This window comes from Pseudovibrio sp. WM33 (assembly GCF_001623165.1).
Taxonomy (GTDB): Bacteria; Pseudomonadota; Alphaproteobacteria; order Rhizobiales; family Stappiaceae; genus Pseudovibrio.
In genome coordinates, this window is record NZ_LMCK01000084.1 from 54987 (window position 1) to 110957 (window position 55971).

Annotated in this window: 56 protein-coding genes and 1 tRNA gene (2 of these 57 running past the window's edge); 25 read left to right on the plus strand and 32 right to left on the minus strand. The window is 52.1% G+C overall.

The window, feature by feature from the left end; genetic code table 11:
• On the plus strand, positions 1–67 hold the 3' end of the coding sequence (locus tag PsWM33_RS14015) for a DMT family transporter (protein ID WP_057463399.1). 833 nt of this gene lie to the left of the window's left edge; 67 of the gene's 900 nt are visible here — the last part of the coding sequence; its start codon lies beyond the left edge, outside the window; its stop codon occupies positions 65–67.
• 45 nt (positions 68–112) lie between these two features.
• Here the strand turns inward: PsWM33_RS14015 and PsWM33_RS14020 are convergent, their stop codons facing one another.
• Complete coding sequence (locus PsWM33_RS14020) at positions 113–1378, minus strand: hypothetical protein (RefSeq protein ID WP_063300634.1); 1266 nt, start codon at positions 1376–1378, stop codon at positions 113–115.
• 160 nt (positions 1379–1538) lie between these two features.
• On the opposite strand from PsWM33_RS14020, the gene PsWM33_RS14025 reads away from it, so the two are divergent.
• Positions 1539–1808 (plus strand): acylphosphatase, encoded by a 270-nt coding sequence (locus PsWM33_RS14025; RefSeq protein ID WP_063300635.1) that lies wholly within the window; start codon positions 1539–1541, stop codon positions 1806–1808.
• Here PsWM33_RS14025 and lipB read toward each other — a convergent pair whose 3' ends face one another.
• Positions 1809–2546, minus strand: a complete 738-nt coding sequence (lipB, locus tag PsWM33_RS14030; protein ID WP_063300636.1) for a lipoyl(octanoyl) transferase LipB — start codon at positions 2544–2546, stop codon at positions 1809–1811.
• 143 nt (positions 2547–2689) lie between these two features.
• Between lipB and PsWM33_RS14035 the strand changes: the two genes are divergently transcribed.
• The 6 genes from PsWM33_RS14035 (at position 2690) to PsWM33_RS14060 (ending at position 7248) form a co-directional block, all read left to right on the plus strand.
• Positions 2690–2956, plus strand: a complete 267-nt coding sequence (locus PsWM33_RS14035) for a FliM/FliN family flagellar motor switch protein (RefSeq protein ID WP_063289457.1) — start codon at positions 2690–2692, stop codon at positions 2954–2956.
• Positions 2957–3136: 180 nt separating this feature from the next.
• A tRNA-Leu gene (locus PsWM33_RS14040) sits at positions 3137–3223 on the plus strand.
• A 488-nt stretch (positions 3224–3711) separates the two neighbouring features.
• Complete coding sequence (gene mgtE / locus PsWM33_RS14045; RefSeq protein ID WP_063300680.1) at positions 3712–5127, plus strand: magnesium transporter; 1416 nt, start codon at positions 3712–3714, stop codon at positions 5125–5127.
• An 18-nt stretch (positions 5128–5145) separates the two neighbouring features.
• The gene (locus PsWM33_RS14050; RefSeq protein WP_063300637.1) at positions 5146–5571 is read left to right on the plus strand and encodes a VOC family protein; all 426 of its coding nucleotides are present in this window, start codon (positions 5146–5148) and stop codon (positions 5569–5571) included.
• A 350-nt stretch (positions 5572–5921) separates the two neighbouring features.
• Positions 5922–6662 (plus strand): VCBS domain-containing protein, encoded by a 741-nt coding sequence (locus PsWM33_RS14055; RefSeq protein WP_063300638.1) that lies wholly within the window; start codon positions 5922–5924, stop codon positions 6660–6662.
• A gap of 166 nt (positions 6663–6828) precedes the next feature.
• Positions 6829–7248 carry an ACT domain-containing protein gene (locus PsWM33_RS14060; protein ID WP_063300681.1) on the plus strand — a complete coding sequence of 140 codons (420 nt, stop codon included), beginning with the start codon at positions 6829–6831 and terminating at the stop codon, positions 7246–7248.
• On the opposite strand, the gene PsWM33_RS14065 is transcribed toward PsWM33_RS14060, so the two are convergent.
• On the minus strand, positions 7240–9321 hold the full coding sequence (locus PsWM33_RS14065) for a putative bifunctional diguanylate cyclase/phosphodiesterase (protein ID WP_208994563.1): 2082 nt from the start codon (positions 9319–9321) through the stop codon (positions 7240–7242). The genes PsWM33_RS14060 and PsWM33_RS14065 overlap by 9 nt on opposite strands.
• Positions 9322–9687: 366 nt before the next feature.
• Between PsWM33_RS14065 and PsWM33_RS14070 the strand changes: the two genes are divergently transcribed.
• On the plus strand, positions 9688–10302 hold the full coding sequence (locus tag PsWM33_RS14070) for an ATP-dependent Clp protease proteolytic subunit (RefSeq protein ID WP_063300682.1): 615 nt from the start codon (positions 9688–9690) through the stop codon (positions 10300–10302).
• Between the two features lie 126 nt (positions 10303–10428).
• Here PsWM33_RS14070 and PsWM33_RS14075 read toward each other — a convergent pair whose 3' ends face one another.
• Positions 10429–11031 carry a thiamine phosphate synthase gene (locus PsWM33_RS14075; RefSeq protein ID WP_063300640.1) on the minus strand — a complete coding sequence of 201 codons (603 nt, stop codon included), beginning with the start codon at positions 11029–11031 and terminating at the stop codon, positions 10429–10431.
• Positions 11032–11410: 379 nt separating this feature from the next.
• Between PsWM33_RS14075 and PsWM33_RS14080 the strand changes: the two genes are divergently transcribed.
• Positions 11411–12589: an adenylate/guanylate cyclase domain-containing protein gene (locus PsWM33_RS14080; RefSeq protein WP_193778400.1), complete on the plus strand. Its 1179-nt coding sequence runs from the start codon at positions 11411–11413 to the stop codon at positions 12587–12589.
• Here the strand turns inward: PsWM33_RS14080 and PsWM33_RS14085 are convergent.
• The 3 genes from PsWM33_RS14085 to PsWM33_RS14095 all read right to left on the minus strand — a co-directional run bounded on the left by PsWM33_RS14085 (position 12514) and on the right by PsWM33_RS14095 (position 15580).
• A complete protein-coding gene (locus PsWM33_RS14085) occupies positions 12514–13230 on the minus strand; it encodes a DUF599 domain-containing protein (protein WP_063300642.1) in 717 nt (238 codons plus the stop codon). The two genes, PsWM33_RS14080 and PsWM33_RS14085, sit on opposite strands and share 76 nt — an antisense overlap.
• Positions 13231–13967: 737 nt before the next feature.
• Positions 13968–15056, minus strand: coding sequence for an alcohol dehydrogenase family protein (locus PsWM33_RS14090; protein WP_063300683.1), 1089 nt, complete (start codon positions 15054–15056; stop codon positions 13968–13970).
• Positions 15056–15580 (minus strand): TetR/AcrR family transcriptional regulator, encoded by a 525-nt coding sequence (locus tag PsWM33_RS14095; RefSeq protein WP_063300643.1) that lies wholly within the window; start codon positions 15578–15580, stop codon positions 15056–15058. Before PsWM33_RS14095 ends, PsWM33_RS14090 begins: the two co-directional genes overlap by 1 nt.
• Before the next feature lie 146 nt (positions 15581–15726).
• On the opposite strand from PsWM33_RS14095, the gene PsWM33_RS14100 reads away from it, so the two are divergent.
• Both PsWM33_RS14100 and PsWM33_RS14105 read left to right on the plus strand, forming a co-directional pair.
• Positions 15727–16173: a DUF1489 family protein gene (locus tag PsWM33_RS14100; RefSeq protein WP_057463384.1), complete on the plus strand. Its 447-nt coding sequence runs from the start codon at positions 15727–15729 to the stop codon at positions 16171–16173.
• Positions 16174–16257: 84 nt separating this feature from the next.
• Positions 16258–16629, plus strand: coding sequence for a hypothetical protein (locus tag PsWM33_RS14105; protein ID WP_153039949.1), 372 nt, complete (start codon positions 16258–16260; stop codon positions 16627–16629).
• Between the two features lie 105 nt (positions 16630–16734).
• Here PsWM33_RS14105 and panC read toward each other — a convergent pair whose 3' ends face one another.
• Positions 16735–17577, minus strand: coding sequence for a pantoate--beta-alanine ligase (gene panC, locus PsWM33_RS14110; RefSeq protein ID WP_063291747.1), 843 nt, complete (start codon positions 17575–17577; stop codon positions 16735–16737).
• Between the two features lie 271 nt (positions 17578–17848).
• On the opposite strand from panC, the gene PsWM33_RS14115 reads away from it, so the two are divergent.
• Both PsWM33_RS14115 and PsWM33_RS14120 read left to right on the plus strand, forming a co-directional pair.
• Positions 17849–18571 (plus strand): hypothetical protein, encoded by a 723-nt coding sequence (locus tag PsWM33_RS14115; RefSeq protein ID WP_063300645.1) that lies wholly within the window; start codon positions 17849–17851, stop codon positions 18569–18571.
• A gap of 119 nt (positions 18572–18690) precedes the next feature.
• Complete coding sequence (locus PsWM33_RS14120) at positions 18691–19422, plus strand: J domain-containing protein (RefSeq protein WP_057463381.1); 732 nt, start codon at positions 18691–18693, stop codon at positions 19420–19422.
• A 21-nt stretch (positions 19423–19443) separates the two neighbouring features.
• Here the strand turns inward: PsWM33_RS14120 and PsWM33_RS14125 are convergent, their stop codons facing one another.
• On the minus strand, positions 19444–20901 hold the full coding sequence (locus PsWM33_RS14125; RefSeq protein WP_063300646.1) for a D-alanyl-D-alanine carboxypeptidase: 1458 nt from the start codon (positions 20899–20901) through the stop codon (positions 19444–19446).
• A gap of 392 nt (positions 20902–21293) precedes the next feature.
• Here PsWM33_RS14125 and PsWM33_RS14130 point away from each other — a divergent pair, with 392 nt between their 5' ends.
• The 6 genes from PsWM33_RS14130 (at position 21294) to PsWM33_RS14160 (ending at position 27233) form a co-directional block, all read left to right on the plus strand.
• Positions 21294–21626, plus strand: coding sequence for a phasin family protein (locus PsWM33_RS14130; protein WP_057463379.1), 333 nt, complete (start codon positions 21294–21296; stop codon positions 21624–21626).
• Between the two features lie 674 nt (positions 21627–22300).
• Positions 22301–22630 carry an ATP-dependent Clp protease adapter ClpS gene (gene clpS / locus PsWM33_RS14140; RefSeq protein WP_057463448.1) on the plus strand — a complete coding sequence of 110 codons (330 nt, stop codon included), beginning with the start codon at positions 22301–22303 and terminating at the stop codon, positions 22628–22630.
• 12 nt (positions 22631–22642) lie between these two features.
• A complete protein-coding gene (gene clpA, locus PsWM33_RS14145; RefSeq protein ID WP_063300647.1) occupies positions 22643–25093 on the plus strand; it encodes an ATP-dependent Clp protease ATP-binding subunit ClpA in 2451 nt (816 codons plus the stop codon).
• A gap of 155 nt (positions 25094–25248) precedes the next feature.
• Positions 25249–26013, plus strand: a complete 765-nt coding sequence (locus PsWM33_RS14150) for an AzlC family ABC transporter permease (RefSeq protein WP_063300648.1) — start codon at positions 25249–25251, stop codon at positions 26011–26013.
• Positions 26010–26357, plus strand: a complete 348-nt coding sequence (locus tag PsWM33_RS14155) for an AzlD domain-containing protein (protein ID WP_063300649.1) — start codon at positions 26010–26012, stop codon at positions 26355–26357. The genes PsWM33_RS14150 and PsWM33_RS14155 overlap by 4 nt, the downstream gene beginning before the upstream one ends.
• Before the next feature lie 81 nt (positions 26358–26438).
• The gene (locus PsWM33_RS14160; RefSeq protein WP_063300650.1) at positions 26439–27233 is read left to right on the plus strand and encodes a GNAT family N-acetyltransferase; all 795 of its coding nucleotides are present in this window, start codon (positions 26439–26441) and stop codon (positions 27231–27233) included.
• A 174-nt stretch (positions 27234–27407) separates the two neighbouring features.
• On the opposite strand, the gene PsWM33_RS14165 is transcribed toward PsWM33_RS14160, so the two are convergent.
• The 4 genes from PsWM33_RS14165 to PsWM33_RS14180 all read right to left on the minus strand — a co-directional run bounded on the left by PsWM33_RS14165 (position 27408) and on the right by PsWM33_RS14180 (position 30604).
• Positions 27408–27845, minus strand: a complete 438-nt coding sequence (locus tag PsWM33_RS14165) for an HIT family protein (protein WP_063300684.1) — start codon at positions 27843–27845, stop codon at positions 27408–27410.
• A gap of 191 nt (positions 27846–28036) precedes the next feature.
• Positions 28037–29299, minus strand: a complete 1263-nt coding sequence (locus PsWM33_RS14170; RefSeq protein WP_446737452.1) for a GNAT family N-acetyltransferase — start codon at positions 29297–29299, stop codon at positions 28037–28039.
• 11 nt (positions 29300–29310) lie between these two features.
• Entirely contained in the window at positions 29311–30078 is a 768-nt protein-coding gene (locus tag PsWM33_RS14175) for a glycerophosphodiester phosphodiesterase family protein (RefSeq protein ID WP_063300651.1), read from the minus strand.
• Positions 30079–30136: 58 nt separating this feature from the next.
• Positions 30137–30604, minus strand: a complete 468-nt coding sequence (locus PsWM33_RS14180) for a RidA family protein (RefSeq protein WP_063300652.1) — start codon at positions 30602–30604, stop codon at positions 30137–30139.
• 306 nt (positions 30605–30910) lie between these two features.
• On the opposite strand from PsWM33_RS14180, the gene PsWM33_RS14185 reads away from it, so the two are divergent.
• Positions 30911–31840, plus strand: a complete 930-nt coding sequence (locus tag PsWM33_RS14185; RefSeq protein WP_082827015.1) for an EipB family protein — start codon at positions 30911–30913, stop codon at positions 31838–31840.
• A 1-nt stretch (position 31841) separates the two neighbouring features.
• Here the strand turns inward: PsWM33_RS14185 and PsWM33_RS14190 are convergent, their stop codons facing one another.
• From PsWM33_RS14190 to PsWM33_RS14205, 4 genes are read right to left on the minus strand one after another with little or no spacing between them, the layout of a single operon-like run.
• Positions 31842–33140 carry a DNA polymerase IV gene (locus PsWM33_RS14190; protein ID WP_063297882.1) on the minus strand — a complete coding sequence of 433 codons (1299 nt, stop codon included), beginning with the start codon at positions 33138–33140 and terminating at the stop codon, positions 31842–31844.
• Positions 33141–33195: 55 nt separating this feature from the next.
• A complete protein-coding gene (locus tag PsWM33_RS14195) occupies positions 33196–33618 on the minus strand; it encodes a hypothetical protein (protein WP_063300653.1) in 423 nt (140 codons plus the stop codon).
• Between the two features lie 46 nt (positions 33619–33664).
• A complete protein-coding gene (locus PsWM33_RS14200; protein WP_063300654.1) occupies positions 33665–34345 on the minus strand; it encodes a hypothetical protein in 681 nt (226 codons plus the stop codon).
• The gene (locus PsWM33_RS14205) at positions 34332–34637 is read right to left on the minus strand and encodes a DUF3572 domain-containing protein (protein WP_057463369.1); all 306 of its coding nucleotides are present in this window, start codon (positions 34635–34637) and stop codon (positions 34332–34334) included. Before PsWM33_RS14205 ends, PsWM33_RS14200 begins: the two co-directional genes overlap by 14 nt.
• 153 nt (positions 34638–34790) lie before the next feature.
• Between PsWM33_RS14205 and PsWM33_RS14210 the strand changes: the two genes are divergently transcribed.
• On the plus strand, positions 34791–35162 hold the full coding sequence (locus tag PsWM33_RS14210; protein WP_063300655.1) for a response regulator: 372 nt from the start codon (positions 34791–34793) through the stop codon (positions 35160–35162).
• A 982-nt stretch (positions 35163–36144) separates the two neighbouring features.
• Here the strand turns inward: PsWM33_RS14210 and rpmG are convergent.
• The 10 genes from rpmG to PsWM33_RS14260 all read right to left on the minus strand — a co-directional run bounded on the left by rpmG (position 36145) and on the right by PsWM33_RS14260 (position 49072).
• Entirely contained in the window at positions 36145–36312 is a 168-nt protein-coding gene (gene rpmG / locus PsWM33_RS14215) for a 50S ribosomal protein L33 (protein ID WP_008552972.1), read from the minus strand.
• A 163-nt stretch (positions 36313–36475) separates the two neighbouring features.
• A complete protein-coding gene (locus PsWM33_RS14220) occupies positions 36476–37657 on the minus strand; it encodes an MFS transporter (protein ID WP_063300656.1) in 1182 nt (393 codons plus the stop codon).
• A 224-nt stretch (positions 37658–37881) separates the two neighbouring features.
• Positions 37882–38643: an NUDIX hydrolase gene (locus tag PsWM33_RS14225; protein ID WP_063297877.1), complete on the minus strand. Its 762-nt coding sequence runs from the start codon at positions 38641–38643 to the stop codon at positions 37882–37884.
• A 3-nt stretch (positions 38644–38646) separates the two neighbouring features.
• On the minus strand, positions 38647–39063 hold the full coding sequence (locus PsWM33_RS14230; protein WP_057463365.1) for a DUF983 domain-containing protein: 417 nt from the start codon (positions 39061–39063) through the stop codon (positions 38647–38649).
• Between the two features lie 49 nt (positions 39064–39112).
• Complete coding sequence (gene rnr / locus PsWM33_RS14235; protein WP_063300657.1) at positions 39113–41380, minus strand: ribonuclease R; 2268 nt, start codon at positions 41378–41380, stop codon at positions 39113–39115.
• Positions 41381–41522: 142 nt separating this feature from the next.
• A complete protein-coding gene (gene topA, locus PsWM33_RS14240; RefSeq protein ID WP_063297875.1) occupies positions 41523–44318 on the minus strand; it encodes a type I DNA topoisomerase in 2796 nt (931 codons plus the stop codon).
• Positions 44319–44853: 535 nt separating this feature from the next.
• Positions 44854–46047 carry a DNA-processing protein DprA gene (gene dprA / locus PsWM33_RS14245; RefSeq protein ID WP_063297874.1) on the minus strand — a complete coding sequence of 398 codons (1194 nt, stop codon included), beginning with the start codon at positions 46045–46047 and terminating at the stop codon, positions 44854–44856.
• 5 nt (positions 46048–46052) lie between these two features.
• Positions 46053–46670 carry a glycerol-3-phosphate 1-O-acyltransferase PlsY gene (plsY, locus tag PsWM33_RS14250; protein ID WP_063297873.1) on the minus strand — a complete coding sequence of 206 codons (618 nt, stop codon included), beginning with the start codon at positions 46668–46670 and terminating at the stop codon, positions 46053–46055.
• 126 nt (positions 46671–46796) lie between these two features.
• Positions 46797–48101: a dihydroorotase gene (locus tag PsWM33_RS14255; RefSeq protein WP_063300658.1), complete on the minus strand. Its 1305-nt coding sequence runs from the start codon at positions 48099–48101 to the stop codon at positions 46797–46799.
• 11 nt (positions 48102–48112) lie between these two features.
• A complete protein-coding gene (locus tag PsWM33_RS14260; RefSeq protein ID WP_082827010.1) occupies positions 48113–49072 on the minus strand; it encodes an aspartate carbamoyltransferase catalytic subunit in 960 nt (319 codons plus the stop codon).
• 134 nt (positions 49073–49206) lie between these two features.
• Here PsWM33_RS14260 and PsWM33_RS14265 point away from each other — a divergent pair, with 134 nt between their 5' ends.
• Positions 49207–50862, plus strand: a complete 1656-nt coding sequence (locus PsWM33_RS14265) for an acyl-CoA dehydrogenase family protein (RefSeq protein ID WP_082827011.1) — start codon at positions 49207–49209, stop codon at positions 50860–50862.
• On the opposite strand, the gene PsWM33_RS14270 is transcribed toward PsWM33_RS14265, so the two are convergent.
• Together PsWM33_RS14270 and ruvX are read right to left on the minus strand one after the other, a co-directional pair.
• Positions 50847–51785, minus strand: a complete 939-nt coding sequence (locus PsWM33_RS14270) for an AEC family transporter (RefSeq protein WP_057463362.1) — start codon at positions 51783–51785, stop codon at positions 50847–50849. The genes PsWM33_RS14265 and PsWM33_RS14270 overlap by 16 nt on opposite strands.
• Positions 51786–51953: 168 nt before the next feature.
• Positions 51954–52451 carry a Holliday junction resolvase RuvX gene (gene ruvX / locus PsWM33_RS14275; RefSeq protein WP_063289427.1) on the minus strand — a complete coding sequence of 166 codons (498 nt, stop codon included), beginning with the start codon at positions 52449–52451 and terminating at the stop codon, positions 51954–51956.
• A gap of 137 nt (positions 52452–52588) precedes the next feature.
• On the opposite strand from ruvX, the gene ung reads away from it, so the two are divergent.
• On the plus strand, positions 52589–53272 hold the full coding sequence (gene ung, locus PsWM33_RS14280; protein WP_208994567.1) for a uracil-DNA glycosylase: 684 nt from the start codon (positions 52589–52591) through the stop codon (positions 53270–53272).
• A gap of 132 nt (positions 53273–53404) precedes the next feature.
• Complete coding sequence (locus PsWM33_RS14285; protein WP_063300659.1) at positions 53405–54142, plus strand: metal-dependent hydrolase; 738 nt, start codon at positions 53405–53407, stop codon at positions 54140–54142.
• A 169-nt stretch (positions 54143–54311) separates the two neighbouring features.
• Here the strand turns inward: PsWM33_RS14285 and PsWM33_RS14290 are convergent, their stop codons facing one another.
• The 3 genes from PsWM33_RS14290 to PsWM33_RS14300 all read right to left on the minus strand — a co-directional run.
• On the minus strand, positions 54312–54785 hold the full coding sequence (locus PsWM33_RS14290; protein WP_057463358.1) for a YHS domain-containing (seleno)protein: 474 nt from the start codon (positions 54783–54785) through the stop codon (positions 54312–54314).
• Positions 54786–55178: 393 nt separating this feature from the next.
• Positions 55179–55652, minus strand: coding sequence for a YHS domain-containing (seleno)protein (locus PsWM33_RS14295; protein WP_057463357.1), 474 nt, complete (start codon positions 55650–55652; stop codon positions 55179–55181).
• 189 nt (positions 55653–55841) lie between these two features.
• Positions 55842–55971: the end of a TetR/AcrR family transcriptional regulator gene (locus PsWM33_RS14300; RefSeq protein WP_063300660.1), read on the minus strand. The gene runs 422 nt beyond the window's last position; the window shows 130 of its 552 coding nt (coding positions 423–552); its start codon lies beyond the right edge, outside the window; the stop codon is at positions 55842–55844.

Genomic DNA, 55971 nt, shown 5'->3' on the forward strand with positions numbered 1-55971 from the left:
GCTTGGAGCTGCGCTGATCATTGGCGCATCGCTCTATACTGTGCATGTGGAGCGCAAACAGAACTAATTGAAAAGCCCGGTCTAATTGCCGGGCTTTTTCTTTAGGGAATAGTTAGTTGAACCAGACCGCAAATGAACCGAAGTTTCGGCCCATTGGGCGCGTTATGGTGCGCATGAAATCTCCTTCCCAAACAGGGCCTTGTTCCACATAGTCAACGGAGTTTGGTCCGGTGATGAAGAGCACAAGGTCGAAGGTCTTTGCGGTCTCGAAGAAGGTCTTCATGTTGATCCCGCCTTCAAACACCATGGATGGAATCAGAAGCTTGCCATTCAACACCTGTTCGGAGGCTTTGACGGCTTCCAGCCAGCTGTCGATGGTCTCTTGCGTGACAGGGAGGGCTTGAAAGGGGCTGGTCTGATTGGGATTTGGCAACCATTCGTTGTCATTATCCGTTTCTTTTTGAACGAGATCCCATGTCTCGTAGTTCAGCTGCATCACCTTCAAAAGGTTCTGGCGCGTTGCTTTTAGGCGATCAGGGTTCTGCACAGTCCAGTTGATGGAATGTAGGAAGTTGATTGGAGTGGCGAAGGAACCAAAACCGCGCCCGTTGTCTGCTTTTCCCATGTCCTCTAACTGCTGACCGTAGGTGGTTGCTGATGCACCGAAGACACTATGGAAGGTGAGGTCGTAGGTGTTCTCATAGTCAAAGGTGAGTAGGAAATTTCCCATTGACATGAGTAGGTTAGAATGTCCCTGTAACCACTTTGCGTCTGCCCTGTCAAAGGTTATAGGAAACGCGGTTGTATCATCCTCAAGCTGAAACGGGCTTCTTCTGGAAAGACCAGATAGGATTGCTGCAAGGTTCTCGTGAGGATCAACAGTTCCACTGTTGTCTGCATCTAAGTTGATCTTCAAAAGGTCTACCGTGAGCTTTACTGGTTGCTCTGATATCCCGTTCAAAGTTTCATTTGCCTGTTCCAGCTGAGCCACGAAGTTCTCCAGCATTTCCCTTGTCTTGTCGTAGTTAACGGGTTCTGGCGTTGGGTTTGGGGCAACCAGGATTCTGAAGACGGGGAGGATCGACCTCAGGCTTCTGTTTGGGGATGTGTTTCCGGCGCCATATTTGTATAGGTCCTGTTGAATGCCTTGGAGGGCATTGAGAAACTGCAGGGCGCCCAATGCGAGCTTTGCCTGATTGTTTTCCGGATTCTGCTTAGTGTTTCTTATAAAAGATGCGATGCCGGTTTCATAATCAGCCGTTTCTATGATCTCGTTGAACTGACTGGTGAAATCAGTCTGAGCAAAGGCTTGAGCTGGTAGAAAAATCATGACTGCAGAGAATGAAAGAGCAGTCAGGCGGGATTTGAGAAAATTCATAAAGTCTCTCCTAAAGGGCTACCTATTAGATATAGGAGTTGATGTTTTTTTATGGCTTGCAATCTAAGGCTGTGGCGAGGCTGAGCTGTGTTGCCAATTTCGTCCACTGAATCGAGAAAAGCTTTATCTGTGAAGCCTTTAAGCGCACCGGGAGATACCAATGAAAACCGAACACTTTTCCATTACGGGATTGGTGCAGGGTGTTGGATATCGTGCGTGGCTTTATAAAAAGGCCGGAATGCTCGGTGTTTCCGGCTGGTGCAAGAACAATGCTGATGGATCGGTAGAGGCAGTTGTCACCGGTGACCCGGAAAAAGTGGATGCCCTGCTGATGGCTGTCCAGCAAGGGCCAGTCGGGGCACAAGTTGAAGCGGTAACACTGCTGGCGGATGCCCCTGAGGAGAAGGGGGCTTTCCGCATTGAGTACTAGTTATTCGCTCTCAGTTTTTTGAACGAGGCCGGACGGGCCAAAGGATTCCGTTGCGCCAAAGATCTCTTCGAACTGTTCGCGCAGGATGATATCCACCTCTGGCATTGTGAGCGGAAGGCCAAGATCTACAAAGCTGGTGACGCCATGCTTTTGCACGCCGCAGGGGACAATGCCTGTGAAGTGCTCCAGGTCTGGGTCTACATTCAGTGAGATGCCGTGGAACGTTACCCACTTGCGCAGGCGAATGCCGATGGCGGCAATCTTGTCTTCTACGTCTTTGCCTTTTTCAGGGCGCTGAACCCAGACACCAACGCGATCTTCGCGTCGTTCTCCGCGGATGTGATGCTGCCATAGGGTGTCGATGAGCCATTTTTCCAATGCTGCGACGAAGGCGCGGACGTCTTGCTGGCGTCGCTTCAAATCGAGCATAACATAAGCAACACGTTGTCCGGGACCGTGATAAGTATACTGCCCTCCGCGGCCTGTTTCATAAACCGGGAAGCGATCTTTGGCGATCAGGTCGACTGGATCGGCGCTTGTGCCTGCTGTGTAAAGGGGCGGGTGTTCCAAAAGCCAGACGCGTTCGTTCGCTTCGCCAGCTGCGATTGCGGCAACACGCTCTTTCATTTCCTTCTGGGCAACTTCGTAAGGCACGAGATCGTCGTCGATCACCCACTCAACAGGGGGAGATCCCTCCAGGGGGAAGAAGTCTGTTTTAAGGGTTTGACGATCGGCCATGTTGTTATCCCAAAATGATCTGCGGATTTCGGTTAGTTGGTTTGCCCTAATGAGATGTAAGCGTCTACACTAAAAATAACAGGGCACCAACTCACAGAGATGAGACGGGTGCATTTTATTCCCTCAGATGGAGGCAGGCAGAGATGAACAGGTTCGATGATATCTCCGTCGACATATCAGTGGTGCTGGGCAAATCTGAAATGCCAGTGCATCAATTATTGCGCATGGGGCGTGGTGCGGTGATTGAGCTGGACACCCATGAAGCTGATGATGTTACGATTTTGGCAAACAGTACACCTGTTGCTGAAGGGCAGGTGACTGTGGTTGGCGATAAAGTTGGCATTGTCATCACAAAGGTATTGCAGCGTGCTGTGGATATGCGACCTGTAAACATGGAAGATCGCATCTGAAATATCTCGTGCAGTGGATAAGTGCCCGTCTAAAAGAGGTTTTTTCGATTTTTTTCCTCTGCGCTGTGAATTTTTGAAAAAGGGTACTTGCGCAGGTTCGAGGGGTTGGCTATATCACCGCTCACCAGCCGACGGGGCGAGGCCAACGAGCCAAACAAACCGGAGGCAAGCCAAGGTTTTGCGGCCGTGGCGGAATTGGTAGACGCGCAGCGTTGAGGTCGCTGTGGGGTAACACCCGTGGAAGTTCGAGTCTTCTCGGCCGCACCAAAAGCCCCGAGCTCTTTATGAGCCGGGGTTTTTTGCTATCTAAGCCTCTGTTTTTTCTCAGTATAAAATATGCATATGCCATTCCCTGAAAAGGGGAGTGTCGCTGTTTTGCGTTGCTTTGTGATTTTTTGCGCGAATTTGCGTTATTTACGTTTTTGATGCGTTCGTTGGTTGAACGTGCGTTCTCATCCTGAGTGCGGTTGCTCAAACAGAATGCGTTTTGATGTAAATCGTGAATTCTTCGTAAAAGGATTGCACGGTCTGCGCAGGTCGCTATAAACACAAAACTGTGCATAGGGACGATGGTTCCACGTGCATTTCAATTTTCAGCAATCTCGAAGGACGATGCTCACGCCAAGCATTTGACTCTGGAACGCGTCGCGGTCATTTACATTCACGCACCGCATTCTAGCATCTTTGGTGGAGCGAATTCTTGTCGTTTGATTAAATCCAATCAAACGGAACGCGCTCTAACGTGTGGAGGTCACATGACCCAATCGGAAAATCCCGGTGCGCTTCATGCCGCGCCCCCTCCACCACATGTTCGAGATGCAAGCGGACACCTTGATACGGACTTTGTTGCGCGTGTCGAAGCTGCTCTGGATACTCGGGATGCGGCTGTTGTGCGCGAGCTGGCGGGTAATCTGCATGATGCGGATATGGGTGACCTGCTGGAGATGCTGCGCGAAGATGATCGCGTCCACCTGATTCAGCTGCTTGGTGAAGAGTTTGACTTTGCAGCCTTAACTGAGACCGAAGAGCCTGTGCGTGCGCAGGTTCTGGAGGCATTGCCGGAAGGGGATGTTGTTGAAGGGATTGGCGAGCTTGAGTCAGATGATGCTGTTTATCTACTTGAGGACATGGAGCAGGAAGAGCAGGAGAAGATCCTTGCTCAGTTGCCCAATGTGGATCAGGTCCAGATTAAACGTGCGCTGGAGTTTCCCGAGGATACTGCTGGACGTATTGTTCAGACTGATTTTATTGCCGTGCCGCCGTTCTGGACTGTGGGGCAGGTGATTGACCATCTGCGCAGTTCCCAAGATCTGCCGGACAGCTTTTATGAGCTTTACGTGGTTGACCCCGGCTTCCATCTTTTGGGTGCTGTGGCGCTGGACCGGCTGTTGCGCACGAAACGATCTAAAAAGATCTCCAAAATCATGGAGGAAACCCGTCATTCTGTTCTGGTCACCGATGATCAGGAAGATGTGGCGCGTTTGTTTGAGCGCTATAACCTTGTTTCTGTTGCGGTGACTGATACCTCCGAGCGTCTGGTCGGTATTGTGACCGTTGATGACATTGTTGATGTCATTCAGGAAGAGGCTGAGGAAGACATGCTGGCGATGGCCGGTGTGGGTGATGAGGAGATCTCAGACAGTGTGCTTGAGATTGCCAAGTCTCGTTTCTCCTGGTTATCGGTAAATGTGTTTACCGCAATCTTTGCCGCTTTTGTCATATCGCTCTTCACGGCCACGATTGAGCGCATGGTGGCTTTGGCTGTGTTGATGCCGATTGTGGCGTCCATGGGCGGAAACTCCGGTACGCAGACCATGGCGGTGACGGTGCGCGCAATTGCGACTCAGGAATTGAACCGTCGTAATATTCTGCGCGTTTTGCGACGTGAGTTGCTGGTGGGCCTCATCAACGGTGTCGGCCTCGGATTCCTGATTGGTGCTATTGCGGGGGGATGGTTCCTCAACCCAGAACTTGGGGTGGTTATTGGCAGTGCAATTCTGATTAACTCAATCTGCGCTGGTCTGTTTGGATTGTTGGTTCCTATGGGCTTAGAGAAAATTGGAGCGGATCCTGCCATTGCTTCTTCAGTTTTTGTGACCACCATAACGGACGTTGTTGGCTTCTTTACATTTTTGGTCTTGGCTGCGTGGTGGTTCGGTCTGCCATACTAGCCAATCAGGAGGTTAGGAATGGACGCCCCAGGTATTAATGGAATTGTCGAAACTGCCGTTTACGTTGACGATTTTGCCAGTGCGTATGATTTTTATGGTGAGTTTTTGGGGTTGGGGCGGGTTGTTGAAGGCGAGCGCATGCATGGCTATGAGGTTGGCCCCAATCAGATGCTGCTGGTCTTCAGGCGCGGTGTGTGCCGCGAGGATGTTGAAAGCCCTTATGGCATGGTGCCAGGGCACAGCACGGACGGTCCTTCTCATTTTGCATTTGCGATCTCCAGAAGTGCATTGATCGAGTGGCGTGAATACCTTGAAGAGAAAAAAGTTGCGATCAGCAGTGAGGTGCGATGGCCTCAAGGCGGTGTGAGCCTGTTTTTCCATGATCCGTTTGGCAATGTGGTGGAACTGGCAACGCCGGGACTGTGGCCCAACTACCAGGATTAGAGCACGTCTCGTGTTTTGCGATGTAATCTCCTTTTGTGGTTCCAGTCTCAGGATTGGCAGATGACTTTTTTGTCTTCAAGTTTGCAGAACTTTCCTCTAGCGAGACTTCTCAGTAAACAATTGCTGCAAAGACCGAAAACCTAAGATCATCGCCAGATGAGCTCCGATGTGAGCATGTGGTGGTGGGATCGCTCACATCTGTGAAGTCACGATAATGGGCCTATTCGTGGTCTTCCAAACCCGGCTAATTTGCCCTGATATATGTATGGTAACAGATGGGATGCGGTTAGCTTCAGGTAAGATTACACTCATAGATTGTTATTAACTTTTTTATACTTGGAGTGCAAAGCATGGTCAATAACGCACCAATTACTTTCCCTTCTGAATTTATCAGGCACGAAAACCAACCAGGTGTGTGGCGCGCGATCTTTCAAGATCAGAATTTGGGTGACACACACACGACCTCGCTCAACACGGAAGGTCTGAAAGGGACGTTGACGTTGACCGACCAAGGTTTGTTTGATGTTTTTTTATACGATCCCGGCGCGGAGTTTGATTACCTCGCGGAGGGTGAAACAGCCACCACCAGCTTCACCTACACAATCACCGACCAACATGGGGCAAGCGGCACCTCTACTGTAAGTATCACTATTACCGGCAAAAATGACGGACCGGTGGCGTCCTCCGTGTATGCAGGTACCGTTGAAGATGGTGCTGTTGTCATTTCACCTCATTTTAGCGATGCTGATACCAATGACAGCCATACCATTACCGTTGAGACGGACGGTACACTTGGCACTGTGACTGTCAATGAGGATGGCAACTTTACCTATGATCCAAACGGACAGTTTGATGATCTGGATCAGGGTGAGTTTGGGTTCGATAGCTTCACCTATATGGTCACCGATGAATCTGGCGCGACCTCTACAGAAACAGTTAATGTGACCGTGAATGGTAGGGGCGAAGCAGCCACCACACAGGGAGAAAGCACAACCTCTGATGGTGCATTGCGGGATAGTTTTGACACCTCGCTTACCGCTGAGGGTGTTACCCATTCCAATCTATATGAGGATGATTTTGCCTTTGTGTAAGGCTTTGATGCGAAGCTAAAACAAACTAGCCCCGACGGATCACTTCGTGGGGCTTTTTATTGCCGGAAGTTGCGCTTTTTTGTTCCCCTGAGTGTTCATTGGGATACGCTAGGCCTTACAAGAGAGATGTTTTGAGTGTTGAGAGAGGGGGCCATTGGGTATGACAATGCGCGGCGGACTGGATTTGCAAGAACTTCTCGCTTCCATGGAAGCCTCTCTTTCTGAAGAGAGCTTTGTGTTTTGCTGCTTTCCCAATGGCAGTGTTGAAGCCTTGGCTGAGCATTCACCACTAGGGTTGTTCTGGGAAAATGAAGGTCTGACAGCTATTCTTTCCATTACGAATGCCGGTAAGGCTGGCGTTGAAACGGAGCCGTGCTTCCGGCGTATTTCGCTTGCGGTTCACAGTTCGCTGGAGGCTGTGGGGCTGACAGCAGCGCTTTCCAAGGCACTGGCAGATGTGGGGATCTCTGCCAATGTTGTGGCTGCCTATTATCACGACCACATCTTTGTGCCGGAAGAAAGGGCCGAGGATGCGTTGTCTGCTCTGGAAGAGCTGAGCCGCTCCGCGAAAGCTGGGTTAAGCTAAGGCACCGACTGTGGGGGGAGACGTGACGGTTTGCTGCCCTTTGAGCAGGCACTCGAAGGTGTGCGGGGAGACGGCAGGGGAATACAAGTATCCCTGATACTCATGGCACTGCAGTTTTTGGATCTGGCGGAGCTGCTCTCGTGTCTCGATGCCTTCTGCCACCAGTGTCAGGTTCAGCAAACGGCCCATCTGCACAATCATTTGTACGATTGGCCAGCGTTTGGTGTCAGCAATGAAGGAGCGGTCGATCTTGAGGGCTGTCACCGGATAACGCTGGAGATAGCCCAGGTTTGAGTATCCGGTTCCAAAATCATCAATTTCCAGCGTAAAGCCCAGATCGCGGAGTGCGGTGAGTTCCTTCAGGGTTTCATTGGCATCACTGAGAAGAGCGCTTTCGGTGATCTCAAGGCGGATTGATCTGGCAGAGGCGCCGGTCTCAATCAGTATGCGGTGCAGGCGCTGGGATATACGTCCGCGCCGGAACTGTGCCGGAGACAGATTGATTGAGATTGCGATGTCGTGGCCAGACAATGCCCATTGTTTTTGCTGGAGCATGGCTTCGCGCGCCACCCAGTCTCCGATTTCATCAATCATGCCCGCTTCTTCAGCGATCTCGATGAAGCTGGCGGCGGATACAAGGCCTCGCGTTGGATGGTGCCAGCGCAGCAGGCCTTCTGCTCCCACAATGCGATTGGTTGTGAGGCAGACACGCGGCTGATAGTGGACGGCCAGCTCCTGATTGCGCAGAGCCTGACGCAGTGCTGTTTCCAGACTGACACGCTCTTCAGCTTCGCGGGACATGGATACATCAAAGAAGCAGATGCGGTCGCGGCCCAGATCCTTGGCTTTATACATGGCGAGATCCGCTTTACGCATGAGCGTGTCCAGATCAACGCCGTGTTCGGGATAGGTGCACACGCCAATGGATGGGGTCACCTGCAGCATATGTCCGCGCACTTTGCAGGGCTTGGACAGGGCGGTTCTGATTTCGCGGCTGATGTCGTCGAGCAGGTCGTAATCTGCGAAGTTGGCAATGAGGACTACGAACTCATCCCCTCCGAGACGCGCCACAAAGCCTATGCCTTCAACAACCTCTTTGAGGCGCTTGGCGATGACGACGAGCAGGTCGTCGCCGACCAGATGGCCGAGGGTGTCGTTGATTGTTTTAAAGCGGTCAAGATCAATGAAGATCAGCGCACCGGGATTACCACTGATGCGGGTTTCATCCAGATAGCGTTCTGCTTCAATCTCAAGAAAGGATCTGTTGGCCAATCCTGTCAGGGTGTCATGGTGGGCCAGATAGCGGACTTCGTGCTCTGCTTTCAGGCGTTTGGTGACATCTGTGGCGCTGAGCAGAATGGCTCTGGAGCCGGAATAAGGATCGTATCCACTGCGGGCGTTAAGATCGAACCAGCGTTCTCCCTGAGAGGAGTGCATGAGTGAGACCAGATTCGCTCTGCCTGTTTTGCGCAGTTCATCCAGCAGCGCATCAAAATCGCGGCGGTTGCACATGCGGTTGATCAGGTCTTCGCAGCCGTCTGGACGGTTGAGGCGGCTTGCGGGGTTTTCAAAGATGAGTTTGCCGTTCTCATCAAACATGCTGATCATGGATGTGGTGTAAAGCAGCACCTGCGCGCTGCGGACTTGCTCAGGCTCGTTGCCAACTTCTGAAATGACCTGCACCAAAAGTGCAGGGTTTCCCGTGATCAATGGCTGCGGGGAGATAGAGCAATACACAGAGACCGGCTGGGAGTTTGGAATTACGGTGATGCACTCTGTAATGCGGCCTTCTTCCGTGACCCGGCTCAGATAGGAATGAAGCTGGCGTTGATAGGAGAGGTCATCGAACGGCGCAGGCAGGTCCATTCTGAAGGTTCCGGAGGGGTCTATACAATCGCGCAGGCTAAGGCCCAGGAAGGACAGGCCCGCAGAATTTGCCCAGACAAGCTTGGTCTGGCTGACATCAATAATGTACATGGGAACATCCACGCGCGCAAAAGCCCGTTGGTCTTCCGCCGGGACAGGCGAATGATATTGGACGTTGGCATCTAGCGTTTCAGTATAACCAGTCAAACCCGAAAATCCCTTTGTGCTGTGTCCAAGGACTAGACATCATCCCCTGCATGTCTATATCAGCGATAGGTAGATTGTTATTTTTACCGATTATGTGAGTTGCAAGGTTATTAAAACGTTATTCCTTTGTCTTTAAGTTGGAACAAAGGAACTGAAAATGTGCATAATGCATTGATTTTAAGTGGAGAAACGGCGGCTTTCCGAAGAGCCTATCAAAAGTGAGGGGAGAACGCCCTCTTTTTCCTAGGGAATTTCTGTTAGGCTATGACTTTGCGTGTTTGCGGTCTGCCGCAGTATCTTTTAGTTATGTTTGATCACAGTCTGCCGCGTGGGGCGGTAGCTAATATAAGGGAGCATGTCATTCGCATGACGGACATTTGTGCTTCGACGTCAGTTCGCCTCGAAGGTGATGAAGACGCGCCAAAGAATCCTGACAAGTCCATCCCGGTGGACAAGCATCTTTTTGATGCGCGTACAGTGCTGATTACAGGACCTGTGACTCAAGAGATGGCCCAGGAAATCTGTTCCCGTCTGCTTGCGCTTTCCCAGGTTAGCAGCGACCCGATTACCGTTATTGTTTCTTCTCCGGGTGGACACGTTGAGTCCGGTGATATGATCCATGACATGATCAGGTTCATTCAGCCGGAAGTTCGCATTCTTGGTATGGGTTGGGTCGCGAGCGCTGGTGCTCTGATTTATGTGTCAGTGCCTAGAGAACGTCGTTCCTGCACTAAGAACACACGTTTCCTGCTTCACCAACCATCTGGTGGTGCCGGCGGTATGGCAACTGACATCGAAATTCAGGCCAAAGAAATTTTGAAGATGCGTGATCGTTTGAACCAGATCTTTGCGGATGCAACTGGTCAGCCGATTGAGCGCATTGAAAAAGACACCGACCGTGATTACTGGATGAGCCCGGAAGAGGGCATCGAGTACGGTCTTGTTGGTAAAGTCATCAACAACGTCTCCGAGCTTGGCTAGTACCTTGCTTGCTGGAATTTGAAAAAGGCAGCCGTTTGGCTGCCTTTTTTGCTGCCCGGGTCAGGATGAGTGACGGGCAAGTTCGCTCTCCTTATATAAAGAGACGACGCGTTATGAAGTGTGCTTCTACCGCTGCCAGTTTTGGGAGGCTTGGAGCCATTGGGTGGTGCGGTGTTCTGGGTTGGGCGCGTTGATGACGTCGGAAATGGTGGCGATGGAATCGGCGCCGCTTTCAAAGACCTGACTGGCGCGGTCCAGAGTGATGCCGCCGATGGCGACCAGATGTTTACTTGTGCGCGTACGCCATCTTTTGAGTGTTTCGAGACCCTGAGGCTGCCAGCGCATTTCTTTTGTTGCGCTATTGTAAATTGGACCAAGGGCCACATATTCAGGATCTAGTGCCAGAGCTGTGTCGAGCTCGGCTTCATCATGGGTGGCAACACCGTAGTAGATTCCTGCGGAACGGAGTGCGCGGAAATCTGCGGTTTTCAGATCTTCCTGTCCTAAATGCACATAGCCCACGTTTGCGTCGTAGGCGGCTTGCCAGTGATCGTTGACGATAAGCACTGTGCCGGATTTGTCGCAAAGCTGTTTTGCTTCCCGGACCTGCGACCGGATTTCATCCTCTGACTTGTCTTTGATGCGGAGTTGGAGACATTTGACGCCAAGAGGAAGGATACGTGGCAGCCATTGGGTGCCATCGATGATCAAATAAAAGCGATCTAACATTGCAGGGTTTCTCGGTTAAAAGCGCAGTGATTGGATGGACAATCACCAGATGCGTGCTGCGTTCATACTTTTGAGCGAAAATAGGAGTTGATCAGGTTGTTGGCTACAAATTTCTAAAATTTGAAGCATTTACACGTTGTGCGTGTGTTGAATTGTGGAGAAAGTCTAGCAAAAAAGGCGAGAGTTTCTTGATGGGATTCCTGTAAATGTCTGAGTTGAAAAGTAAATGATAAGAAATATTGGAATTTTTGCCGTGTTTGCTTGCGAGTGTGGTGATTTTACGTGGTCTTCTTCTCCGCTCGTCTCTGGGGTGTAAATGTCTAGTAGTGAGTCTTTTTCCCTCTGCGATTTAATGGAATGGCTGTCCAAGGACGCAAAAATGTTGGGGCGTCCCTGTCGTATCTTTGCGGCATTGGGCGAACACTTGCAGAATATAGGCGTGGAGGTGGACCGGATCTCTACGGGTATCTCTATTCTGGATCCGAACTATCATGGTGAGGGACTTATCTGGGAGCGGGGCGTTGGCCCGCGTGTGCGATACTTTCAGCACACACCTGAGATGAGTGAGTCCTACAATCAAAGCCTCTGGAAACGGTCCACCGAAGCCGGGCATTTGATCCGGCATAAGTTTGGACATCATGATGAGTATGACCGGCTCAAGGTTGTTCAGGAGCTTAAAGAGCAAGGGTACACGGATTACGTTGCAGTCCCCATGGTGTTCTCGGATGGTGAGGTCCATGGGCTGGCTTTTGCCTCGCGTGCGGCTGACGGTTTCAAGGATGAGTATATCAGCGTGTTTGAGCAGATCACTGCTCCCCTTGCGCTGATTTGTGAGCTGTTTAATTCCCGGCAGGCCTCTGAGAACATTCTTAACACCTATCTTGGAACACGTGCCGGACGGCGGGTGATGAATGGTGAGATACGGCGGGGAGATGGGGAACACATCAACGCGATTGTGGCGTTTTGCGATATTCGCAACTTTACTGGCTTTTCAAATTACCTGACAGATAAAGCCTTGTTGCAGCTGCTTAACGAGTATTTTGGCATTGTTACGTCGCGGGTTGAGCAGCACGGCGGCGAGATCCTGAAGTTTATCGGCGATGAAGTTCTGGCGGTGTTTCCCTATACGGATGAGCAAAGCGCCAGAATAGCGGCGTTTGAAGCCATGTCGGCACTGCGAGAAAGCATGGCGGATCTGACGATTGTGAATGCGCGCGGGTTTCCTGATTTGCCTGCCATCCATGTTGGTATGGGCGTGCATTCAGGGCGTGTGTTCTTTGGCAATGTTGGTGGTCAGCGGCGACTGGACTTTACGGTTGTTGGACCTGTGGTGAATGAGGCCGCACGGATTGCCGACCTTTCAAAGCGCCTTAATCAGGAAATGTTGATTTCGCAGACAGTTGCGGAAGTTCTCAGCTGTTGTGAGGATACCTATGTGGGGACATATCCGCTTAAGGGCTTCCCCACACCGGTGAAAGTTTATCAAGCGCCGGAGTTGACGCGGTCTTGTGTATTTGGACCCGGTAACACGGCTTTTCTCGCCTTTGAGAAGAACTGACGGCGCAGCAGCACCAATGTCACCATCAGGGTCGTTCCGATGAACACGAACGGCCCTGCATACCATCCCAGATAACCTACTGCGAAGAAGAGCGCTTGCTGGCCGTTGCTGAAATGGCGGCCCGCGAGGGTTGCCAGCCGTGCTGCACGCAGTGATGCTTCAACAGCCTCTTCATTGTCTTCATGGCAATCATCCGGGATCGAGCCCATGACAATGGTAGTGTAGTTAAACAAGCGGTAAGCCCAGCCGAATTTAAAAAACGCGTAGGCCAGAATGATCATCAAACCGAAGGTCTTGGCTTCATTCTGTATTGGGTCATCCAAAAATGGCAGGTCGAGCGTGCGGGCGAGGGCGGTGACCTCGTCCATTGCGCTGAGCAAAGTGACCGTGCCACCGATGGCCAGAAGGGAGGCTGAGGCGAAAAATGCGGTGCCTTGCTGCAGGCCGGACGCAATATTGGTGTCAGCAATGCGGACCTCTCGTTTGAGCATAGCGCGCATCCAGCGGTAACGGTACGCATCCATGGCATGAGAGAGCGTGTTTTTTGACCAGCGGCTTCGATAGGCCAGCCAGCTGTACAAGCCCCATGAGGAGACGAAGACGAGGATGGCAATGAAGTTGGAAAACTGGATCTGAAGCATTGGTCTTTCTGTTTTTAAGCCTGAGTCCGGACATGAGCCCATTTTGATGGAAACGGACAGGTTTATGTTTGGCATGATTTGCGGAGAGGGGCTAGTGGGCGCGCATGATATGCGGCTGTGTGAACCCGGCAAAGTTGCGTGAAAACAGACTCAGAATGGTCAAAAAATGGAGTTTGAGTTGTCCTGTAAGGTACCCAATTCTCAATAAAGTCGAGTTTTGAACGAATTTTTGCATAAAAATTTTGAGTGAATTTTTTTATGGTTATCGATAATTTTATTAATTCTAATGAGCCCTAACTCTTTGGAGCTATGAGTTTTTATGGTGTAGGTATATCTGACTGGTGAATGAGTAATGAATTATATCTAGTAAGGTGTGGCAGTCTGCCAAGCCAAATTTTGCCATTTTGCTGTTGCGCTTTGATCACGGAAGGGATATTCCGAGCGCCCTGTGCTGACGGGGTTTCCTCGGCGCACGTGTATCAACCATTAAACGGTGTTTTATGGATCACGAAATTCAGAAGTCCTGCTGGGGGTTCACTGTGTGGACTGTCGCAACCCTCGGCGGCGTTATGGCGCTGCTTTATGTATTTGCAGGTGCCGGCAGTTAATCCCAAGATAACTGCTTGAACGCGGATTTTGGTAGGGATGCAGATGTGACGTCTGCATCCCTTTTTTCTTTGAGCTGGTTCTAGTGTAACTTCAAAATCGATAATGTGCTTTTTGTCACGTAATGGACGCTAGGGCAGATTGCGTGCGTTTTTCTCGCCAGAGCAATCGCCTGCGACTGCCAGCACAATCTTTCCCAGATGCTTCTTTTGCTCAAAAACCTCTTGTGCTTTGCCAATCTCAGCAAGCGGGAAGGTTTGCGCGACCAGAGGCTGTATGCTGCCTGCTTCAATGTGAGCAACAAGGTTCCCGAAGACTTCGGGTTCCAACACGGTGCAGCCGAAGAAGCTCAGGTCTTTCAAGTAGAGTGTGCGGACATCCAGTTCTACGATAGGGCCAGCCATCGCTCCGGCGACTGCATAGCGGCCCCTGGGCTTGAGAATGGCGAGGAGGTCTAGCCATTGCGGGCCGGCGACCAGATCAACCACCACATCAATGCTGTTGGAGCCAAGGCTCTCAATCAGATCATCACTGCGATCCAGCACACGGCTTGCTCCGAGCTCCTGAAGCAGCTGAGTCTTTGAGGTGGAGGAGATGGCGATGACGTTTGCACCGCGTGCGCGTGCCAGCTGGAGGGCCGCTGAGCCAACGCCTCCTGAGGCCCCTGTCACCAGAACGGTCTCTCCGGCTTTGAGGTTGGCGCGTGTCAGCATGTTCTCAGCGGTTGAATACGAGCAGGGGAAGGATGCCAGCTCCAGATCGTTCAGCTGGCTTTGGATTGGGTAGACGTGACGGTGATCGATTGAAACAAATTCAGCAAAGCCGCCATCACACTCTGATCCCATGAACCATGGAGACTCCAGCTTTTTGCCATTGGCATATTGCAGGCAGGGCTCCACCGGTACGCGCTTGCCCAGAAGGACCTGATCGACCTTAGCGCCTGCCGCGACGTCCCGTCCGCACACGTCTATGCCCTGAATGCGGGGGAACTGGAGTGGTTCGCATGACCATGTGGCATCTTCTGCCTGATTATCATGACGCGAGTACCATGCTTTTCGTGTGTTGATGTCTGTGTTGTTGATGCCTGCTGCCAGAACCTCGATCAGCACATCTTCAGAGCCGATGGCAGGCAAGGGCAGGTCTGTACGCAGCTCCAACATGTCCGGTCCGCCGTGCCCGGTGAGCGTTACTGCAGTCATTGTGGTGGGGAGGGTGCTCATCATGTTGCTTTCTGAGTGAGTGACTGAATTGCGGATTTGGCCCAGGTGAAGACAGTGGATCCGTGAAGGGGGTAGGTTGAGACGATGCCTTCATGGATCATGAAGAGCTCTCCAGCATTGGACACAAGGCCGAGAAGAGCTGCCAGCTGATCTTTGGTTTGCTGCTTGTGGCGTGTGACGCATTCTCTGACGAGTGCGCTGTCTGGATAGGCAGCAAGAGCCGCCTGATCCATGCAACCGTGTGGTGCGTTGTTTGCCATCCAATGTTCGATGGTGCGGAGAATGCTCTCCAGTGGATCATCAGGGGACTGTGTTGCTGCCTCACTCAGGAAGGACAGGTAGCGCTGATTACGGACTTCCAGTGCGCCGATGATCATATGCTCTTTGGAGGGAAAGTATTTGTAGAGCGTGCGCAGGCTCACATTGGAGCCGCGCTTGAGTTCTGCCACGCCGGGAGCTGTGAAGCCGCGCGTTGCGAAGACGCCTTCCAGGCCCGTGCAGATGGAATGTTCAAGATCAGTCATGATTAATTGGTAGAGCGATCATTCTACCGAGTCAAATTAGAAAATGGAGAGCGTGGCTGCGCGATCACCGATATGTTTGTGCAATGCGTTAGCTATGGGGGCTGCTATGACTGGAAAAAGCCAGAGCTTCCTGCTATTTGAGCGCTATGACGTTACATCTGGTGAAACTCTGTGTTGGCGTGGAAAGCGTTGACCAGCTGCGGAATTACATTGAACAGCGACAGATTCTGGCGCTGTCACACGGTTTGAGTGACGAGCAGATCCATACCACTCGTATGGTGCCGACTCGCATTGACGAGCTGCTGGATGGTGGTTCGCTGTACTGGGTGATCAAAGGCAATGTTCAGGTTCGCCAGAAACTGATTGATATCCGCGTGCACAAGGATGATTCCGGCAAGAAGCGCTGTGACCTTGTGATGGAGCCTTTCCTCCACCAGACACAGCTGCAGCCGCGCCGTGCCTTTCAGGGCTGGCGGTATCTGAAAGTGTCAGATGCACCGCCGGATGTGAGCGGGCCAATGCTGGATGGGGATCAACTTGCCGAAATGCCAGAGGGTATGCGCCGCGAGTTGCAGGAGCTTTGCCTGATCTAAGCGGTCTCTTTTTTGCGGCTTGCATCTGTAAAGGCTGGATGAGATAAACACGGCATGTGGCTGTCTGTTCGGGAGAACTATGCTGTGACCGAGCTTATCGCATCGATTGCCGGGCCGTATCTTTTCGTGACAGGTCTTGGCTTCTTTATTTCCAGCAGTTTTTACCAGCGGATGATTGCTGCCCAATCAGATGCGAATCCGATCTTGCTCAATCTGTCTGGTGCTGTGCATTTTGTGGTTGGTATGGTTGTGCTTGCCAACCATCTCAACGTGTCCAGCATGGCCGGCGCTCTCGTAACATTGGTTGGAGCTGCTGCCGTGCTGAAGGGGGCAAGTCTTATTGTCATTCCGGATTACATGACAAAGTCACAGCAAATGGGGAAGAGGGGAATTCTCGCCACAGGCACCGCTTTTACCGCAATAGGTGCTTATCTGAGCTATGTCGGGTATTTTTAGGATGCCTTGTGCGGGCAAGCTGTTCTCAAAGTAAGATGCGAATTGAAAGCTTCTGAGACGCGGTAGGGTTCCGGGCAAATGCATTCATTCGCCCGGAGAGTCGTTTTATACTTCGATATTGTCGATCAGGCGGGTATCGCCAACTTTGGCGGCGACCAGAATACGGGCACCTTTGGCGTCGATGGGTGTGCCCAGATGCTTGCCGTGGCGCAGCTCGAAGTAGTCTGTCGCAAATCCTGAGAGCTTGAGGACAACAAGGGCTTTCTTGCGCACTTCAATCCAGTTTTCACCGTTATGGAGTGCATTGCGCGCAGTCTGCAGTGTTTCAGAAATTGTTCTGGCTGTCGTGCGTTCCTTATCATCCAGATACTCATTGCGGGAAGACATGGCGAGGCCATCCTCTTCGCGCACGGTTGGAGCGCCGATGACTTTGGTTGGCAGGTGCAGGTCTCTGGCCAGTTGCTTGATGACGCGCAGCTGCTGGTAATCTTTTTCCCCGAACACAGCGACATCTGGCAAAACGGCCAGCAACAGTTTCGCCACCACTGTGGCCACGCCGTTGAAGAAGTGCGGTCTGTGATCTGTTTCCAGACCAAGGGCCGGGCCTTCGATCTGAATAGATGTGGCAAAGCCGTTCGGGTACATTTCCCGCGCATTTGGAGCAAAGACGCCAAACACGTCGTAGCCCGCCAGCTTTTGCAGGTCGGTCTCTTCCGTTCTTGGGTAGCTCTCGAAATCTTCGCCCGGCGCGAACTGTTTTGGATTCACAAAGATTGAAACAATCACGATGTCCGCATGTTCCCGGGCCTTTTCGACCAGAGACAGGTGGCCTGCGTGCAGTGCCCCCATGGTTGGAACCAGAGCGATTGTTTTGCCTTCTCGTCTCAGAGGTAATAGTGCAGCCCGCAGGTCGTCTACACCACGGTATACGTCTGGGAGATTTCTCATAGGCGTCTCCATGTGGGACCTCATCCCTTAATTTCTTTGCTTTGCAGCGTTTTTATCTGTTGTTGGTAATGGGTTTGCCCAGAAACTGTTGAACCCAATTGCAAGCAGAAACTGATATAACTGATTTTAGCAGATTTTGTGATTATTCTCATTGCACCAATAGTGGGTATTGGTCTTTAGCGAGCGAAATAACCAATCTGTCCCAATAATTGTTAAGTTGTTGGAATAAAATGCCTTCGTAATCCTTTGTGACGTGAATACAGGTACGCCCATGTCAGACAAGCTCTCCAAAAGATCCGGATCTTTAAACAATCCTGCAGACAGCAAGAGTGATCTTTCCAACTTTCTGGAGGCTGCCAAAGACGCGGTTGCAGCGCCTGCCGGGGATGAGCGGGGCCGTTTGATCTTTGCGCTGGATGCCACAATGAGTCGGCAGCCCACGTGGGATCAGGCTTGTCATCTACAGGAAGAGATGTTCATCGAAGCGGGCCGGGTTGGGTCGCTTGATGTGCAGTTGGTGTTCTTTCGCGGGTATGGTGAGTGTAAATCTTCGCGCTGGGTCAGCAATTCCAAAGAGCTGGGCGGGATGATGCGTAAGATTCGCGTGCAGGCCGGACGGACACAGATTCGCAAGGTGCTGGACCACGCCCTGGCTGAGACGCGGAAAAAGCGGGTGCAGGCAGTTGTCTATATTGGCGATTGTATGGAGGAGAATCCTGATCTGGTCTGCGATAAGGCAGGGGAGCTTGGATTGTTGGGCGTGCCGGTTTTTGTGTTTCAGGAAGGCAAGGACATCTTGGCGGAGCGGGCGTATCGCGAGATCGCTCGTTTGAGCAACGGGGTCTATCTGAACTTTGATGACGGATCTGCTGCGAGCTTGCGTGGATTGCTGGCTGCGATTGCAACATTTTCCGCCGGGGGCAGACAGGCCCTTGAGCGCCTTGAGCAATCGGGGCATAAAGGTGCTCAATTCTTGATAGAACACCTTAGCTAGAGCACGCCGCGTTTATTTACATTCACGCATCACGCTCGAGCTCTCTAATTTTGTGCGTATTCTGATCCGGAAACCGGAACCACTTTTGGGGAATGCGCCTAATACATGTCAGGTACTAAATGGGCTATTTGGTCATGGGAGGATTGGTGCTTGCCATCCTCTATTTCTTCGCAAAGTGGCTGACGCAGTCAAATCCGGCAAAACTTAAAGAAGTTTTGAAAATGCTGATTGGCGGACTGCTGCTGGCATTCTGCGCTTTTCTTGCCGTCACTGGCAGATACGTTATTGCGCTGCCACTTGCGGCCTTTGCGCTGTCCCTTTTGGGTTGGGGGTCTGCGCAGAGTTTCAAGTTTCCCGGTGGATTCCCTTTCGGAGGACTGGGTGGTGCCTCCAAGAGTGCCGGTCAGACTTCCAATATCTCCTCCAGATTTCTCCACATGGAGCTGGATCATGATAGCAAGAAGCTGGAGGGCAAAGTGCTTGCCGGTTCCTTTGCTGGCCGCGCGCTGAGTTCTTTGCAGGTTGCAGAGCTCAAACAGCTTTGGCGCGACGTGCAGCCGGACGGCGACAGCGTTGCCCTACTCGAAGCTTACCTCGATAGCAGGCTCTCCAACTGGCGTGTAGACTTCCACGCGGATTCCACAGCGGGGCAGAGAGACACGTCGAGCTCGAGCGCTCTGACTGAGAAGGAGGCCTACGAGGTTCTTGGACTTGCGCCGGGAGCCTCCGTGGAAGACATCCGTGCTGCTCACCGCAGGCTGATTAAACGATTGCACCCCGATAGTGGGGGTTCTGCTTTCCTGGCTTCCAAACTCAACGAGGCGAAGGATCGGCTTCTCAACAGACATTAGACTCACCGTGACTGATACGAGTTACTGATAGACGGCATAGCAGGAGTACTTGGCCTTCTTGAGTTTGGCACAAGCATCCCAGGCTGCTGTTTTGGTTTCAAACCCGATGAACCGCGCGCGGTACAGGGTTTGTTTCTTAGATTTGACCGGCTCTGTGTAAATGCGTTTGTTACGCAGGGTGGCCCCTGTCGCAGCGCGCGCATTTTCCAGGATCTTGATTGCTTTATCCTGGCTGTCGGTCGCAGAAATCTGAATGTGCCAGCCGGAGGTGTCGATGTCCTCTGGCTTCAGGCTTGCAATCTTCTGCTGAATTGGAGCGGAAGATGGTGCAGCTGCTTTCGCTGGCTGCTGCAGTTTTGCCGAAGCAGAAACAGCAGGGGCGGCCAGTGAATTGGCAACAAGGTCCTTACGCGGTGCCGGAGCAGGGGCCGTGGCCTGATGTTCCAGCATTTTTGCGATTGGATCAGATGGTTTCGAATTCGGTTTTGTGCCAGTCGCGTTGGCATAGGCCAGCAGCGTCGGCTGTTTTCCAGCTGGAGTGCCTGCTTTGGCAACTGGAATAGCCGGAGCAACTTTTGGGAACTGGTAGCGTTTTGTTGTTCCTGCGTAGAGCATCGGCGTGGTGCGACGACCACGGGATGCTTTTGGCAGGTACTGGCTGATCAGCTTGACCATTTGCGCATCACGGCTTTTACCGGTGCGGCCACCCAGAACCACAGCAACAATCTGGCGATTGTCACGTTTAACATTGGTCACGAGGTTGAAGCCGGAGGCGTTGGTGTAACCAGTTTTGATTCCATCGACACCACGGACACGACCGAGCAACTTGTTGTGGTTGCCCATGCGGCGGCCGGCGTAAGTGTAAGAGCGGGTATTGAAGTACTTATAATAGTTCGGGAACCGATCCTGAATCGCGCGGCCCAGCAGAGCGAGGTCTGCTGCGGTGGTCACCTGCTTGGAATTTGGCAGGCCATGTGGGTTTCTGAAGGTGGTGTTGCGCATGCCAATCGCACGGGCCGTCTGCGTCATGCGGCGCGCAAATGCTGTTTCAGAACCGGAGATATGCTCTGCAATCACAGTCGACGCATCATTTGCGGACTTGGTAACGAGTGCATAAATGGCATCCTTAACGCGCAAAGAGCCGCCAACCTTCAAGCCAAGCTTTGTTGGTGGGCGACCTGCTGCGTAGCGGGAGACCTTCATTTTAGTATTTAGTGTGGCGCGGCCAGCTTCCAGTTCCTCAAAGAGCACATAAAGTGTCATGATCTTTGTGGTGGACGCAGGGTAGCGTCGTGCATTGGCGTTGTTGGCGTACAAAACCTTTCCGGTTTTTGCATCAACGACAATACCAGCATATTTGGAATTTGCCTGGGCAACAGTCGGAGCTGTAGCGATTGCTAAGGATACGGCAAGAATGCCGACAGCTTGTCCCAATGCCTTTTTTAGGCGCCCAAATGGCCCAAAATTACGCAGACCCATGTTCTTTTCGCCCCGTGAGCAATAATGGCGGTTTACGCGCTCTGTACTAAATAAATTCTCTCATTGCTAGCGGAGGTGTGTTCAGAAAGCCTCAGCCGCTAAAAATGCGGCGCAGGTGACTCCCCCGTTCGCGTCATACCCAGAATGATGCGATTACGGTTACAATTCTGTAAATACGATAAGGCAGATTGCAAAAATATTGTTTTTATCCGTTTTTTGTTTGTGGCTACGCCCCTGTCTTTTCATGATATTGCAGCGCAAAATAAAAGTTGACAAAATTTGTGCAGCGCATAATATCGCTGCGTAAGTTTAGAAATGTGGCGTTTGCTCCCCAAGAGACAAAAACCTAATCATCGAAATACCGGCGCCGCCCAATTGATGAGGTAATTTTCATGGTCACAGGATTTGAGAATATGCAGAAGCTTGGAAAAGATAACATGGACGTAGCTATGCAAAGCTTCGGCGCGTTTTCCAAGGGCATGCAGGCGATCTCTGCTGAGGTTGCGGACTACTCTAAGAAGTCAATGGAAGAGAGCAGCGCAGCAATGGAGAAAGTTGTTGGCGCCAAGTCTCTTGATAAGGCTATGGAAGCTCAGGCAGATTTTGCCAAAGTGAGCTACGAAAGCATGGTCGGTCAGGCAACTAAAATCGGCGAAATGTACGCTGAGATCGCTAAGGACGCTTATAAGCCCTATGAGGGTATGCTGTCTAAAGCTGCCAAGTAATCTACTGGCATAATTGAGATTGAAAGCCCGAGGTGCGTTAGCGCTTCGGGCTTTTTGGTTTTGCGTGTTTTAAATAGATTGCCCTGGTTGTTTCCATTTTCAGACAACCTATCTCTCTTCTTCAAGGCCCTCTCAAAACATTGTGATTCAGTATCCTGAATTCTGGCGGGCGTGTTTGGGTCCGCAGAATGGCCCGAATATGCTCATCTTACGTTGGGAGCAGGGTTTAACCCTTCGGATAGTCTGAGTGTTTTCTCTTCTTATTGGTTTGCATTTTCCAGTTTGCTTGGGGAATAATCAGTACTAACAATGAAAGAGAAGGCTTCGCGTGTCCTGAATGTCTGCAATTGATTGATCTGGCAGGTACATTCGGGAGGCTGCTGATGCCGCCGGGTGCGGGGCGTTGGCGCCAGCAAGTCTGTAAACCAGAGCGAAAAGACAGCGCAGATGCTGTAGCGAGAGTGTGAATGAGAGACCAGCGACAGGCAATGAGTGTTCTCAGGGGAGATAATCTTATGCTTACGGTGTATAATGAAACAGAAAATGAAACGCTGTTTGATTTTTCTGGAGTTGTTGGTGTGCCCTATGAAAATGCATATCCCTTGAATTCGCAGGGGGTACGTTTAAATACTATAAAGTCCTCTGCGTTATACATGGAGGGACAAAGAGAACAAATGAGCAGCGATTTCGACCTGGATAATGACGATGATGGCGGGACGATAACCGTTACCAAACCTAAGCCAAAAACAAAAAGGCCCAGTTTGTATCGCGTGTTGTTGCTCAATGATGATTTTACGCCGATGGAGTTCGTGATCCACGTTGTGGAGCGGTTCTTTCATAAGGATCGTGAAGATGCGACGCAGATTATGCTCCATGTCCATCATCATGGCGTAGGGGAGTGTGGAGTCTTCACCTATGAAGTGGCCGAGACAAAGGTCACACAAGTTATGGATTTCGCCCGAAAACACCAACATCCATTGCAATGTGTAATGGAGAAAAAGTAATAGGGGGCGCCTGTGCCGTCATTTTCTCGCAGTCTGGAGAAAGCTCTCCATCAAGCTTTGGCGTTTGCTAATGAGCGCCATCAGGAATATGCGACCCTGGAGCATCTGCTGCTTTCATTGATTGATGATCAGGATGCTGCTGCGGTGATGCGTGCATGCAATGTGGACCTCGATCAACTGCGAAAAAGCATTGTCGAATATATTGATACTGAACTAGAGAACCTCGTCGTTGACGGGGATGATGATTCAAAACCAACCGCCGGTTTCCAGCGTGTCATTCAACGCGCTGTCATTCATGTTCAATCATCCGGGCGTGAAGAAGTGACTGGTGCCAACGTTCTTGTCGCCATTTTTGCTGAGCGTGAAAGCCATGCTGCTTACTTCCTGCAAGAGCAGGAAATGACACGGTACGACGCTGTCAATTATATCTCCCATGGTATTGCAAAACGGGCTGGCTTGTCTGAACCACGTCGGGTACGTGGTGCTGAAGAAGAATCCGATAGTGGCGCTGACCCTAATGTGAGCATGCCGCAACCTCCATCTGGTGGTTCTTCTGACCAAACAAAGCGGAAAACAGAAGCTCTTGAGGCTTATTGTCAGAATCTCAATGACAAAGCGTTTTCCGGTAAAATTGATCCGCTAATCGGGCGTGAGAAAGAAATTTCGCGGACCATTCAGATCCTGTGTCGCCGTGCCAAGAACAATCCGCTTTATGTGGGTGATCCGGGTGTTGGTAAAACAGCGATCGCTGAAGGGCTTGCGCGCCGTATCGTTGTTGGTGACGTGCCTGAGGTGCTGAAAAACGCGACGATTTTTGCGCTGGATATGGGATCTCTGCTTGCAGGTACTCGTTATCGCGGTGATTTTGAGGAACGTCTGAAGCAGGTCGTCAAGGAAATCGAAGATTATCCGGGCGCGATCATGTTTATTGACGAGATCCACACCGTGATTGGTGCGGGTGCAACTTCAGGCGGTGCGATGGATGCATCTAATCTGCTGAAGCCTGCGCTGGCATCCGGTACGATCCGTTGTATCGGTTCCACCACATATAAAGAGTATCGCCAGTTCTTTGAAAAGGACCGCGCACTGGTGCGTCGCTTCCAGAAAGTGGATGTGAACGAGCCAACCATTCCAGATGCAATTGAAATCCTGAAAGGGCTGAAGCCTTACTTTGAGGACTTCCATAACATCAAATACACCAATGATGCGATTAAGGCGGCCGTCGAGTTGTCCTCTCGCTACCTTGCTGACCGGAAGCTTCCGGATAAAGCGATTGATGTGATTGATGAGTCTGGTGCTTCGCAAATGTTGCTGCCAGAGGGCAAACGTCGCAAGACAATCGGCCTGAAGGAAATTGAAGCAACCATTGCGACCATGGCGCGGATTCCGCCGAAGTCTGTTTCCAAGGATGATGCAGCAGTTCTGTCCAACCTTAAGGATAGTCTGAAGCGCGTTGTTTATGGTCAGGACCCGGCGATTGAAGCGTTGTCTGCGTCCATCAAACTGGCCCGTGCAGGCCTGCGTGAACCGGATAAGCCAATTGGTTCTTATCTGTTCTCCGGACCAACCGGTGTTGGTAAGACGGAAGTTGCGCGCCAGCTGGCATCGACACTGGGTGTTGAGCTGACCCGATTTGATATGTCAGAGTACATGGAACGTCATACGGTTTCTCGCCTGATTGGTGCCCCTCCAGGTTACGTGGGCTTTGATCAGGGTGGCTTGCTGACGGACGCTGTTGACCAGCATCCGCACTGTGTGCTGCTTCTGGATGAAATCGAGAAGGCTCATCCTGATCTGTTCAACATTCTGTTGCAGGTTATGGATCACGGTAAGCTGACGGACCACAATGGTAAGTCTGTCGATTTCCGCAATGTGATCCTGATCATGACCACCAACGCTGGTGCGGCTGATCTGGCGAAAGCTCCTATGGGCTTCAATCGCATTGACCGTGATGGCGATGATATGGATGCAATAAACAAGATGTTCACTCCGGAGTTCCGGAACCGTCTTGATGCGATCATTCCGTTCGCAAATCTGGATAGTGACGTTATTCATCGTGTGGTTGAGAAGTTCGTTATGCAGCTGGAAGCTCAGCTTGCAGAGCGTAACGTGACCTTTGAACTGACACCTGAAGCTGTGGCCTGGCTATCTGAGAAAGGCTACGACCGATTGATGGGAGCCCGACCGCTGGGCCGCGTCATTCAGGAGCACATCAAGAAGCCGCTGGCTGATGAGGTTCTGTTTGGCAAACTTCAGAAGGGCGGGACTGTTAAGGTCTCCGTTTCTGAGGACCTTGAAGGGCTGCTTCTTGAGAGTGTTGAGGATCGTCCGACACCTAAGGCGAAGGCTGCCAAGAAAAAGCCGGTTGCCAAAGGCAAGGGTAAGTCTGTTGTTCCAAAAACGGGCCGGGGTGCTGATGCCACCAAGCGTGGTGATGTTCCTGGTATTCCGATTGCGGATTAAAGCACTGATAGTTGAGAAAAAGCCGGAGCATCTGCTCCGGCTTTTTTGTATGGTGGAGCTACGTAGTCTTGTGTAGGTTTGTTTATGCAGCTTCAATAGATTGCGTTTCTTCTTCCCCAAAGGCTCTTCTTTCTCGTGAGCCTCCGAGTTCTTAAATGACCAGTTCAGACATGGATATTGACGAAGGAGTGGATCCTTCGGAATTTGAGGGAGGTGCCTATTGGTTCCGCCAAGGAGCTAAGGGCGCGTTTTGCCTCCCGACACTTATTTTGATGATGGCTTTTGTGGGGTTTACTTCGCTGGCCCGCGAAGTTGGGCTCACGCTTACAGAAGTGCTTTTGATGAGCCTGTTTATGTGGGCGTTGCCAAGCATTGTTGTTTTGACGGGTGCTATGAGTGCCGGGGCTGGATTGATCTCCGCTGCGATTGCGGTTGCTCTTTCCGCTGTGCGCTTGATGCCGATGACCGTGGCGTTGATGCCTGTTCTGCGCGATGGGAAGCGAACTAAGACGTGGCACATGCTGATTGTGTCCCACTTCGTGGCTGTGACGGCGTGGGTGTTTGCCATGCGCAACCTGCCAAGCATGCCAAGGGCGGCGCGTTTGCCCTTCTTTGCCGGGTTTGGGTCCACAGTGCATTTTGTGGTGCTGTGTTCGACCGCGTTGTCTTACATGGTGCTTCCAGCGGTAGAAGGTCCGATTGCGGCTGGTCTGGTTTTGCTGACACCGATCTACTTCATGTTTTCCATGTATCAGGCTTCTCGTACGAGTGGTGATAAGGCCGCGCTCATTTTGGGTCTCATTCTCGGGCCTGTCTTCTATCACTTCTTTCCGGGTGCTGATTTGCTGCTGACCGGATTTGTGGGGGGCACAGTTGCCTTTGTAGGCTGGTTGTTTGCAACACGGAGGGCCGAGCTGTGAGTGAGGTTTATGGCAGCTGGTGGTGGCCTTATGTGATGATCCTTGTTGCAGGCTTTCTGGCGACAGAGTGCTGGCGCTGGATTGGTGTGTTTGCCTCCGGCAAGCTGCGAGAGGACAGTCTTTTGTTCGCATGGGTGCGGGCTGTTGCGACGGCGTTGATTGCTGGCATCATCGCGCGATTGGTTTTGTTTCCTGAAGGTGTGCTGGGCGACGTGCCTGTATGGCTGCGTCTTGCTGCGGTGGCTAGTGGCGTTGTTGGATACAAGCTTCTTAACGACCGGCTGATGGCCGGGATTATCTCAGCTGAGTTTGTGCTGATTGGTGGCTGGGCCTTTTTGATTTAACGGATCTTGCTAAGCTTGATCGCACGCATTGCTGATCATTGTTTCTCGCTCTAACGTAAGTTAGCGACTGGGGAGCTGACGATGACTTATATTGCATTGAATGAGCAGACGATTTGCGACGAGCATATCTGCTGTGCAATCTCGGACAAAAAATGTGCGCAGGGCTACCAGTTGAAGAAGGACTGGCTGAGCCAGCAATTCTCTTCAGGCTATCAATTTATCCGGTTGGATGAGCGCGCAAAGGTGTTCATTGAATTTGGTCCGGCGGAAGCTGGCTGGGCGCCTGTGGTTGCGCCTGGACACCTGCTGGTGAACTGTTTTTGGGTTTCCGGCAAATACAAAGGGCAGGGTCATGGCAAGGCGTTGCTGGCCAAGGCCATAGAGGCTGCGCGTGAGGCTGGAGCAACGGGGCTGGTGACAATTGCTGGCGCTAAGAAGGTGCCCTTCCTCTCAGATGGTAAATGGTTCAAGCGGCAAGGCTTTGAGGTCTGCGATACCTCGCCGGATGGTATCGAGCTGTTGCGGCTTGGTGTTGATGGACAGACTGGTTCTGCATCGTTTTCTGAAGCCGCTCAAAAAGGTGCTGGACCTAATGAGGAGGGGCTGGTTGCATACTATTCCAATCGCTGTCCGTTCACGGATCATCATGTGATGCAGAACCTGAAAGAGACTGCCCAGAAGCGTGGGTTACCGCTCAAGATCGTTCATCTGGATACACTGGAAAAGGCGCAGAGGGCGCCGACACCTGCCACGATTTTCTCGCTGTATTGGAGCGGGAAGTTTGTGACGACGGACGTGAGCGTTTGCATGGATTCCCGCTTCGATAAGATCATGCAAAAAGCACTGAATGAGAAAGTGTCTATCGAACCTGTCTGATCATTTCAGATGAATCGAAATTCTGGGTGCCTTGAAAATTTGATTCAAGCGTGCAGGCTAGTGCGTTGTAATTAGATTCAAAATTGCAGATCAGGAAGGTCGGTCGTTTCAAGTGAATCGACTTTTCCTCGCGCAGTCTGGTGGGAATGCGCGAGGTTGTTTCATTTGAAATGATCAGGAATGAGCCGCAACAGCTGCGCGAATTTTCTCTGCGTTTGCTTTGAGCTTTTCACCGTCTTCCATCTCGCCAGTGTGTGGGCGTAGAGAGATGCCCTCGGTGCGTGGGATGACGTGAAAGTGGGTATGAAACACCATTTGTCCGCCAGCGCCTTCGTTGAACTGGTGGATGGTGATGCCGTCCGCAGCAAAGGCTTGCTTGAGGATGCGGGCCATCTTCTGGGCCGTCTTTGCGACAGCTGCAAGGTCAGCTTCTTCAATGTCGAGGATGTTGCGGGAACCGTTTTTAGGCAGAACCAGCACATGGCCATCAGCGCGTGGCATGATGTCCATGATTACAATTGTATTTTCGTTCTCAAAGACCTTCTCGGAAGGCAGTTCGCCGCGTAAAATTTTGGCGAAGATGTTGTGTTCATCATATGCGGAGCTGGTCATTACAGGATCCTCAGTGGTCTCAAAAATGTTTGGGCCCATACATATCGCGATTCACGGCGGAATTCCCAATAAGAAATATGTGTTGCGATCTGGTAGGTGTTGAGAACCTGAATGGACTTAAGAAACTGATTCAAGTTTGGTGAGATTTGTGAGTCTCTTCAGAGTCTTGAGGTGGTGTCTTAATGTGGGTTCTAGGAGCCCTGCTGGCGAAACGGTCCGTGTTCCGACAGGATTTTCTGTTCATGCAGAACGGCTTGGCGCTCCTGATCCAGATAGTGTGCGACTGCATTCCTTAACGAAGGGTGTGCAATCCAATGGGCGGAATAGGTGAGGTTGGGCATGTAGCCGCGTGCCAGTTTGTGGCTTCCTTGTGCACCTGCCTCAACACGTTGAAGGCCGCGCGACAACGCAAACTCAATGGCTTGGTAATAGCAAATCTCGAAATGCAGGCAGGGGTGGTTCTCGATGCAACCCCAGTTGCGACCATACAGGGTGTTGCCGCCGATCATGTTAAGCGCGCCAGCAATATAGCGGCCATTGCGCTTTGCCATGATGAGCAAAGTATGATCCGCCAGTCTTTCGCTGAGGAGCGAGAAGAACTCCCGGTTGAGATAAGGCGAGCCCCATTTGCGATTGCCTGTGTCCACGTAAAACTCAAAGAACGCGTCCCAGTGGCTTTCCTGTAAATCGGGGCCAGTGATCCATTCGACTTCGATATCGTTCTCCTGCGCGGTCTTACGCTCCTTACGGATGCTTTTGCGCTTGCGGGAGGATAGGACCTCCAGAAACTCGGAGAAATCGCTGTAGCCGTTGTTCTCCCAATGGAACTGCTGGTCTGTGCGTAACAGGAAGCCTTCGTCGCCCAGTTCCTTCCACTCCTGCTCAGTGAGGAAGGTGAGATGAGCTGATGAGCCTTCGATGCGTGTTGCCAGCTCTTTCAGGCCTGTGGTGAGGATCTTGACCGTTTCTGGCCGGTTGGCCTCTGGTGAGATTAAGAGGCGACGTCCCGGTACTGGCGTGAACGGAATGGAGCATTGCAGTTTAGGATAATAGTTTCCGCCTGCACGCTGAAAGGCCTCAGCCCATGCATAGTCGAAAACGTACTCTCCCTGACTGTGGCTTTTGGCATAGGTCGGGATCGCTGCGAGGGGCTTGCCGTCTTGTTCCCACCATATGTGCTGTGGGATCCAGCCTGCATCCCATCCTACACATCCGCTTTCTTCCAGCGCTTGTAAAAAAGCGTGTGAAAGCATTGGGTTAAATTCGGAAACTTGAGAAGTTGATTCAGTTTTCAAGTCTGGTGTGGATTGGATTATTTCAGGTGAATCGATCCAATCCTGTTGATCGTAAAGGATCGGCGGTGTGCCGGGATTTGCCAGTGCGTCCCAGTCGGTGCTGGGTATCTCATCTAATGATGAGAGAACTTTCAGAATTGGTGATGGTGGTACTGGCAAATCAATAGGTCCTAGAGTGGATCTTCGTCTGGATTGAAGCCTTCAAAGACGATCTGGTCTGCGTGCTTGGCTGCATTAAGACGATCTTCTTTGGTTCTAACGGTCCATGTCATGACAGGCAGGCCATAGAACTCACGCAGGAAGCTTGGACCATCTGCTGGCAGATCTTTTACGAAGAAAGAGACGAAGTGCGGGTCTGTGCCTGCCATGTGCACCATCCAGGAGATTTTCTCGATCTCGTGTTCTGTCAGGTGCAGGTGATCGTTCTCGCTCAGGGTGGTCATGGAGATGCAGCCGCGCGGGATTTGCGGAGCGACATCCTTCATGGTCCGAAGCATCTTCGGGTCAAAGGATTTTATTGCTGCCGGACCTTTATAATCGCTGAGGATTTTGGCAATGGTTTTAATGAACTCATCCTGACCTTCTGCAAGGTTCAGGGTTTTGATTTCAATAACCAGCGGCACCTTGCCGTCGACCAGATCGAGCAGCTCTTGCAGGGTCCACATTGGATCAGTGGAGCCTCGCATGGAGAGGTTGCGCAGGTCAGCCAGATCGAAGTCGATGACTTTGCCTTCGCTGTGTGTCAGGCGCTCAAGGTTTGGATCGTGGAATACGATGACCTGACCGTCTTTGGTTTCCTGCAGATCGACTTCAATGGCGAAGTTGTTTTCGACAGCAGCTTTGACCGCAGATGGGGTGTTTTCAAGAATGCCTGCTTCTTTGTTATGGAAGCCACGGTGAGCGATCGGGCGAGCGGTGAGCCAGGATAGATCTTGCATGGATTATTCGAACTTGCTTCTTCAATAAATGGGAGATGTTCTGAGGATCAGAGCAGAATTAGTCGGCAACTTCAAAAATTGCTTCGATCTCAACAGCTGCATTGAATGGCAGAGCTCCAGCGCTGACGGCAGAGCGCGCGTGACGGCCAGCATCACCTAGGGCGGCAACCATGAAGTCTGATGCACCGTTGATGACTTTTGGCTGGTCGCCGAAGTCGCCATTGGAATTGACGAAGCCAACAATTTTCACAAGACGTACCACTTTAGACAGATCGCCAGTGGCAGCTTTTGCCTGTGCCAGCAGATTGATTGCGCAAAGACGTGCTGCTTCCACACCATCTTCAATGCTCAGGTCAGCGCCAACCTTACCGGTTTTTGCGATTTTGTCATCTTGCATTGGTAGCTGGCCGGAGATGAAAAGCTGGTTTCCGGTTTTTACGAAAGGCACATAATTGGCAGCAGGAGCAGCGGCTTCCGGCAGTGTGACGCCAAGCTTCTCAAGATTCTGCTTGATTGTATCAGACATTCGTTTTCCCTCCGGTCGGAATGATCTTTTGCAATAAGTGATGCAAATCCACGAAAACTCAAGAGTTTATCTCTTCACGAAGCCGTGGTCTGCAAGGTGAGGCGCAGACTCACATTAGAATCACTATGGTTGCAAGGGTGCATGGGGCGTTGTCTACGTGGGAAACGTGTATCTAATTTGAAAGATTTACCCTAGCACTGATTTCCTTGGCGGAATGTTTGCGTTGGCGGTGGCGTTTATGCACTCTTCAACGATGGAAGAGAGGCATGCCCACGTGTCTTTTGTTCCGACATGATCGGAGGTTTTATGCTGAAACTACGCTTGGGACATTGTCTTTGCGGGATTGCAGGTTCTTCCCTCACTTTGAGTTCTCTTCTGCTTCCCTCGTTGAGCAGTGCCGCCGATCTTCAGCCTCACAAAGCCGTTTACGACATGAGATTGTCGAGTGCCCAAAATGGAGCGGACATCTCTGATGTGAACGGGCGTATGGTCTATGAGCTATCCGGTTCTGTTTGTGATGGATTTACTGTGGACCTGCGCTTTGTGGTGATGAGTGTTGATGACGAGGGACAGGAGACGATCACGGACCTGCGCAGTACCTATTTTGAATCGCCGGACAATTCTCAACTTTCGTTTGCCTACAAAACCTTCATCGATGATTTTCTGGCGGAACAGGCACAAGGCACTGCGGAGCATCAAAGTTCCAAAGTGGACGTGGATTTGAGCGGGCCGGATGAGAAGAAGCTGAGCTTTGATGGTTCCATCATGTTCCCGCTGCAGCATCTGCACAGCGTGATTGATGGCGCTGCGGGTGGGCAACACTTTATGGTTTCCAAGTTGTATGATGGCAGTGTCACCGGTGAGCAGTTGTTTGAGGCAACCACCGTTGTTGGTCGCAAACTGGCTGATCCATTGTCTCAGCGCTCTGATCAGCTTTCCTTGCCGAACGCACTAGGAGATGCAGATGCCTGGCCGGTTTCTATTGCCTACTTCAACTTAAGCGATGGTGCGCGCGGTGAACGGATGCCGGATTACCAGTTACGGACAGTACTTCATGAAAATGGGGTCTCCAGAAGCATGAACCTGAATTATGGGGTGTTTGAACTGGAAGGTGCTTTGGTTGAGTTGGACCTGAAGCCTATGGTGCATGTCAGTACTTGCGGAAGCTCAGTGGTGCTTGAAGAGGAAGTGAGTGCACCGTTTGCAGGGGCGATCAAGAAAGAGCAGTTGCGTTAGTTCAACGCTTGCTGGGTGCTTTTATGGAGCGGCCAAGAGAGACGACTGAGCTGTCTTTAAATTTTCCGCGCAAGGCATCCATTGCCCGTTCTGCTTTGGCTCGTTTTTCCGCCTGCTCGTCCAGCAGGTCTTCCGGGTCGGCCTGATCTGCCGGACCTAAATCTCCAATCCCTACGCCAATGAGACGGAACCGCATTTTGCCGTCAGCCACGTTGTGCAGCAGATCGTCTGCTGTGCGGAAGATCTTGTCGGCCAACTGGGTGGGATCGTGCAGCATGCGCGAACGGGTGATGGTTTTGAAGTCGGCTGTCTTGAGTTTCAGCGTGACGGACCTGCCGGATTTTTCTGCCTTTTTGGTGCGGTAGGAGACCTTTTCAGTCAGCGTCCAAAGGCTTTTTGAGAGCTGAGTGACGTCAGAGACATCTGTGTTGAATGTGGTTTCGCCGCTGATGCTTTTTGCGCCTCTGTTTGAGGAGACGTGCCGGTCATCCTCTCCCTGACACAACTTCGCGAGGCGAAGGCCCATGGCGCCGTATTTGCGGGCAAGGTCTGTCGGGTCTTTGAGTTGTAGCTGGCCGATGGTTTTGATGCCGTCCCGTTCCAACTTGCCCTGAAATACCTTGCCTACGCCCCAGATGACACTGGTTGGTTGTTTGGCGAGGAATTCTTTCTTCTCCGCATCGCCAATGACAGAAAAGCCACGGGGCTTGTCCAAGTCTGAGGCGATTTTGGCGAGGAACTTGTTGGGGGCGAGGCCGACGGAGACTGAGAGCCTGAATTCTGTCTGGATCTTGTTCACTAACTGGACGAGTAGTTCAGCTGGTGTCGCGCCATGAAGTCTCTGTGTGCCGGAGAGGTCCAGGAAGGCCTCATCAATGGACAGGGGTTCGACAAGTGGGGTGAGTTTTTCCATCTCTTCGCGAATTTGGCGGCCAACGTGAGAATACAGATCCATGCGCGGTTTGATAACAACGGCATCCGGGCAGGCATCAAGAGCTTTGAACATAGGCATGGCAGAGCGCACGCCGTAAATGCGGGCGATGTAACACGCTGCGGAGACAACGCCGCGTTGGCCACCGCCGACAATGACAGGGCGATCTGCCAGCTCTGGGTTCTCACGCTTTTCGACGGAGGCATAAAACGCGTCACAGTCGATATGCGCGATTTCGAGTGTATCCAGTTCTGCGTGGGCAAGGATGCGCGGGCTGCCGCATTTGGGGCAGCGCGTCAGGTCTGCCCGAAACCTGTGTGTACAGTCTCTGCAGAGTGCTTTTAGAGGTGCTGTGGCCTCAGTTGCCATGGAAACCAGGCCTTGGGTTGTTTTCGGATGTCAGATGCTGGGTCTGTAGCATGACCTAGTCCTCAATCTCCCAGGAAATTCGCGCACCAGCCACATAAAACACTGATTTGCGCATCTGGTCTTTGTCCCATTCCTCGATGGTCCAGTCTTTTGAATTGACGGGATCAAAGTTCAGGAAAAACTTGTCTTGCAAAAACATGCCGACAATGGGGTGTTTGATCGTGGTGTAAGTCCCGCCGCCCGGTTCATGGAGATTGAACTCCAGGCTCTCTTCGATCCTGATCCTCAGCTTGCTGATGGCACCTTGCGGAGAGGTTGCTGGGCGTTGGGAGTCTCGTGCTGCAAACTCCAGAAGCATGGAGCCAGGGCCACCGGATACCCCAGAGGTGATGAACAGGGCACTTTGCAATATCGCTCCGCTTAAATGTCCGAAACGCTCCAGAAAATACTGGAGGGTCGTGCTTGAAAGTTGTTCCACGCTTGGATTCTCTGGTTTTGTGAAAGGTTCACTTACAGCTGTGAGCTTACCTTACCGCAGCGACCAGCAGATTTTCAATAAAATCGCCTGTTTCTTTCCAGCAATTGCTCTTTAGGGCAACGTTGGGCAGATCTCCAGCGGTTGCGAAGAAGCGTGAATCGGCAATGAAATGTACGAGCTGAACGTGAGGGGTGCTTTTGCCGACGGAGATAATATTGGTCGGACTGTCGTCAATGAAAATGACTGGGTGATGCCCCCGTTCGGCGCACAGAGCGGCGACAGCTCCGCCTTTTGGGCCTTCGTTGGTGACAAGCGGGTAGTCCATACCAAGGCGTGTGAGAAGATTTTCGCGGGCGGATTTGTTGTGGCTGCCGGGCAGATTGGTCAGGATGACGATGTCGCAGAGCTTTGACAGGCGCTCAAGCTGTTCAGCTGCATGCGGGACGGCTTCCTGTTTGCCGACTTCGCTTTCGAAGAAGTTATGAATGACTGCCATGCAAGCATCGTCTGTCAGATTTTCACCTGTTTGCGTGTAGACCATGTTTGCCTTGAGGCGGTAGGCGGTTTCCTTGAAGGAAATGCCATGATCTTTCATGAAACGCTCAAGGTGCGGGATGAACTGCAGTAGGACTTCGTCCACGTCGCAGATGAGAAGCGGGTGGTCGCGTTTTTCTATCTCTTTGATTTGCTGCAATGCGCTTGCGTTTGCGGTCTCAATGTTGGGCAAGGAAATCTACGCCTCCAGCAAGTTTAAGATGGGCAGCAGCAATCATGGTTGGGCGAACGCCGACACTTTCTGTGTAGGCGAGCAGTAGTTGCTCGTCCTGCATCAGGAATTCAAGGACGCCTGCCAGGAAGCCCGGCTCGGCTGCCGCATCGCGAATCTCTTGAGGCCCGATCCCGGCTAAAGACAGGAAGCGACCGAGCTGTTCAGGCTCGCTGCCAAGAAATGTAAGGGCACCAATTGCAATTTCCTGTGCAGTATCTTCGGTCAAACTGCCGGTTTTGCCTAAATTCATTGGTGTTTGCCTTTCTGAAACGAATCCGAATTAACTATGTAGCAGGAAATTTAGTGTGGGACTTGTCCCAATGCCAGTCGTAACGCGGCTGCACCACACCTTTATTTATGGCTAAACCATTTTTGGGGCGGCATTCTGTGCAGGACTGAACTGATGCAAAAGACCGTGCTGATTGTTGAAGACAACGAACTCAACATGAAGCTGTTTAACGATCTGCTTGAAGCTCATGGATACGCGACCTTGCAATGTCGCAATGGCATGGAAGCGCTTGAGCTCGCTCGTGCACATAAGCCGGATCTGATCCTGATGGATATCCAGCTGCCTGAAGTTTCAGGGCTTGAAGTGACCAAATGGATCAAAGAGGATGATGACTTAAAGATCATTCCTGTGATCGCGGTGACTGCTTTTGCCATGAAGGGGGACGAGGAGCGCATTCGCCAGGGCGGGTGTGAGGCTTACATTTCCAAACCAATCTCTGTTGGCAGCTTCCTGGAGACGGTCTCAGGGTTCCTGAAGGATACATAATACAACCGTGATTAGTTGTGATTGTGGTTAATTGGTAAATTGTGCTCAGCTAGAAGTTGTGGATTTGCCAATCCTCAGAAAGCAAAGCTTTAGTAATCTGTTTGATCTTACCAGTTTTCATTGAGTGAAAGACTCTCATCAAAAGTCGTAGGTCTTTGAAACTAGATGAAATCACCGAGTGAGTCTTGCGGGAACTGTCGGGTTTCTGTGCGTATGCCTCTTGATAATCGACGGTTTCTTTCCTTTTGTTGTGTATAGGTGAAGAATCCCCTCCATTTTCAGGAGCGCAATTAGCTTAAAGCTTTACTAAAGTCGTAAATGTTGCGATGGTGATATACGAAATCATCAGCTTCATGAAATTATTGACTGCAAAATTGCAGTATTGGCCTTTGGTTGATTGAATAAGCCCCGGCAATACTGCTTCATAGTTTCCCTACGGAGCGCTCAGGTCCGCCGCATCTCCTGGGTCCGTGGGGTTGGCCGGCGAGTAAGCGGGTTCTGAGTGGCCTCCTCGTGTCATCCGGTTCTCGCCGGCCACCACTTCTTCCAAATCTCTAAGGGTTGACGCTCGCAAGCATATGCTTGTGCATCTGGCGCTGTTTGCGCTGGATTCTGTACGTCAATGCCAGAGTTGGTGTGCGGAGAGGTTGCCTGAGGCGTGTAACCGGTGTGATGGGTCATTCAGTCTGGGCAGTTTTCTTATGTGTCAAAGTGATCGTGATGGTCAGTTCTCATTGAATTTGAAGCGGAATTGACCGTGTTGAGTGGACTATACTCAGTCGACTTCCTCTTGTGTGAGGAAATGTTGTCTACCCCTAACAATTGAGTGGTTCAGGCTCGCAGGCGGGTTGTCATCGGAGGGTTAAGTTAGCGATTCTTACTTGCGTTTGAGTGCTGTGAGGGTGCGCTCTTGAGTATGCATACAAAAAAGGCGCTTGCAGATTGCAAACGCCTTTTTTGAAAATTCAGATGAAGCCAAGACTTACTTGATCTTGGTTTCCTTGAACTCAACGTGCTTCTTTACGACTGGGTCGTATTTACGCTTCACCATTTTTTCGGTCATGGTGCGGGAGTTCTTTTTGGTCACGTAGAAGTAGCCGGTGTCCGCAGTGGACTGCAGCTTGATCTTAATGGTGGTCGCCTTGGCCATCGCTAAGGATCCTGTCTGTTTTCGGCCTTTTTAAGAAGTGGCCGGTTGTTTTGTTTGTCCCGGTGGCACCCTCACACCTTCGCTTCGGGTAGGGTGCGCTTCCGGGGAAACTTTGGGAATTCAGCGCGCACATTACTAATCACAGGGCTAAAGTCAAGATGCATTAGGGCGCTGAGCCGAGTCTTGTCCCCCTTATCAGGCATATAATTACATATGCGCCCAAGAATCCTGCAAATACCAGTGGTAGTCCGTCCGCACCCCACGCGGAAAGAGCAAGTCCGGTGCTGGCAGGGCCCACCAACTGGCCAACGGAATACATGAGAACGAAGGCTGCATTGGCGGAAGCCAGGTTAGCCCCATCAAAGCGCGCACCAAGGTGTGTGAGGCCAACTGTATAAAGCCCGGCCACGACGCCGCCCCAGACAAAGAGAAGAGCACAGATGCCATAAAAACTGCCGGAGAGCGGGATCATAAGTAGTGCGCCGATCACACCAAAAGCTCCGCAATAGATCAGCAGGTGACGGCGGTTCATGCGATCAGAGAGCAGCCCCAGTGGGATCTGGAGTACCATGTTGCCGGCAGCCATTGCAGAGACGAGCAGGGTCGCAGTTTGCGCTGTCAGGCCAATCTTGAGGCCGAACAAAGGAAGCAATGATATGCCTGATTGTTCCACAGCTCCGAAGACAAATCCGGCGAATGTGGCAGCTGGGGCTATCCACAAAAATGCATAGAGCTTTGAGGTTGCTTCACTTTCGATTCTCGGCGCAGCGTTGAAGCCGATCAACACAGGTAAGGCTGCAATAATGATGCCTGCGCTTGCCAGCAAGAATGGGAGTGCGCCTGTTGTGCCCGCAAATGCAAGTACCAGAGGCCCTGAGGCAAAGCCAAGCGCCAGCACAGTGGCGTAAACGCCCATGAGGAAGCCTCTGTGCTTTGAAGGTGCCAGTGCGTTGATCCAGAACTCGGAGAGGATGAAGGCAGAGGTTGTTGCGCCGTGGAATAGCAGACGGAGTGGAAACCATGCCCAGAAGTTTTCAAACACAAAAAAGAAGGGCAGGGAGAAGCCAGCGACCAACAGGCTGATCAGGAGCGCCTGGGGTGTGCCCAGTTTGCGTGCAAGGTATGGGCCGACTGGAGTCGCAACAATGGAGGCAACGCCGGAGAATGCGGTGTTGATGCCGATCCATGTGTCGCTGACACCGCGATACTCAAGCGTGAGTGCAAGCAGAGGCAGGCTTGCGGACAGGGAAAGGCCAACAGCTGTGATCGCCGCGATAGCCGCAATGATGCCGCGAATCTGTTTCGGTGAGAGGGAATTGGCTAAAGTGCCCGATGTCTGAAGCATTTACACAACTGCGTTTCAAGCTCGTTACGAGCAGGTGCTTTCGTCCATTTTGCGCTTATATACATTCACGCGTCATGTTCTAAAGCCGTGTTTCATGCGTGTTCTTGTCCGAAAAACAGATCTGCTTTCGGGGAAACGCTCTAAATGCTTCTATCAGGAAAAGTGCAAGGCGCAACACATAGTATCGTGGCGATATATGTTTGTTGCGCCTTGGATAATCAGAATTAAATTTCTTCGCGCGCGAAGCCGTCGTTCTTCCAGTAGTAATATGGCACGGGGCCATCTGGAGAAAGATCCGGGTCTTTGGCAAGGCGATTTTCAAGATCTGTCAGGACAGCCAGAGTGATGCGTGGCAAGTCCAGCTTTTTGCACTGCTCAATTGGCAGCCACTGGAGCTCTTCCAGCTCTTCTGTTGGTCCAATGCCGGTTTCCAGCTTGTGCGCAATCTGGTCCGCCCAAACAGCGAAGAAACGTGCATCAAAGCGACGGGTCCTGCCTGGAGGGGTGATTGCACGGGCAACGTAGCGAAGTGGCTCAAGATCCGGCAGGATGCCCAGTTCGTCAAAAGCTTCAAAGCCCGGACCAGCTGGTTCGCTTTCGCCTTCGGTTTTGCGGCCAACAAACAGGCCTGCCTCCTCGTAGGTTTCGCGAATGGCAGCAATTGCCAGCGCACGCAGGCGGCTTTCAGTCTTGATCTGCTTTTTGTCGTAGTTGAGTTTGGCGAGAACATCTGGATGATAGTCGCGCACATATCTTACGCGGCTGTCTTCAGAATCGACACGGCCACCTGGGAACACGAATTTGCCAGGCATGAACTTGTGCGCCATGTGACGCTTGCCCATCAACAGATGCAGGGAGCCATCGTCCTTGCGATCCAGAATAAGCAGTGTGGAGGCGTCTTTTGGCCTCAAAGGCTGAGCGGCCGGGTTGTTGTTTTCTTCCGCTCGCTCAACTTTGACTTCTTTCGTCAGGTCTTCCGTGGACATTCCTTACCTCTGATTGGCGCGTGTTGGGCCAAAACTAGGTGCTTTGCCGGCAGTTGCAAAGCCATCCATACGTAGTGCCCATTGCAAACCAACCAAGGCGCCCTTGATTGGGCGCAGGAGAGACAGAGACATGATGATGGTTAAAGGCAGCCAGACGGCCATGTGGAGCCACATAGGCGGCACGTAGGCCATCTCTACCCACATGGCCAGCGCAACGACGACGTGACCAACGATAAAGATAGTGAAATAGGGCGGAGCATCATCTGCGCGGTGGTGGTGAAGTTCTTCACCACAGTTGTCGCAGGACTGTTTCACGCTCAAGTAACCGTCGAAGACAGAGCCAATGCCACAGGAAGGGCATTTGCAGCGCATGCCACGCAGCACCGCTTCTCCGGTATTCCGATCTTGATGGGTATTCATTTATACCTGCCTTTTCCGTCCCGTAAATGCAGGGGAGCGCACGTTCTTTTTATGTACGCTTCCGCTTATTTCCGTTTTTTGACCGGCGTAAACCTTTTGGCTTGCTGTTGTTTCTTGCTTGCCAACCCTTGTGCTTAGCAACCCGTCCCGCTGCTTCGCCCTTGGATTTGCCTTTTGTGAGCATTTCAAACCGTAAAGAGCCCGCAAATGGGGCGGCTTCCACCAGTTTGACCTGCACTGCGTCACCAAGTTGGTAGGTTTCACCAGTTGCTCTGCCCACGAGGGCATGAGCCGATTCTACATATTCGTAGTAATCCATACCAATGGTAGATGCAGGAATGAAGCCGTCTGCGCCATTTTGTAGCAGTTTGACGAACAGGCCAGATTTGGTCACTCCGGCAATTCGCCCAGAGAATTCAGCCCCAATTCTCTCGCAAAGGTACAGGGCAATCAGTCGGTCAATGGTTTCGCGTTCAGCTAGCATTGCCCGTCGTTCTGCCGCAGAAATCTCTGCTGCAATGGCAGGTAGCTTCTCTTCGATGCCGTATGGCAAGCCATCATCCCCGAGGCCGAGTGCACGAATGAGTGCGCGGTGCACTATCAAATCTGCATAGCGGCGAATAGGGGATGTGAAGTGTGCATAACGTCGGAGGTTCAAGCCGAAGTGTCCGATGTTCTCGGCATTGTACTCCGCTTGTGCCTGCGAACGCAGCACGACCTCTGACACCATGGTTGCGCTTGCAGTGTCTTTGAACTTGTCGAGAATGTTGTTGAACACAGAAGGACGCAGGCCGCCAATGTGAGGCAGTTTGACGTCTAGCGTGGAGAGGAAGTCTCTCAGATTCTCCAGCTTTTCCGGTGTCGACGCATCGTGCACACGATAGAGCAGGGCAGAGTTGCGCTTCTCAAGCTCTTCTGCGGCTGCAACGTTCGCCTGGATCATGCACTCTTCGATGAGTTTGTGCGCATCCAATCGGTCAGGAACGACGATCTGGTCAACCGTGCCATCTTCTTTCAGCAGAATACGGCGTTCCGGGATGTCGAGTTCCAGCGGCTGGCGTTTGTCTCGGCCACGCTTTAGGATCTCATAGGCAGCCCACAATGGCTCAAGAACCGGTTCCAGCAGCGGGCCGGTTTTGTCGTCTGTCACGCCTTCAATGGCTTTTTGGGCCTGTTGATAGGAGAGCTTAGCCGCGCTGCGCATGATGACGCGATGGAACGAGTGGGATGTTTTCTTGCCGTTCTTGTCAAAGACCATCCGAGTTGCGATGGATGGGCGGTCTTCGTTCTCGCGCAAGGAGCACAGATTGTTAGAGATGCGCTCAGGCAGCATCGGGATTACGCGGTCAGGGAAATAGACTGAGTTGCCGCGCAACAGTGCTTCCTTATCCATAGGGGAGCCCGGTGTGACATAGGCTGCGACGTCTGCAATTGCGACGTAAACGATGCAGCCGCCTTCATTCTCCGGGCTGTTGTCCAACTGAGCATAGATCGCATCATCATGGTCTTTTGCTGTCGCAGGGTCGATGGTGAGGAGCGGGATGTCACGCCAATCTTCACGGCCCTTGTGGCCAACAGGCTTGATGTTTTCCGATTCAGCAATGACAGCTCCTGGGAACTCATTACGAATACCCTGTGTGTGCAATGCGATTTCGGAGACAGCCATTTCTGAGGTTGTGGACCCAAAGCGTTTGACGATGCGGCCACGCGGTGTGCCGTATCGTCCGACTTTGTGGACTTCGATCTTTACGAGGTCACCGTCTTCAGATTCCATCAGCTCGCGCGGATCCAGGTCGACAGCGCGTTGTTTGCGGTCAACTGGTTCCAGAGTTGCTGCTTTGGTTGCTTTGTTGATGCGCAGGATGCCAAGGACGTCGGTGTCCTGGTTCTCCAGACGCTTCATCACGCGCACGACGTGTTTGGCTTCGGGCGATCCATCCTGATCGTCCAGCAGTTTCACAAGGGCGCGGTCGCCGATGCCTGGGACGGGGTTGAATTTGTTTTTGTTCTTTTGCGACAAGACGAGAACGTTCGGTGGCTCTCCATGCTCTTCATCCCAGTTCATCGGGATGCCGAGGAGCTCACCGTCAGCAGTTCTGCTCGTGATTTTTACAACAAAGACAGGAGGAAGATCGCCTGGACGCAACATGCGTTTCCGGCGTTTTTCGAGATGACCAGCTTCAGTCAAATCTCTCAGCATTCGTTTGAGGGGGATGCGCGCGGCGCCGACGATACCAAAATGGCGGGCGATTTCGCGTTTACCAGCTTTGCCGGGATTGTCGGCAATAAACTTCAGAATGTCTTCGCGGGATGGCATTTCTGCCGGTCCCTTGTGTCTTTTTTCAGTGGCCTTTTTTCGGCTCAATGTATCTCATCCAGTGCGGCTTTTATGCCGCGAAAAGGGGCTCCCGATGAACGGAAGCCCTTATGTTTCGTTGTCCGGAGAGTAACGGGGGATCTTAATCCTTCTTCGCGTTGATCAGCTCGATTGCCTGTTCGCGGGTTACCGTCTCCGGGTCTGTTCCTTTTGGCAGGGAGGTGAACTCCTTGCCCCATTTGATCCGAACGCCGAGGCGGCCACTGTCGCGCAGCTCCATCGCTCCACCATCCGGATGATCGCCAAGTTCTTTCAGTGCCCCTTTGGGCGCTGCTTTCTTGGCCGTTGTTTTCTTTGCAGCTGCCTTTTTGGTAGGCGCTTTCTTCTTACCTTTTGTTGCTGCCTTAGCGTTTACAAGCTCTGTTGCCTGTTCCAACGTGACAGCTTCTGGTGCAACGTCCTTTGGAAGGGTTGCGTTGATCTTTTCCCATTTTACGTAGGGGCCATACCGACCGCTGTATACGTTGATGGCGCCGCCATCGGGGTGGTCACCCAGTTCTTTGAGTGGTTTTGCGGCAGCTCCGCGGCCTCCGCCCTTGGCACGCTTTTCAGCAAGCAGGGTTACGGCGCGGTTGATGCCGACGGAGAAGACTTCGTCCGGGCTGTCCAGATTGGCATAGGTGCCATCATGTAGCACGAACGGTCCAAAACGGCCCAGGCCTGCGGAAATGGTCTTGCCATCTTCTGGATGGGTGCCAACTTCACGTGGCAAGGAAAGCAACTGAAGGGCTTTCTCCAGATCCAGATCAGCAGTGCTCCAGCCACGTGGCAGGGACGAGCGCTTTGGTTTAGCTTCTTCACCTAGCTGTACATATGGGCCGAAACGGCCTGTGCGCAAGGAGACTTCCAAACCGGTTTCCGGATCAATGCCCAAAACCTGAGGTCCGTCTGCTGCTGCGCCCGCATCAGATGTACCGCCTGAGGTGAGCTGACGTGTATAATCACAATGTGGCGGATTTTCGTTTGGTTCTTTGCCGTCTTTCTTGTTTTTGTTGTAGTTGGAACAACCAACAAACGCGCCGAATTTGGAGACTTTCAATGACAAGCGACCGGTTTCACATTTCGGGCACTTGCGTGGATCAGAGCCATCTTCCTTGTCTGGGAAGACGTGTGCTTTGAGGGTTTCATTCAGGGCATCCAACACTTCCGTGTTGGAGCGCTTAATCACCTCATCACAAATTTCGTGGAACGGGTTCCAGAAGTCACGCAAGACGGCCTTCCATTCCAGATCGCCAGCTGAGATCTTGTCGAGCTGGTCTTCAAGGCTTGCAGTGAAGTCATACTCCACATAGCGATTGAAGAAGTCTTCAAGGAATGCAATTACCAGACGACCTTTGTCCTGTGGGATCAGGCGTTTCTTGTCCAGATCTACGTATTCGCGATCGCGCAGAGTTTGCAGCGTTGCGGCGTAGGTGGACGGGCGACCAATCCCCAGCTCTTCCATCTTCTTCACCAGTGTTGCTTCGGTGAAGCGTGGTGGAGGTTCTGTGAAGTGTTGGTTGGCTTCAATGCCTTTGCGGCCGAGGCTGTCGCCCTTCGTCATTGGCGGCAGGCGTTTGCTTTCCTCGTCTTCCTCATCATCTTTACCTTCCTGATAAAGGGTGAGGAAGCCATCGAAACGGACAACAGAGCCAGATGCGCGCAGGGCAGCTTTCTTGGCGCCGTTTGCAGCTTCGATATCAACAGTGGTGCGCTCCAGTACAGCAGATTCCATCTGAGAGGCGATGGTACGCTTCCAGACCAGCTCGTAAAGGCGTGCGCCGTCCTCGTCGAGGAACTTTGCCATGTCCCGTGGGTGACGGGACAAGTCAGTCGGGCGGATCGCTTCGTGCGCTTCCTGAGCGTTTTTGGCTTTGGAGGTATACACCCGTGGCTTTTCAGGAACGTACTCGTCCCCATAACGGGAGCCGATAACGGCGCGCGCGCTTTGAATTGCTTCCGGAGCGATCTGCACACCATCGGTACGCATATAGGTGATCAAACCAGTGGTTTCACCGCCGATGTTCGCGCCTTCATAAAGCTTTTGCGCAACCTGCATGGTGCGTGCTGCTGCAAAGCCGAGCTTACGGGAAGCTTCCTGCTGAAGGGTAGAGGTGGTGAATGGTGCGTATGGATTACGTCGTTGTGGCTTGCTCTCAACATTGCTGACAGAGAAGCTCGCACCTTCAAGCATCTGCTTGATCGCTGTGGCTTCCTGCTCGTTCTTAATGTCGAGGCGCGTAATCTTCTGACCGTCAAAATTAGTGATGCGTGCCTGAACCGGCGCGTTTTCCGGTGTGTTTAGGTTTGCCAGAATGGACCAGTATTCCTGAGAGAGGAATGTCTCGATCTCGTTCTCGCGCTGACACACAAGGCGCAGCGCAACGGATTGCACGCGGCCTGCGGAGCGGGCACCTGGCAGCTTGCGCCATAAAACCGGAGAGAGCGTAAAGCCCACGAGATAGTCGAGTGCACGACGAGCCAGATACGCGTCGACAAGCGGCACATCCAGTTCGCGCGGATTTTTCATTGCTTCCAGAATGGAATTCTTGGTGATCGCGTTGAATACCACGCGCTCGACCTTCTTATCCTTCAGGACGCGTTTCTTTTTCAAAACTTCCAAGACGTGCCAAGAAATGGCCTCTCCTTCGCGGTCGGGGTCAGTTGCGAGAATAAGGCGGTCAGCCTCCTTCACCGCGTTGGCGATATCCGACAGGCGCTTTTGAGATTTGGAATCGACAGACCAAGACATGGCAAAGTCGTCGTCCGGCAGCACGGAGCCGTCCTTTGGAGGCAGGTCGCGCACATGGCCGTAGGACGCCAGAACTATATAGTCCTTGCCCAGATATTTATTGATGGTCTTGGCTTTCGCCGGTGATTCCACAATGACTACGTTCATTGATTTCCTGGCTTTCGCGTAAATCTCGTCTTGGAATTGATAAATCAAAAACCGTTTTATGAGTCGAACCGACACAATCTCGGATGACTTCGCGGCTGTCAAATGGCCTTTTCAGATCAATTGGTCAAGAGCGGAAAAGCCACTCCCTTAATTTTCCTTGGGTCATATTTTGGTTGCGCTTGCTAATGTAAGCAACCTAAGGTAATGACTTAGCTTGCTGTAACCCTCAGATTGCAAAGCGCTTTTTACCATCTGAGGCTTGTGTCATGGTTGCATAAGAAGGTTAAAAAGCTTGCGTAATTACCCGTTGCCGAAAAATGACAGAACAATCGAAACACGTGACGTAGCAGAGTACTGCGCCAAAATGTGTCGTGAATTGAGTGACATGGCGCGATCGCAGAGGCTCGACCTGCTGAGGTACTTATTGCTTCTGGCTCAAAAAGAAGCGCAAGCTCAATCCAGTGGATTACCGGACCCTGTTGAGATTGAGGACTTGGATCTCAAAAACAACTAAACCGACTAAGACGCAAAATTGTCACGCTCTGTCAGAATGTATCAAAGAAAGCTTGTTGGGTTTGTGCCGCTCCAAGCGTCCGGCCAGTTCGATCTCCAGCAGGATGAGTTGAAGGGTCTGTAAGGTGACACCGGTAAATCGCAGAAGTTCATCCTGATCTATGGGTGTCTCACTCAGTGCATCGATGACGGCCTGTCTGTCCTGTTCTTTGGCATTGAGTGGGTTTGAGGTCTCGTCTGTATCTGCCTGCTCCAATGCTGGCCAGCCCATGGCAGGTTCGTCAATCCCCTGATGAAGTGGCAGGGACATAGAGATTTTGGGTTCCATGATCTCCAGAATATCGTCAGTGGATTGAATGAGTGCAGCGCCTTGCTGGATAAGTTTGTTGGCGCCGACTGACCGGGGATCCAGAGGAGAACCCGGCACGGCCAATATCTCTCGATTTTGCTCCAGCGCATATCGGGCGGTGTGCAGAGATCCCGATTTTTCTGCGGCTTCAATTAAGATAACACCTAATGACATTCCGGAGATTAGGCGGTTGCGGCGGGGGAAATCCCGAGCTCTCGGGTTCCAGCCCATGGGCATTTCGCTGATGGCTGCTCCGTTGGCTGCGATCATCTTTGCAAAAAGCTCCATATTTTCTTTTGGGTAGATGGTGTCGATGCCTCCGGCAAAGGCTGCGATGGTTCCAGACGTGAGAGCGGCCTGATGCGCTGCGCTGTCGATGCCCCGTGCCAGACCTGAGATGATTGTGAAACCTTCTGCAGAAAGGTCTCCAGCCAGTTTTGATGCAAACTTTGCTCCGGCGACCGAACAATTGCGGGCGCCGATGATCGCAAGCGTCTTTTGCGTGCCAGTGAGCTCTTGTTGCAACGGCTCTCGGGCTCGAACCGCGAGAAGAGGTGGGGGTGCATCAATGTGTCTGAGAAGGGGAGGATAGGCGGGCTCGCCCATGGCTATGAGGCGTGCGCCCATTTTATAGAGGGATGCCAATTCGGCTTCGGCCTTGTCCATAGAAAAAAGGCGATAAGTTTTCTTACCGCCTCTTCGGGATAACTCTGGCAGGGCATCAAGTGCCGCTTGTGCTGAGCCAAAATGGTTGAAAAGCTCCCGAAATGTTCTTGGCCCGACATTCTCAGAGCGGATAAGGCGAAGCCACGCAAGCCGCTGGGTGTCACTTAGGTGTGGTGCCCGGCTTTTGGTGGCTGTCTCCATTTACATCATCCCTTGGAACCGATCTTGCTTTCCTTGCCTTTCAGCAGGCGGGCAATGTTCTCGTGATGTTTTGCCCATAGCAATATGCTGAGTAATCCCATCATTTGCGCAATTTGCCACTGATCGAAAGCCAGCAGAATAAAGGGAGTGACAAGACTTGCTACCAGTGCTGACAGGGATGAGAACTTAGTGATGTAGGCAGTCGCAATCCAGATGGCGATGAAGATGACGCCAACCGGCCAGAAGATGCCGAGCAGGATGCCGATGTAAGTAGCAACGCCTTTGCCGCCTTTGAACTTGAGCCAGACCGGGAAAAGGTGACCAAGGAACGCGCCGAGACCTGCGATTAATGCTGCTTCACCGCCCATGTAAAGAGACACAAGTACGACAGCAACGGTGCCTTTGAGCGCGTCACACAGCAGAGTGAGGGCTGCGAGTTTCTTGCTGCCGGTACGCAGGACATTGGTGGTGCCAATGTTGCCGGATCCGATGTTTCGGATATCGCCGTGACCTGCCATTTTTGTAAAGAGCAGGCCAAACGGAATGGAGCCTAATAGGTAGCCAAAGGCCAATGCAGCCAGATAGTAGGGTAAATCAAGGGACCAGCTGATTGGATCAGGCACGGGTGTTCTCCAGTAGTTGAATATTAAAGCAGTATGCCTGTCCTCGCGGATGAGCATACTGCTTTAAAACATTATCGTATCGCGTGCATTGTGCCAAAGCCTCGTGGGCTGGTTCAGAGCTACACGTTAAATTGCGTCGTGATCTAGGATGCCGCCTGCAACGATGGTTGTCAAAACCCGACCTGTCAAAGTTTCGTCCTCAAAAGGGGTATTCTTTGAGCGCGAGCGGATTTTATCTTTTTCTACGATCCATGGTTTTTGCGGATCGAACACGATCAGGTCTGCTGGAGCGCCTTTTGTGAGGCGACCAGCAGGAAGACCAAGACGGTGCGCTGGATTGCAGGTCATTGTTGCAAGCAGTTTGGAAAGTGAGATGTCCTCATTCAGAACGAGGCGCATTCCAGCTCCAAGCATTGTCTCAAGCCCTAAAGCACCATATTCGGCTTCTGCAAAGGGGTGACGCTTAGTTTCCACATCTTGTGGGTTGTGATCGGACATAATGATGTCGATTGTGCCATCTGCCAGTGCTTTTACCATGGCCTGACGATCATCTTCCGTGCGCAGCGGTGGCGACATCTTATGGAAGGTCCGGTAGGGGCCGATGTCGTTTTCGTTGAGCGTGAGATGATTGATGGAGATGCCTGCAGTGACATTGAGCCCGTCGTTCTTCGCTTTCTGGATGGCTTCAGCGCTTTGCGGACAAGAGATCAGGCGTGCGTGATACTTGCCTTTTGCCATGGCAACGAGGCGCATATCGCGTTCGATTGCGACGAACTCAGCCTCGCGTGGGATACCTCCCAGACCCAGCCATGAAGCGCGTAGACCTGCGTTCATGACGCCGGAGCCTGCCAGATCCTTATCCTGTGCCTGATGAACCACCAGCGCGTCGAAGTCGCGGGCATAAGTCAGCAGACGGACCAGAACGGAGGAGTTGGTGATTGGCAGTCTGTCGTTGGAAAAGGCGATGGCGCCGGCTTCCTTGAGCAGACCGATCTCGCTCATGTCCTTGCCAGCAAGCCCCTTTGTGAGAGCAGCCATTGGATGGACGTTGACGATAGCCGTGTCACGGGCGCGGCGGAGCATGAAGTCCACTAGTGCAGGATCATCAATCACCGGGTCCGTGTTGGGGCTGGTGAGGATGGTGGTTACACCGCCAACGGCTGCTGCGCGGCTGGCGCTTTCTAGCGTTTCGCGGTGTTCTGCGCCGGGTTCGCCTACACTGACGCCCATGTCTATGAGACCGGGTGCGACGACAGCACCGTGGCAGTCAACGGTTTTTGCTCCATCTGGAGCACCTTGATTGAGAGCCTCTGCACCAGCGGCGAGAATGGTGCCGTCCTGTACAATCACTGCACCTGCTTCATCAACATTTTTTGCTGGGTCGATGATGCGGGCGTTTGTCAGGACCAGCGGGTTTACATTCTTGTACATGCGCGTGTCCTCTAGTGGTTGTCAGGAAGGTTTTGGGCAAGAGCTTCAAGCACTGCCATGCGAATGGCAACGCCCATCTCCACTTGCTCGCGGATCAGACTTTGCGGACCATCTGCAACTTCTGCTGAGATCTCGACACCACGGTTCATAGGGCCGGGGTGCATGACCAGAGCATCAGGTTTGGCATAGGAGAGTTTTTCCGAGTCCAGACCGTGGTAACGGAAATACTCACGAACAGATGGTACAAACGCACCGCTCATACGCTCGCGTTGCAAACGCAGCATCATGACGATGTCGCAGCCCTTTAGTCCTTCGCGCATGTCTGTGAATACTTCGACGCCCATACTATGAATACCAGAGGGCAGTAGTGTAGAGGGAGCTATGACACGCACGCGGGCTCCCATATTGGAGAGAAGGATGATGTTGGAGCGTGCGACGCGGGAGTGGCGGATGTCGCCGCAGATGGCTACTGTCAGGCCGCCGAGGGTTCCTTTGTGGCGGCGGATGGTCAAGGCATCCAGCAGAGCCTGAGTTGGGTGTTCGTGAGGGCCGTCGCCAGCGTTGACGACTGCGCAGCCGACTTTGCGGGCCAGCAGGTGGACTGCTCCAGCGGCGTGGTGGCGAACAACCAGTAAATCAGGGCGCATGGCGTTCAGGGTTGCTGCTGTGTCGATCAGGGTTTCACCCTTTTTCACCGAAGAGGTGGAGACCGACATGTTCATAACATCCGCGCCCAGGCGCTTGCCTGCAAGCTCAAAAGAAGATTGGGTGCGGGTGGAAGCCTCAAAGAAGAGGTTGATTTGCGTTCGCCCACGCAGAACAGCTTTCTGCTTTTCTACCTGTCTGGAGACTTCGACGGCTTCGTCGGCAAGGTCCAAAAGGTAATTAATGTGGGGAGGCTGCAATCCCTCGATACCGAGGAGATGGCGATGCGGGAACGCTGAGGATCGATGTGTGGTTTTCTTGCTCATCGAAGACCCTTCTATAGGCAGAAACACCGAGTTCGTAAAGAGCTCAACAGATGTATAGTTTTTATTGTGCAAATCGCAGTTGCAACGTGCGCGCTAACCTATCAAAATCGCTGGGGCAACTCGCGGGAGGAAAAATGGATAAAGTTTCACAAGCCACTATGACGACAGGGGTAATTAATCAGGCCCCGCCATATTGTGGGTATAACCTTGCCGAGAGTGATCCAATTCTCCTTGCTGATTTGGGTGGCACGGGAACCAACGATTCTGCACGAGAGGAGCTTATCAAGTTTGGCGAGCAGTGTGGAGCCGCAGATGCACTGGATCTGGGGAGATTGGCAAATGTTAATGAACCGGTGCTGAAAACACACGATCCGTATGGTCGCCGTCTGGATATTGTTGAATTTCACCCGTCCTACCACGCGCTGATGCGCCGCTCCTTTGAGGCTGGCCTGCACAGTGCGTCCGTTGAATCCATGGAACCGGGGGGGGAGCGTGCGTTTTATAATCGTGCGCGCAAGTATTTTTTGATGAGTCAGGTGGAAGGTGGACACCTTTGCCCAGTGACCATGACCAATGCCTCTGCCATGGCCCTCACTCAGGCGCCCGAGCTTGCCAAGGTGTGGAATGAGCGCATCCTGAGCCGTAAGTATGATCAGCGTTTTCGCCCTGCCAGCCAGAAGATGGGTGCAAGCCTTGGTATGGGTATGACGGAGAAGCAGGGTGGTTCCGACTTACGTCAGATCATCACTCGCGCTGAAAAAGTTTCTGACGATACTTATGTGATCAATGGACATAAGTGGTTCTTCTCTGCGCCAATGTGTGATGCGTTCCTTGTGTTGGCGAAGTTGGAAGAGGGGCCGACCTGTTTCCTCGTACCGCGTATTTTGGAATCTGGCGAAGTGAACGGGCTGGATTTCCAGCGCCTGAAAAACAAGCTGGGTAACAAATCCAACGCTTCTTCCGAGGTTGAGTTTAACAATGCTGTTGGCTTCCTTGTGGGGGAAGTGGGTAAGGGCATCAAGACCATTTTGAAAATGGTGACGCCTACCCGTGTGGACTGTTGTATTGGGTCTTCTGCCCTGATGCGGGCGGCGATTTCCAGAGCGGTTCATCATACCTCCAACCGCAGTGCATTCGGTGCTCGCCTTATTGAGAAGCCACTGATGCAGCGGGTTCTTGCGGACATGTCTCTGGATATGGCTGCAAGTGAGGCACTGGCGTTGAAACTGTCGCATTGCATGGATTTGGAAGGTGAAGACAGTCAGGCTGCTGACTTCCTGAGGATCATCACGCCTGCTGCGAAATACTGGATCTGTAAGAGTGCAGAGAACGTTGCCGCTGAGGCGATGGAGTGTCTGGGTGGCAACGGGTACGTGGAAGACCACGACATGGCCCGGATCTATCGTGAAGCCCCAGTCAACAGCATTTGGGAAGGCTCAGGCAACATCATGGCGCTGGATCTGTTGCGGGCGATGCATCGTACGCCAGACAGCTTCATGAATGTGCTTGGCATGCTGGAAGCTGATCTTGGTCCTGCCGGCAAGGTGTCTGTTGAAGTGTTGCAGGCTGCAGCGCGGACGTGTCTGGAAGATGAGGGTGGTGCCCGGTTGCTGACTGAACAACTGGCGATCACAGCTGCGGCTGCTGCGCTGAAAGAAGTTGCTCCTCCAGCGATTGCCAATGCGTTTATTGAGACCCGTATGGCAGGCCAGTGGCGTTCAAGCTACGGCATGCTGGATGCACGCTATGATGCCAAGGGCATTTTGGAGTGGCTTTACCCGATCAAGTAGGCCACGACCAATAACCACGTCGGAATAGTGATTGCGGCGGCGACTGTCTGAAGGGTCAGAATTTCGGCCATCAACTTGGCGTCGCCGCCCATTTTCCTCGCCAGAACAAAACTTGCCCCTGCTGCCGGAACAGAGAACACCAGTGTGACGATGGTTGCCGAGATTTCGTCAAGCCCAAGCGCGAGCGCAAAACTCAAGGCAATGCCTGGTGCAAGTACGTTGCGCAAAAGCAGAGCTGATGTAAGCGCTGGGCCCGGGCGACGCAGTGCCCCCAAATCCAAAGCTGCACCGACGCACAGAACTGCAATTGGTAGGGCGGCACTTCCCAAAAATGTCAGATAGTTTGCAATAACTTCCGGAATATAACCACCGGAGGCGTTGATGAGGCCTCCGGCTGCAACGCTGATGATGAAAGGGTTCTTGATCAGCTCTTTTGCAAGCGTCTTTGGCGAGGGGACAGACCCTCCTGCATAGATCGATAGCACAATCACGCAGAGCAGGTTTGCTGCCGGGATCATGATTGCCATGATGACCGCCACCAGCGCCACACCTTCCTCTCCAAAACTATTGGCTGCGATTGCCATGGCGACAAAACCATTCCAGCGCACAACACCTTGAAAAATGGAAGTGAAGCGCGGACCTTCGATTGCAAACTTCTGTTTTAGAAAGGGTTGCAGGACGAGGCACAGAATGGCCAGAAGCGAGAAGGTTCCCAGTACGGATATGGTGATTTCCATGACTGGCATTGCCGAAAAGTCTGAGGTGCCCACATTGATCAGGATGATCGCAGGGAACAGAACCCAATAGGCCAGATCTTCCATACCGCTCCAGCGCTCTCTTGGGATGAGATTGCGGTGACGGAGGAACCATCCTGTGGCTGTGAGGAGCAAGACAGAGATGATGGCTGACAGGGCAGAGAACATGCTTGTGCTTTTCAGGCTGTTGCATAGACAAGAAAGTGTCTTTGCAAGTGGATGGACAAACAGCGCATTGAGGCGCGTATCCGTTTATTCACGTAGCCTGAAAAAAGCAGAGTGGTAAAGCGCAGGGCGCCTTAAATTTTCTCAAGTGTTGTTGCTTGAGAGCTGGACCTACTCGTCCTCAAAGAGAGAGGTGCCGCCATAGTTGATACGGTCCAGGAAGCCCTGCAGGATGTAGGAGGCAGCCATCTTGTCGACCAGCTCGGCTCGGCGGGCGCGGGAACGGTCTGCTTCGATAAGTGTGCGTGTGACGGCAGCGGTGGAGAGGCGCTCGTCCCAGTAGGTGATCGGGATTTCCGTTTTCTGGGCAAGGTTGCGCACAAATGCGCGGGTCGCCTGACAGCGCGGACCCTCGGTGCCATCCATGTTGAGCGGCAGGCCGATGACGAGGCCAAAGACACTGTGTTCCTTACAAAGATCCAGCAGACGTTCGACATCCTGTGTAAACTTCTTGCGCTTGATGGTCTCCAATGGAGATGCAATCTGCCGACCTGAATCAGTCAGTGCCAAACCAATGGTCTTGCTGCCAAGATCGATACCAATCAGGCGGTCATCATCATAAAGCGCGTCGCAGAAATCTTCGAGAGAAAGTGAGGGATCATTTGCCATGGCGGCGGGTTAGCACGGCTTGAGAGCAACGCCAAGCAGGTAATCTAAATTTTTCTCGGGGACATGCTGTTTCCTGCTGAACTGTGCAACGGCTGTTCTGATAAAGGTAAGGGTGCAAGACGATTGAGCAGGTGGATATAGGCGTGACGCAAGTGCAGTTTGAAAAGGGATGGCAGGGCATTCTGGCTCCTGAAATGGATAAACCCTACTTTCAGAAACTCCAGGCCTTTCTGGATGCTGAGGAAGCGGAAGGAAAGACCATTTATCCTCCGACAGCTGACTGCTACGCTGCCTTTAACGCAGCTGCTCTGAGTGATGTGCGTGTTGTCATCCTTGGGCAGGACCCCTACCACGGGGAAGGGCAGGCACATGGACTTTCCTTCTCAGTTCGCAAAGGCGTGAAACTGCCGCCGTCGCTTCGCAATATCTTCAAGGAGTTGGAGAGCGACCTTGGTTTAGCGCCAGCAGCTCATGGGTGTTTAACGTATTGGGCGGAGCAGGGTATTTTGCTGCTCAACACGTCTTTGAGTGTGGAGGAAGCCAAGGCCGGGTCTCATGCCAAGAAAGGGTGGGCGCCGTTTACGGATGCTGCGATCAAGGGCTTGTCCGAGGCACGAGAGCATCTGGTGTTTATCCTCTGGGGCGCGCATGCACAGAAGAAGCTGGATCTGATTGATGAGAGTAAGCATCTGGTTTTGATGAGTGCCCATCCATCGCCGTTGTCGGCACGGCGCGGTTTTATCGGGTCGGCTCCATTTTCCAAAACCAATGCTTATTTGAAAGAACATGGTATTGCAGAGATTGACTGGAATATCTCCTAGGGCATTACTGGAGTTTTGTCAGTGTCCAGTTACATTTAAGGGTTGTGTAACCAAATTCCTACTAGTTTAGATAATATTTTAGATATCACGGATGTGCCGCGTTTCGGCGCTCCGCATTGGGGGATTGGTAGTATGGATTTACAGTTTCTGGGCCATTCTGCTTTTAAGGTTTACATTCCCGGGGCAACGCTTCTGATTGACCCGTTCTTGTCTGGCAATCCGAGCTTTCCGGCAGAGATGAGTGTGGAGCAGGTGAGTGAAGGTGTCGATCATGTTCTGCTGACCCATGGCCACGACGATCATGTGGGCGATACCATCGATATTTTGAAAGTGACTGGTGCAACGCTTACGGCGAACTGGGAAATCTGCATGTGGGCGCAGGACAAAGGTATTGAGAAGATCAATCCTATGAACCATGGCGGCTGCGTGAACATGGGGGCGTTTGGTGTGGCGCTGACCAATGCAGTGCACAGTTCAGCCTGTTCGTTTGATAGTGAAGGCAGCGTTGCAGACGTGTATCTGGGTAACCCAGCTGGTGTTGTGGTGATGGCTGAGGATGAGCCAACACTGTTACATATGGGTGATACGGATATCTTCTCTGATATGGAGCTGATCAACGAGATTTACCGACCCCAGATTGGGATTGTGCCGATCGGGGATCGGTTCACTATGGGCGCTCGCACCGCATCAATGGCGTGTCAGAGGTTCTTCGAGTTTCAGACCATCATTCCGTGTCACTACGGTACCTTCCCAATTTTAGACCAGAGCGCAGATCAGTTTACCGAATGCATGGAGGATGATGCATTTCGTGTGGCAAAGCTGAAGCCGGGGGAGACGGTGACAGTCAATAACAGTGTTGCAGCTTCATAGCTGCATTGATTTTTGTCACTGAAACAAGAAAAGGCCTCAGCGTGAACTGAGGCCTTTAAAGTTTGAAAGGGACACATTCCGCGTTTTTTTGCTTTCACCGCGGGAGCTACGCTTAGTTGGGGGCACGCGTAGCTTGAGTGGCCTTCAAGGGAGCTTGGGTGGGGTTCGCTTAAAGGTCTGCTTCTGGCGTGTGTATGATTGTTGGCCAGTTTTCATTTGCCCGGGCGATGGAAGCGTTCGGGTCTTTTAGGAAGTGACGCTGGGCGCCTGCATGGGCATTCAGGTAAAGTTTGCCATCGACGATCTTCCATTGTTCTGGCTGGATCGGAATTTTTACTCCGAAGCTCACACCAGTCGCACACCAACCACCATACTGAGGCGCGTACTTGGTTGGATCCTTTTTGAACTTGTCGAGATTTTCAGCGGAAGAGAACAGCCACGTCACATCCTGATACTGCGTGGAATACTCTTTTTTGCCAGGAACTGGCTTGCCTTGTGTGAAGTAAGCGACCGGATCAGTTCCTTTGATTGCGTAGCCTTCTTCAACGAAGTTGGTTACGTCATCGGCCATTGCCGTCATCGGAACAGTTACAAGTGCTGACAGTGCTAGTCCAACTGCAAGAACTGAAGATTTGATCGGCATGGGCAACTCCTTCGGACTGATCTTTGAAGCCAAGTCTGGCTTGTTTCGTTTACCAGTTGATTATGGGGAACCACTGGTTTTTATCTATGTTCTGAAAACACTATGCGTGAATACCTATCTTAAGGCCAATAACGCTTCATCACCGTTTTGAGAACTGGTTGTGAGGGGAAGGTTTACTCGCTGCAAAGTGCATTTGAAGATGCGTAACTTGTTGTAGATGCAGCGTTAGTTTTGTTTATGTGTGCTTTGAGCTAATGGGTGCCATAAACGAAAGAAAGCCGCAGATTTCTGCGGCTTTCTCTAGGGCTCAATGCATATGCCACCATGAGATTTGGGGAGATGTCGGAATAGGCGCTAGGCATCGCCTATTGCAGCATATGCACTGAAGGAAACTTAGAGTTTGTCTGCTGGTACGTCGCGGATCTCAACCCAGTTTGTGTCTGCATTGGTGATCGTTTCGATTGTGCGGGACTGCATGCGCTTTACTGCACCATCGTGTGCGTTGAGGTAGAGCTTGCCGTCGACGATGTCCCAAAGCTCAGGCTTGGTTTCCAGCTTGCTGCCGAAGGATGCACCAACTGCACACCAGCCACCGTACTGCGGAGCGAACTTTGCTGGCTCTGCAACGAATTTGTCACGGTTTTCAGCGCTGGAGAATTTCCAGGTTACGCCGTCGTACTGAGCGGTAAATTCAGCTTTACCCTGAACAGGCTTGTTTTGTGTGAAGTATGCAACAGGATCGGTGCCACCAATCGCATAACCACCAGAGGTGTAGGTCGAGATTTCATCAGCGAATGCGCCGAATGTGCTTGCGGACAGGGCGGCACCTGCAATAGCCGCTGCAACAGCGATAGATTTGATTTTCATTATATTACCCTCAATGAAACAATGAATTTCGCCGGACAAACAAAACCAGGTCAGGAAGAATGCTTTGTTTGTTCGACAACCTCGGCCTGCGGAAATTGCCCGTTCTTGCGAGGCCCAATCTTCTTGCCCCAGGAGGGTGTACAAGTGCCAATCAAGTGTCTTCACCAAGAGGAGAGCGGCTTTGATTTTTTATGATCGACTTGTAATGCTTTGAATTAACTCGGTAATTTCCCGTAGTGTCGGTTTTCTCCTACGAACGAGGCTGGTGAAAAACACAAAACCGAGAAGTTGGTCGATGCTTGTCTCCATGGTTGCAGTG

Coding starts and splice junctions, on each gene's coding strand:
- PsWM33_RS14285 (WP_063300659.1), top strand. CDS start 53,405: ATGGATTTACAGTTTCTGGGCCATTCTGCTTTTAAGGTTTACATTCCC.
- rpmG (WP_008552972.1), bottom strand. CDS start 36,312: ATGGCCAAGGCGACCACCATTAAGATCAAGCTGCAGTCCACTGCGGAC.
- PsWM33_RS14175 (WP_063300651.1), bottom strand. CDS start 30,078: ATGCAAGATCTATCCTGGCTCACCGCTCGCCCGATCGCTCACCGTGGC.
- rnr (WP_063300657.1), bottom strand. CDS start 41,380: ATGCCATCCCGCGAAGACATTCTGAAGTTTATTGCCGACAATCCCGGC.
- PsWM33_RS14255 (WP_063300658.1), bottom strand. CDS start 48,101: ATGTACAAGAATGTAAACCCGCTGGTCCTGACAAACGCCCGCATCATC.
- topA (WP_063297875.1), bottom strand. CDS start 44,318: ATGAACGTAGTCATTGTGGAATCACCGGCGAAAGCCAAGACCATCAAT.
- PsWM33_RS14205 (WP_057463369.1), bottom strand. CDS start 34,637: ATGAATTTAGGCAAAACCGGCAGTTTGACCGAAGATACTGCACAGGAA.
- panC (WP_063291747.1), bottom strand. CDS start 17,577: ATGAGAAATCTCCCAGACGTATACCGTGGTGTAGACGACCTGCGGGCT.
- PsWM33_RS14270 (WP_057463362.1), bottom strand. CDS start 51,785: ATGTTCTCTGCCCTGTCAGCCATCATCTCTGTCTTGCTCCTCACAGCC.
- PsWM33_RS14125 (WP_063300646.1), bottom strand. CDS start 20,901: ATGGGTCTGCGTAATTTTGGGCCATTTGGGCGCCTAAAAAAGGCATTG.
- PsWM33_RS14150 (WP_063300648.1), top strand. CDS start 25,249: ATGACCAGTTCAGACATGGATATTGACGAAGGAGTGGATCCTTCGGAA.
- PsWM33_RS14075 (WP_063300640.1), bottom strand. CDS start 11,031: ATGTTAGATCGCTTTTATTTGATCATCGATGGCACCCAATGGCTGCCA.
- lipB (WP_063300636.1), bottom strand. CDS start 2,546: ATGGCCGATCGTCAAACCCTTAAAACAGACTTCTTCCCCCTGGAGGGA.
- PsWM33_RS14100 (WP_057463384.1), top strand. CDS start 15,727: ATGACGTTACATCTGGTGAAACTCTGTGTTGGCGTGGAAAGCGTTGAC.
- PsWM33_RS14225 (WP_063297877.1), bottom strand. CDS start 38,643: ATGTCCACGGAAGACCTGACGAAAGAAGTCAAAGTTGAGCGAGCGGAA.
- ruvX (WP_063289427.1), bottom strand. CDS start 52,451: ATGGCAAATGATCCCTCACTTTCTCTCGAAGATTTCTGCGACGCGCTT.
- PsWM33_RS14035 (WP_063289457.1), top strand. CDS start 2,690: ATGAACAGGTTCGATGATATCTCCGTCGACATATCAGTGGTGCTGGGC.
- PsWM33_RS14120 (WP_057463381.1), top strand. CDS start 18,691: ATGGGCTATTTGGTCATGGGAGGATTGGTGCTTGCCATCCTCTATTTC.
- PsWM33_RS14090 (WP_063300683.1), bottom strand. CDS start 15,056: ATGAGCACCCTCCCCACCACAATGACTGCAGTAACGCTCACCGGGCAC.
- PsWM33_RS14050 (WP_063300637.1), top strand. CDS start 5,146: ATGGACGCCCCAGGTATTAATGGAATTGTCGAAACTGCCGTTTACGTT.
- PsWM33_RS14020 (WP_063300634.1), bottom strand. CDS start 1,378: ATGAATTTTCTCAAATCCCGCCTGACTGCTCTTTCATTCTCTGCAGTC.
- PsWM33_RS14260 (WP_082827010.1), bottom strand. CDS start 49,072: ATGAGCAAGAAAACCACACATCGATCCTCAGCGTTCCCGCATCGCCAT.
- PsWM33_RS14295 (WP_057463357.1), bottom strand. CDS start 55,652: ATGAAAATCAAATCTATCGCTGTTGCAGCGGCTATTGCAGGTGCCGCC.
- clpS (WP_057463448.1), top strand. CDS start 22,301: ATGAGCAGCGATTTCGACCTGGATAATGACGATGATGGCGGGACGATA.
- dprA (WP_063297874.1), bottom strand. CDS start 46,047: ATGGAGACAGCCACCAAAAGCCGGGCACCACACCTAAGTGACACCCAG.
- PsWM33_RS14265 (WP_082827011.1), top strand. CDS start 49,207: ATGGATAAAGTTTCACAAGCCACTATGACGACAGGGGTAATTAATCAG.
- PsWM33_RS14055 (WP_063300638.1), top strand. CDS start 5,922: ATGGTCAATAACGCACCAATTACTTTCCCTTCTGAATTTATCAGGCAC.
- PsWM33_RS14160 (WP_063300650.1), top strand. CDS start 26,439: ATGACTTATATTGCATTGAATGAGCAGACGATTTGCGACGAGCATATC.
- PsWM33_RS14080 (WP_193778400.1), top strand. CDS start 11,411: ATGTTGGGGCGTCCCTGTCGTATCTTTGCGGCATTGGGCGAACACTTG.
- PsWM33_RS14230 (WP_057463365.1), bottom strand. CDS start 39,063: ATGAATACCCATCAAGATCGGAATACCGGAGAAGCGGTGCTGCGTGGC.
- PsWM33_RS14180 (WP_063300652.1), bottom strand. CDS start 30,604: ATGTCTGATACAATCAAGCAGAATCTTGAGAAGCTTGGCGTCACACTG.
- PsWM33_RS14025 (WP_063300635.1), top strand. CDS start 1,539: ATGAAAACCGAACACTTTTCCATTACGGGATTGGTGCAGGGTGTTGGA.
- PsWM33_RS14070 (WP_063300682.1), top strand. CDS start 9,688: ATGACGGACATTTGTGCTTCGACGTCAGTTCGCCTCGAAGGTGATGAA.
- PsWM33_RS14185 (WP_082827015.1), top strand. CDS start 30,911: ATGCTGAAACTACGCTTGGGACATTGTCTTTGCGGGATTGCAGGTTCT.
- PsWM33_RS14290 (WP_057463358.1), bottom strand. CDS start 54,785: ATGCCGATCAAATCTTCAGTTCTTGCAGTTGGACTAGCACTGTCAGCA.
- PsWM33_RS14115 (WP_063300645.1), top strand. CDS start 17,849: ATGTCAGACAAGCTCTCCAAAAGATCCGGATCTTTAAACAATCCTGCA.
- PsWM33_RS14130 (WP_057463379.1), top strand. CDS start 21,294: ATGGTCACAGGATTTGAGAATATGCAGAAGCTTGGAAAAGATAACATG.
- PsWM33_RS14190 (WP_063297882.1), bottom strand. CDS start 33,140: ATGGCAACTGAGGCCACAGCACCTCTAAAAGCACTCTGCAGAGACTGT.
- mgtE (WP_063300680.1), top strand. CDS start 3,712: ATGACCCAATCGGAAAATCCCGGTGCGCTTCATGCCGCGCCCCCTCCA.
- PsWM33_RS14210 (WP_063300655.1), top strand. CDS start 34,791: ATGCAAAAGACCGTGCTGATTGTTGAAGACAACGAACTCAACATGAAG.
- PsWM33_RS14095 (WP_063300643.1), bottom strand. CDS start 15,580: ATGACTGATCTTGAACATTCCATCTGCACGGGCCTGGAAGGCGTCTTC.
- PsWM33_RS14060 (WP_063300681.1), top strand. CDS start 6,829: ATGCGCGGCGGACTGGATTTGCAAGAACTTCTCGCTTCCATGGAAGCC.
- PsWM33_RS14220 (WP_063300656.1), bottom strand. CDS start 37,657: ATGCTTCAGACATCGGGCACTTTAGCCAATTCCCTCTCACCGAAACAG.
- PsWM33_RS14165 (WP_063300684.1), bottom strand. CDS start 27,845: ATGACCAGCTCCGCATATGATGAACACAACATCTTCGCCAAAATTTTA.
- PsWM33_RS14085 (WP_063300642.1), bottom strand. CDS start 13,230: ATGCTTCAGATCCAGTTTTCCAACTTCATTGCCATCCTCGTCTTCGTC.